This is a genomic window from Pedobacter caeni (genome assembly GCF_900129215.1).
GTDB lineage: Bacteria > Bacteroidota > Bacteroidia > Sphingobacteriales > Sphingobacteriaceae > Pedobacter > Pedobacter caeni.
The window spans coordinates 692,057-748,885 of sequence record NZ_FQUQ01000002.1 but is presented as its reverse complement, the minus strand read 5'-3'; the positions used below and the strand labels follow the sequence as shown (position 1 = coordinate 748,885).

Genomic DNA, 56,829 nt, shown 5'->3' with positions numbered 1-56,829 from the left:
ATTTTTACAGGTTTTTCAATCCTTTTGTCTGAGTTCCATCTGCTGCGATGATACTGATCGCATATCCTCCTCCAGGAGCAGCAAACTGAGTCAGTTTTGATTTACTGTTTACCAATACTTTACGGATTTGATAAGCCTGTGGATTTGTTTTATAATGTGCATCTTTTGCATCACTATAGATGGTAGCCACATAGGTTTTACCAGGCTGTAAAAAGTCAAAAGAGATCTTTGAGGTATGTCCGGTTTCTCCGGCTACACTACCTACAAACCAGTTGTTTGTTCCTTTTGCTTTACGTGCTACAGAAACATATTCGCCCGGTTCAGCTTCCAGGTATTTACTGTCGTCCCAATCCATGGCTACATCTTTAATGAATTGAAAAGCATCCAGGAACCTGTTGTAATTTTCGGGCAGGTCTGCCGCCATCTGTAAAGGACTTGCCATGGTTACATATAATGCCAGCTGATTTGCGATGGTCGCGTTCAGATGAGATTTGTTATCCGGATTAAGTTTTGAGATGTCCATTTCGAAAATACCAGGGGTATAATCCATTGGTCCACCGATCAGACGGGTAAAAGGCAAAATGGTGGTATGGTTTGCTTTACTTCCTCCAAATGCCTGATATTCTGTTCCACGGGCGGATTCATTACCGATCAGGTTAGGATAAGTACGGTTAATTCCTGTCGGACGTACCGCTTCATGAGCATTGACCATAATTTTATATTTGGCCGCTTTCTCCAATGCATACTGGTAATGGTTCACCAGCCATTGCCCGTAGTGATATTCACCACGAGGAATGATATTCCCTACATAACCACTTTTTACGGCATCATATCCATTGTCTTTCATGAACTGATAAGCCTGATCCAGGTGACGTTCATAATTTCTGACTGAACCAGATGTTTCGTGGTGCATGATCATTTTAACCCCTTTACTTTTTGCGTAATCCCTGATTTCGGCCACATTGAAATCCGGATATGGCGTTACAAAGTCAAAGACATAATCTTTGGAGTTGCCGAACCAGTCTTCCCAGCCTACATTCCATCCTTCAACCAACACGCCATCAAATCCATGTTTAGCTGCAAAGTCAATGTATTCTTTTACATGTGCCGTATTCGCAGCATGTTTGCCATTCGGTTTCACTTTGTTGTAATCTGTTACGCCCAACTGTACACTTGGCAATTCGTCGGTATAAGCCCAGGAGCTTTTTCCGGTGATCATTTCCCACCATACGCCAATATATTTACTCGTTTTGATCCAGGAAGTATCTTCTATTTTAGAGGGTTCATTCAGGTTCAATGTCATTTTTGAGGCTAAAATATCACGGGCATCATCGCTCAGGATCACTGTTCTCCAGGGAGAAGTAGCAGGAGATTGCATGTATCCTTTATCCCCTTTTGCATCCGGAGTTAACCAGGATTCAAGAATCATGTTTTTATCGTCCAGATTCAGGTTCATCGTAGAATAGTTCAATAAGGCCGCTTCATGGATGCTGATGTAAAGGCCATCGTTACTTTTCAGCATTAACGGAGCTTGTACCCCTGTTTCAGAATATTGAGTCTGAGAGGAATTATCAGTCACTGCGGTATGAAACAGCCCTCTGATTTCTGATAACTTAGAGGTAGTATAATCATATTCCTGGGTATCATAATCACCAGGAATCCAGTATGCTTTCATATCACCTGAAAGGGCAAACTGAGTCTTTTCCTCTTTGATGACAAAGTAATTCAGGTTTTTCTGTTGTGGAAATTCATAACGGAATCCCAGGCCATCATTGAAAAGGCGAAATCGGATCAGGATGTTTCTGTCTGTACTTTTCTGGTTCAGCGTTACTGCCAGTTCATTATAATGGTTTCTGATATTTTTCAGTTCTCCCCAAACCGGTTGCCAGGTTTCGTCGAAGGTAGTAGTTTTGGTATCTGCGACCGAAAACTGATCATATAAGGAAGTCTTTGGATTGGCTGATCCGGATTTCATTCCCATCTCTGTGCCAAACTTAGCGGGGGCTCTTTCATCCTTCAGTTCCAGACCAAGCTTTCCCGGTTTAAGTACTACTTTTCCTTTATAGGTTAGTTTATAGGTAGGTATTCCTCCATTCTGGATGCTGAAGTTCATCAGCAGTTTGCCATCTGGCGATTTCAGGTCTTGTGCATTTACCATTTCAGTGGAAATACATAAAGACAATAAGGCGATAAATATCCGTTTCACGTTATAATAATTAGGTGTGAAAGCAAATATATCATTTTAACGGGAACGTTCCCAATAGAACATTCCCGTTATTTGAATCAAACAGTTTCCCGACCGTTAGCTAACGATCGGGTGATGCTGAGCCGCCTGTTATTTTGCAGCGTTTTTCTTTTCTGTGATCTCTGTACGGATCTCCTGAGCAAGACCTTTGATCTCCTGTAAAGCTTTACGGACCCTGGTACCAGCAGCACTGTTACCACCGTTATAAAATTTTTCTACGTCTGCTTCTGTTGCAGCTACTACTTCTTTTAGTTTTGCGAATTTACTCATGGTTCTTTTTAATTAATTTGTTTTTTCTAAGTTATCTGTCTCAAGCTTAAAATCAAAAAATAATAAAACATTAGCTCTACGACCCCTTGAACGTGCTTAATACTGTAAACATAAGGATTAAAAATAAAAATACAAATAAATACTACTAATTTGATAGACATTATATATATTTGTCTCAACAACAGCAGGAAAGCTGTTCAGATATAGTCATGTGGCCGAGTGGCGAGGCAAGGGTTTCATAAACCCGGAATGGCGGTTCGATTCCGCTCATGACGTCTAAGTGGTAGCAAAGGTCTTCAGACTTAGCTTAAACTTTTCCATGTTTTGTTTAAATTTTAGTCAGATGCTCAGTCTGGCGCAAAAGCAGCTGGTTTACTCATTGCCAGCTAATTTTTAAGGTTTCATGCTGCGAAGCACAAACATTTAAGTACTCGTTTAATTTACACTTTGGTTATTAAAGGCTATCTCTCATCGGATAGCCTTTAGTTTGACTACGGACCGCATTGCAAACCTTTTAAAAAACAAATGATATACTATGGCAGGACAAGTTAAAAATGCTCAGCAAACCGCACTAAGTGATGTAGCAGCAAGGCCATTGGCCATTGCTACCCGTACCGTACCACAAGCCCCCTGGATCACCCCACGCTGGCTCCCACATTTACTAAGCTGGAATCCTGTTGAATCCGGAATTTACAGGGTCAACAGAGTAAAAGAAGGAGAATCTGTAGATGTCGACTGCTCTAACCGCGATGAACGGGTATTGCCGAATACCTTTGTGGATTATGTAGAACAGCCCCGGGAGTACTTATTGAGCGCCGTAAACACTGTGCTTGATGTGCATACCAGGGTATCAGATCTTTACAGCAAACCCTACAACCAGATCAGTGAGCAGTTACGTTTAACCATTGAAGCCATTAAAGAACGTCAGGAAAGCGAGCTCATTAATAACAAAGAATACGGGTTATTGAACAGCATTGCCCCATCTCAGCGCATCAAGACACGCACTGGTGCCCCTACTCCGGACGACCTGGATGAACTCATTACCAAAGTATGGAAAGAACCTGGTTTTTTCCTGCTCCATCCTTTAACCATTGCAGCCTTTGGCCGTGAATGTACCCGCCGGGGCGTACCTCCACCAACAGTTTCTTTATTTGGATCACAATTTATTACCTGGAGGGGAATTCCCTTAATCCCTTCAGATAAAGTTCCTATAGAAAATAACAAGAGCAAAATATTACTCATCCGGACCGGAGAAAGCAGACAAGGGGTTGTGGGTTTATATCAGCCTGACCTGCCTGGTGAGCAATCGCCCGGTCTCTCTGTCCGCTTCATGGGCATCAATGAAAAAGCCATTGCCTCCTACCTTGTTTCTCTATATTGCTCATTGGCAGTATTGGCAGATGATGCCATTGCGGTATTGGAAGGTGTAGAAATCAATAAGTATCACGAGTATAAATACTAGGTTATGAGCGATGCAATTAATAATCCGACAGGGCTTCCGGATGTCCGTGCATTAGAAAAACTGGCCAATGAACTTTTTTCTGCCTTACCGGGAGGATACCTCAGTGGCCCTGTACCATCCGAAGAAATTCTGCCTCAGCATCATGATATTGCCCAAAGAAACAGCAACGGACTTCCTTCTTCTGCCATTTATCAGGGCAATGCAGTAGACCTCAGTGCTCCTCAGACCAGTCTGCCGGATTCCAATGGATTAGGCCTGGGGCACATTCCGGCCTCTACTTCCGGAAGCGGAGGGGTATCAGGTTTGCAACCGGGCAGCAAGTCCCCGGCCCTTGCGCTCCCCTATGAATCCGAACAACCATTTGAGCAACAATTGAAACAGGCCCTCGCCAGTGTCAATATCTACAGCCCTTCTGCTCAGTTTCCCTTTACTCCTTCCGGCATACTCAATGAACATGCTTATTATTTTGCCTCCGAAAATCAGTTCTCCAATGGAACAACACAACCTGCTTTCCAGGTAAACCTGCTGAGGAACGATTTTCCTATTCTTTCGGAACAGGTAAACGGCAAATCACTGATCTGGCTGGACAATGCTGCTACAACACAGAAACCGCGACAGGTAATTGAACGCTTAAGTTACTTTTACCAGCATGAGAACTCCAACATTCATCGCGCTGCACATGAACTGGCTGCCCGTTCCACTGATGCATACGAAGGAGCCAGACAAAAGGTTCAGAATTTCATCAATGCCCGTTCCGCAAATGAGATCATATTTGTAAGAGGAACCACCGAAGCCATCAATCTTGTGGCTGGCAGCTGGGGCGAACAATACCTGCAGCAGGACGATGAAATCATCCTTACCCATCTGGAACACCATGCCAATATCGTTCCATGGCAACTGCTGGCACAGAAGAAAGGATTAAAGATCAGGGTCATTCCTGTAGATGAGGATGGGCAGCTCTTATTAGAGGAATACGCTAGGTTGTTAAACCCTAAAACCAAACTGGTGGCTTTCACCCTTGTATCCAATGCCTTAGGAACCATTACCGCAGCGAAGACAATTGTAGACATGGCACATGCTGCAGGGGCAAAAGTACTGGCAGATGGAGCACAGTCGGTATCGCATATCCGTACAGATGTACAGCTGCTGGATGCAGACTGGTTTGTTTTCTCAGGACATAAAATTTTCGGCCCAACAGGTATTGGTGTTTTGTATGGTAAAGAAGCTTTACTAAACAGTACACAACCCTATCATGGTGGTGGAAACATGATCAAAGATGTGACCTTTGAATCTACTCAGTTTCATCCTGCACCTTCTCTTTTCGAAGCCGGGACAGGCAATATTGCCGATGCAGTTGGCCTGGGTGCCGCAATTGATTATGTTCAGAAAATCGGGATCGACAACATCTATGAATACGAACATTTCCTTTTGAATTATGCGACAAAAAAACTGGAGCAGATTCCCGGGCTCCGGTTAATCGGTACCGCAGCAGAAAAGACAAGTGTTCTTTCTTTTGTACTTCAGGGGTATACGACTACTGAAGTTGGCGAAGCATTGAGCCGGGAAGGAATTGCGGTAAGGTCCGGACATCATTGCGCTCAACCCATTTTAAGGCGCTTCGGACTGGAGTCAACGGTAAGGCCTTCTCTTGCATTTTATAATACCTGCTCAGAGATCGATACTTTGGCTCATGTAATTACCAGCTTACAGCCCAGAATAAAATAACTTCAAACCTTAGTTTATTTAAGGAGTTGTCTTTACAGGCAGCTCCTTTTTTTTGTACCGAAAATCCATATTCCGAACAGAAAGGTTTTAAGATTTACCAGGTTGTAAGTAACTTTAGCATATGAAGAATAAGAACCTTTTCCACTACCTGATACTCATCCTGATCTTTATACCTGGCCTCCTTTCGGCACAAGAATCCTCCCTCCACCCTAAAACTCCAATGATGGGTTGGTCTAGCTGGAACAACTTTCGTGTAGACATCAATGAGCAGGTCATGAAAGCACAGGCTGATGCCATGGTACTTACGGGACTTAAAAAAGCCGGCTATAATTTCGTCAATATGGATGATGGCTTTTTTGGTGGACGAAATGAAAAGGGGGAGTTATTGGTTCATCCCAAACGTTTTCCTTCGGGAATGAAATCCCTTGCCGATTACATCCACAGCAAAGGACTTAAAGCGGGAATATATTCTGATGCAGGAATCAATACTTGTGCCTCTATATGGGATAAAGATACGATTGGAGTGGGTTCCGGACTTTATGGTCATGATGAACAGGATTTAAACCTGATGCTTAAAACCTGGGGTTATGATTTCATTAAGGTGGATTGGTGTGGTGGCGAAAAATTAGGTTTAGATGAACAATTACGTTATACCCAAATTGCAAATCACATCAAAAAGATAAAGAAAGAAGCTTTATTTAACATCTGCAGGTGGCAGTTTCCGGGAAAATGGGCCGTTGATATTGCAGATTCCTGGAGAATCTCCGGTGACATCAATAATAAATTTGAGTCGATTTTGAACATTATAGATAAAAACGCCGATTTATGGAAGTACAGTTCACCTGGTCATATTAACGATATGGACATGCTTCAGGTAGGCCGTGGAATGAGTTATGAAGAGGATAAGTCGCATTTTACCATGTGGTGCATCATGAACTCCCCCCTCTTGCTGGGAAATGACCTGAGAACCATCTCTAAAGAAACACTAAGCCTGGTAACCAACGCAGAAATTATTGCCCTGAATCAGGATAAACTTGGATATCAGGCACGCAGGCTCAAAAAATCAGGAGAACTGGAAGTTTGGGCAAAACCATTGATTTCCACCATGAGTGGAGAAGTTGCGGTAGCACTACTGAACAGATCGGACAAAGCTGCCATGATCACTCTTGATATGGCAAGTTTAGGATTTGACCTTAGCAGGAACTACACAGTAAGGGATCTATGGACACATAAGGACTATCCGGCAACAAAAGCTAAAACGGAAAACTTTGAACTCCCAGCACATGGCGTCCTGACTTTAAAAATCAAAGGGAAACTCATTCCTTTCAATATATTTCAATCCGAAAAGTAATGTTCTGTTGGCAAGAGTTTTTAATAAAAGGAGGCATTACTCCTCCTTTTATTACTTATACACGCCGCGGTGATCTTATTATTTTGGATATACTTTAGCGATATGAGATTTATCGGTTGCAGAGAGCACCGTATTCTCTCCTACAGAAAAACCATCTGTAGTGAAGCTTTCATCAATAAAGTATTGCATGATTGAAGCGGGGTCATAAGCGGTATAGCTAATGGTTTTATCGTTCTTACCATATTTTGCAAACACCTGAGCATCTACATCAGCTTTTGTCCAGTTATTTGGCGGGCCTTGAAAATAAGCATACACGACCGGTTTATTCCATTGTATGTTCTGATTGGGGCTTGCCTGTTCATGGGCCAATCCGAGTGCATGTCCAAATTCATGGAGAATAGTTCCACTGAAATCTGACTCAGGGCTGTTCGCATCGAACCAGCCAAAGTTCATGGATTGTTCATTTCCGGGGGCATAAGTCAAAGCATCAGTCCCTAAATATGACCAGGAACCTTCGTCTCCATTATATTTAAAGCCCACTTTCAGGTCTGCAGTACCGGAAGTAACAAAGCTAAATTTGACATTGGCATAGTCTTCCCAGATTTTAGCATATTGCTTTACCTTTCCTTGCAGGAAGGTGGTACCATTCAGAAACTTCACTTTGATGGTTTTACCATTGGCCCAGCTCGTCGTTTTTACAAATACACTTTCTGTGCTCACTTTGCCCGGCTCCACATTCGGACCTTTGTCTACACAGACTTTAGCAGTACTGCTGGCTTTTACATCGGGCAGTTGTTCCGAAGCATTATTTTCAGTTTTTTTACAGCTGGCAGCTAACAGGATGATCGCTGCACTGAATAGGATGATCTTTTTCATAAGTTAGGGATGTAGATTGTTTTTTGTGTTAATTTGTTTTTATTGCATTATATATAAGTATTTTTAAGTGTACCTGATTAGGGTGTATTAAATGTGATTTTAGCGAATATAGAAAACACTTCTCAAAGTAACAAGCCGGTTACAATTCTTTTAAATATCGACTCATCAATTCTATTTACCTTTAATTTCAGCTCAACATTTTCGATACAAGGCGCTCATCACAGCCATGGAATCCCAAGATCAGTCCAGGCTATCTTCCTATCGTATAAGGGTTTTACATAAGGCCAAATATCAAGAATAACATCACTCCTCTCTATTGCTCCCCTTCTTTGATCAATACAGACATTTTGCATCTCCACTGCTGTCAGCTCCGGAACCGGCTCAGCTCCCACTCCCTCCTTTGATATTGGATCCCGGTCTTGCAACTTCAATCTTCCCAAATACTGGCTTTCCGACTGGCTACACCTGTCTTTAGCCACTACAGCCACATAAACATCAACTTCCTTCCCCAGCAGACCTTCTGAGAGCATCAGTACATCTGTTCCTGCACTTCTGAAATTACCTGTACTTTGAAAAGAAGCTGTTCTGCCCTGCATATCTATGGCCAATAGCATTACCTGATCGTAACCGGAGCCATCATCAACGACGGATGGATTCCAGTTAAAGCGCAGGAGCTCCGCACTTTCCTGTATAACTGTTGGTATTGTTAAACCAGGAAGTGTTCCGCCACTAAATCTAAAAGCTTCAGGATCTATATAATCCACCTCCTCTTTTGTTTTAAGCGCGAATTTCCTGTTATAAGAAAGGGCAGCACGTATGCCTCCACTCACTGTCCAATAATCCTTGAAGCCAACTTTAACCAGTTCCTTAACGGAGTTCAACACCTCCTGTACCAGCTTAAACCGACTTCTGTTTTTCAATTCATTTTCGGTTGCCGGAGCCGTCCGTTCGGGTAAACTCCTCATCCGGTCTATACCATACAGGGTATAACCAACCACAGGGCCTACCTTCCCGCTGAAACCACCCAATAAACCTTTTGTAATTCTTGCCATCATATTTTTATTTAAATGAACACCATATCAACCCAATACCTGTTTCGGGACTCAGTCGTATTTAGCAGGGTACTTACTCATTAATTACCCGCTGATTACCCGCTAATGAGCGTGCTTGCACCGAGTATAGACCGAGTATACACCGAATACAGAGCCTGTTAGCCTAAAACTTGTTATCTGCAAGATATGAAGCGGATTCCTCTCCTGAGTTATGGACACCAATCATTATTTTATAGGGGACACCTGCCTACATTCAGTAAAAATTACTACTTTAGAAAAAATTATCTATTTAAGAAACAAGCGATGACACCAGAAGCATATAAACAACAGTTTTCAGAGGAGGATGCCGTAGGTTGGCTTTCCATCGATCAGGAGTTTGAACGTCTGTACCCCGGACAGGAGCCACAGCATTTTGCACCCCCCATCAGTTATATGCTCGGTGGCGAATTCCCCCTTGATGGGATCAGCATTTACCAAAGCAGCAAACAAACAGACCACCACCATTTTGTGAGTTATGGATTTTCGGAACTTTACTATGAAGAAGAAAAAGCAGGTGGAGAATTTAGCAAATGGGGTTTTGAACTGACGTTCAGGTTAAAACCATTTGAGGCCGATCAGGGAAATCCAGGTTGGGTAACATCTTTAATGCAAAACCTGGCAAAATATGTTTTTAGTAAAGGAAAATGGTTTGAAGAATTTCATTTCATCCCTGCAAACGGTCCGATAAGATTGGAAACAGCTACTGATATTACCGCATTAGCTTTCGTATTGGACCCTGAAATCGGAAAGATACAAACCCCACATGGTGAAGTTTCTTTCCTGCAAATGGTTGGACTCACTTCCGCAGAATATGAAGGTTTATTAAAGAATCCAAAAACCACCGAAACTGCCAGGTTAATTGACATTCTGAAAAAGGATAATCCCCTGTTGATAACAGACCTAAACCGGAAATCTACCCTATGACCCTATTTCCTCAGCGTCTCAGTTCCATGGTCTATGCAGATCATTTAGAATTTGATTACATCGAGACCTATTCTCTTCTGCGGGGCCTGGAATATGAAACCCAATTAAAATCCATTCAAAAAGAATATAACCTCTTAGAGGTCCGTCTGAAGAAAAGAAACAACCTATCTGAGTCCGAATTGAAAAGACATACTGAATTAAACGGACAGGTGGCAGGGCTGCAATATCTTCTTAATCCACAGGGCCAATTTCATTTTTCCAGCATTAAAACCCATACTTTTAAAACCGGTTCAGCAGAAGTTGCCCGCTTAACCACAATTTTAAAAACTGAAATCAAAGAAGTACCCTTTTGGATGTGCAGCCCCATCTATCGCGATGCTATTGTTTTCTATAACAGTTCACATGAAATCGTTTCAGTGTTGAATGTCTGCCTCAGCTGCAACCGGCTGCATACACTCCAAACAGGTCAAATAGATGCAGATGATCACTGTTACCATTTACTGAAGCAATTTTTTACTGAAATTGGACATGAGGTTGAATAAATCAGCTGTTTAAAATAATTACATTAGTTCCATGAAAACAGAAGATCAACCCGGATTACACTTAGAAATTGATTCCAATAAACTGGACTCCAAGATTAAAAGCTTTGAGTATAATGGCAACCATTATCTATACGTCTGTCATATCGACAAGTATTCTGATAAACCGGGAGGTCATAAAGATGACCATCCTGATCGCGTTAAATTATTGGTAAAGAGTTTTTACGGGAAATACCTGAATATGGATATTTCCCTGGATGAATTCAATACTGATGCTTTTTATAACAGGCTGTTAAAGGAAATTGATGAGCACCTGATCTCCACAGAACCCAGTTATTAAATACCTTGCTCAGGTATGTGAAAGCATTGGGAAATTCAACCGATGGTCCTTAAACAGCGCTGCATCCTTAGCCGGAACAAAAAGGGTTAAATCCTCCTCTTTATAAGGTTGGATATCACAATCCCCGGTATCGTTGGGCATAAAAGTGAAACGGACCTCCTGTGTCTCTTTTTCCGCTAAGCTATGAATGACCTCGGTAATCTCTACTTTTGACGGCGCAAAAATATCGAACAGGGTCAATGTATTCCCCTCATTGCCGGCAACAACTACCGCCTTTAAATCAGGTATATAATAGAGATCATTTCTGATGCTGAACCGATCAAAATAATTGGCATAAAACATCACCAGACCGGCATTGTCCTTCATAGAGATTTTAAATAACGGAGCAGCATGTTTCGCCGTCTGGAAAAGCAGATCTCTGTCATTGGCATCATCCATATCCATTTTTCTGAATGCCAGGCCTTTTCTGCGTTCTTTCAGTTGATAAACTGCCTGATATTCCTCTACCGGCACAAAACCAAACTTTGGATAGAAATTGAGTACCTGATCATTTGCAAAAAGGTAGATCATGTCACATTTATCCTCCCAGTCCAGCATTACTTTTTCCATCAGTGCCCGGCTCAGTCCCTGATTTTTATAATCCGGATCTGTCATTACTGTACCCACCTGCATCAATTTTCTCTCTTCCCCCAAAATCACGAAATCAATGACATTTACGGTAACATGACTGACCACCTTATCCTGATCAGCAAGTGAATACAGGATACAATTACCATCCCAATACCCGCTTTCGTACCATTTTTCATAATCAAAGCGATAGGTCTTCTGACAAAGCACATTGAAGCTTGTCCTCCATTTTTCATCCTCCTGATACCCGATCAGAAGTGTATAGATTTTACTGTTTATTTCCAAAATTGAGCGTTATACTTTATTGATTTTATTGCTCAGGAGTTCTTTCTTAGACTCCAGCCATTCGTTTTTCAGGATACTCAATACCGCAGAGTTTCTCCTTGTACCATCAATTCTATATCCATTGTTTCTCAATACCCCTTCAAAAGTGCATCCAATGCTTTTGATGGCCTGCATGCTTCTTTCATTTTCACTGTCTAACCTGAATTCTACCCTTTCAAACTCCAGCTGCTCGAAGATAAATTCAAAAAGCAGGTACTTGCAATGCTTATTGAGTCCTGTTCCCTGGAAGTTCTTTCCATACCAGGTATATCCTAATGACAGGTTTTTACTGGCAGAATCGATATCATACAACCTGGTCGAACCAGCATACTCATTTTTAATTTTATCAAACACAATGAATGGATAAGAGGTTCCTTTCTCTCTCCGTTCCAATGCCGTTTCAAGATATTGCCGCATTCCCTCTTCACTTCCTGCGTTCTGTAAGGTGAACTTCCACAATTCAGGCTCATTAACTCCAAAGTTCTTTAACAGTTCGAAATCAGCAGCTGTAACAGGCCTTAACAAAGCTGAATCATTTTCCAGCACATAATCTCTTTTCGGATCGAATATATCGTTCATATCTGTGAATTTCCTATGATGTAAATCTAGAATATTTTAATGATGAAACATCAATTCTTAGGCCGGGAAGAAGTGATACTATACAGGCCTAGGATCACACTAATTAAGAAACCAGCTAATGCAAGAACAGGTATCCCCGCAAGCTTTGGAGGTTTATCGGCTAAAATCAGGATGGCAGAACTGATGAGAAAACCGCACATCATCACCGCCATGATCATTCTGTTCATCTCCTTTCCCATCATTTTTTTAAACGCGGATAAGCCCTGTACTTCCTGTTGAATTTTCAGTTCTCCGGTGTTCAGTTTACCAATGATAGACTGTACATCGTCCGGCATTGTTTTCAGCGTTTCGGTAAGTGTCCTCAGCAGTTTCAATCCGCTTTTCTTAAGTTCTTCAGGACTGAGTTTGCGAAATGCGATTTTTAAGATATACGGACGTAAACTTTCAATAATATTTAAGTCCGGCACAAGGGCACGTCCAATTCCTTCTATAAGTACAATTCCGCGTACCAGAAGGTAAAGGTGATCGGGCATTAATATTTCATTATTATTCAGGATTGCTGAAAACTTGCCCAGGACTTCCTTGATGTCCATTTCTTCCAGCGATGCCCCATCCAGCAAGCTAAAGAATCCATGAATGTCTTTTTCCAGTTGATTTTCGTCAGTTACATTAAAGCGTATTGCCATCTTTTTCATGGTGGCAATTAAACGCTTTGCATCCTGTGCCATAAAATGGGAAACAAAATCTTCCAGCAACTCTTTTTCTATAGGCGTAAGGCTTCCCATGGAGCCAAAGTCTATAAAGGCAATCTGCCCGTTTTCAAGTACCATCAGGTTTCCGGGATGGGGATCTGCATGAAAGAAGCCATGCTCCAATACCTGGACAAGGAAGAGGTCCAAGCCTTTTCTTGCAATGGCTGCAGGGTCCAAACCCATCGCAATCAGCGCTGATTTATCGCTGATTTTAACTCCATCTAAAAACTCCATACAAAGGATATTGTCATTTGAGAGCTCCGGATAAACTTTAGCCAGATAAATGGATTCATTGCCTTTAAAGTTTCTCGAAAAGCGGGCGATATTGGCCAGTTCATTGAGAAAAGAAAGTTCCTGAAAGATGGATTTTTCGAATGCTTCCAGCACTTCAACAAGGTTGATTCTACGGAATGTTTCACTGTAACTGACCAGCAGTTTGGCGATGTCTTTCATAATGAGCATGTCCGAAGCAACCACCTCCCTGATTCCGGGACGCTTTATTTTTAAGATGACCGGTGCTCCGTCTTTCAATGTTGCTTTGTACACCTGAGAAATAGAAGCCGAAGCGAAAGGTTCCGCACCGATCTCTGCAAAGAATTCCTCAGGATCAATATCCAGATTTACTTTTAACAGCTCCGGGACATCCATTGGCTTAGCCTCCACATTGTCCTGCAACTTTCGCAGTTCCAGGATCATCTCCATAGGCAAAAGGTCTTCTCTACTACTGAAAGCCTGTCCGAATTTCACATAGGTTGGTCCAAGCTCTTCCAACGCCATCCTGATCCGCTCATAAACGCTGAGTGCCGAAATCTCCCCTTCCACCTGATTATTGGTATAATTGAGCAGCTCTCCAAATCCGTACTTCGCCAGTATTTTAACCAGGGATACCGTTCTTTTGAGCTTTTTCTTTTGGTTTTCCATCATAGCTTCATCACCTTATTGCAGGTATTTTAAATTCATCAACCCAAATCGCCTTTCTATCTCTGTCTGAATTAAAATTCCGCATTATAAATTTTTTATTGTATTCAGGTAGCCGGCTCATTCTTTTCAGCCCATTTACAAAAATGGTTACCGGCTTATCCATGTTCACCATCTCCGGCGAAATGAAGATACTAAAACTCCCGACAGCCGATGTTTCTATATGAAATTCATTATCCCGGTAATTCCCTTTTACCGCAGCCGGTTTCCTGGGAAAACTAAAGGCCTTCAATATAGTATCACGTTGCACCAGGCTATCGTTTTGGTTATATCTCCATTGCTTAAAAATGTCGAAATTGAGGTTATCATGCCAGTTGGTGCGCTGCTGGCTGGTGTCTAATCCGGAAATCTGGATCCAATCGGCCTTACCATATCTCAGATCATCACATTCCCAGTAAATTTTACCTGGAAAAGGTTTTCTCTTTCTTACCAGCAAGTCCTTAAAAAGCAATTACATAGCAGGTTCAGATTCATCATATTCAGGAAAAGAATGAGGAAATCCGTTATAACGATGGTCATGATAGTCGGCACCTATTTTTTTCATCATTACGGTTAAAGAATCATGGGCATCAGGATGATAATAATAATCCATATCCGTAGACACATTAAAAAAGGAACGGTTCAATATGTTCTTAATAAAGGTCCCTCCTGTGAACACTTTTGGTTTGGTATTAAACCCATAAAAACCAGCAAAAGGACTTTGTTGTTTCATGAGATAAGAGAATGAACCTGTAGCTCCATTGGAATGTCCCGAAATAAAAACTTTATCGTCATCTATATTAATGGATTTTTTAATTTCTCTGAGCATTGCAGGGATCATAAAGAAACCATCATCGGGTTTCATCCAGTTGTATTTTTTTGAACCCGCAGGATATACCATGATGACCTCCTGCTGATCGGCATATTTGGTATAAAACCTGTTCCAGTCGCCAAGAATATAACTACTTTGATAGTCTGCCAGGGAAGTATAATTTACAGCCCCATGCAAAAAGAACAAAAGAGAATAGCGCTTTTTCGGATTATAGTCTTTGGGTAGCCTCACATAATAGGAAGTGATTGCCGTATCACTGATCTTAAATTGAATGGAATAATCACGGCTTTTCTTAGCTAAAAAGCCCTCTTCATCCTTCAAATAGCGATACAGTTCTTTTCCATTTTGCTGTTCCATCCTATTTTTATCAGGAGATACCCGCCGTTGAAACTCCTGTTGATGAACCATCAGCAACTGATAAAATGTTTTCCTCTCCAACCGGGCTTTTTGCTCCAGTTTTTTCCACCTCGGGTCCTTCAATAAGTTTTTATAATCCGCTGCAGCATCCGCTCCGGTAATAATTTCCCATCCCGGATTGTTGGCAAGACCATCCTTTGCCAGGAAAGCCAGCTGTTTAAAAGCCTGATCCTTTTTAGCCAATGCAGCTGCCAGAATTGAAGCCTTATAACGATCCCAATTCTTCATATTTTTTGGATAAAGTGCAAAGGCTTTTTCATAAATATTCAGCGCCTTGCTCTTTCCAACGGCACCTTTAGCAGTTTCACTGATATGACCTGCACTATCAATCAGTTGCTTATAGGTTTGTGACCTTCCAATGGCAACATTCAGCATTAATAGTAAAAACAAAATACCTGGTCTCATATCGGGCAAAGGGAAAAAATGTAAGAAACCAAAAGTAACAATAAGATCGAAAGAGAACTAAGGTTTTCCGATTCTTGCCTGCCATCCAAACCAGGCGACCGGAATAAAGCAGATCAGGGGAACCAGGTACGCAATGCGGATGCTTCCCGTTAAATCCGACAGATAACCCAATATTGGTGGGAATATCGCGCCACCAATAATTGCCATCACCATATAAGAAGAACCTATCGGTGTATTGTTTCCCAGATTTCTGATCGCCAGAGAAAATATCGTGGGATACATAATCGACATGAAGAACTCCAGGCCGATGAAAGCCCATAAAGCACTTTTCCCACCAATGAGGACAATAAAAAGCATCAACAGTATGCTAACCGATGCATATATCCATAATAAATTTTCCGGTTTTACATATTTCATGATAAAAGAGCCCAGATATCGCCCGGTCATGAAACTCAGCAACAGCAATCCAAGATAATTGGTCGCTGCATATTCGGTCATTCCAGTTACCGATGTGGCATATAAAATAAAAAAACTGGACACGCAAACCTGGGCACCTACATAAAAGAATTGTGTAAGGATTCCCCTTAGCAATTGTGGTTGCGCAGCTAAAGAAATTTTTCCCGCAGCATGATCTTTCCCTGGAATATGATTTGAAGAGAATCTCGTGATCATGAATAATATGGCCACCCCTACCAGGATTGTGCCAATCAGCAGGTATGGAAATTTAAGCTGATGAAAGAGGGAGGAATAATAATGATCCAGGTTTTCCGGCGATAACTGTTCGAGTTCTGCCGGTGTTTTCAGTTTTTCAGCAATGATCAGTTTGCTGAGAAACATGGAGGCAATAAAAGCACCCAAACCATTAAATGCCTGGGCAAAATTCAAGCGGCCGGATGCAGTAGCAGGGTCACCTAAGATCGTCATAAACGGATTGGCTGAGGTTTCCAGGAAGGTCATCCCGGATGCAAGAATAAATAATGCAAACAGGAAAAACGCAAATGACCTCGATTCAGCAGCTGGGTAAAACAGAAAAGCACCCACTGCAGCCAGCAAAAGACCAGTGATGATTGCTCTCTTATAGCCGAACCTTTTCATGACTAGCCCAGCGGGGATTGCAATCACAAAATAGGCAATCCAATAGGCAGAATCAATCAGGGAAGATTCCAATACGCTTAACCTACAGGCTTTTTTCAGGTGGGGAATCAGTATTGGCAATAAGTTGGCCGTGAGTGCCCAGAGGAAAAAAAGACTGATCACAAGCACAGTGCCTCCTAGAAATACCCTATTTTTTTCTTTTTGATAAGGCATGCTATCCGCAGCTGTTAATTTCATTTTAAAAAGTATTTTAGTTATTGATCAGGCAGGCAGACAAGCCGGGCCGATTGGGGTAAAGGTTTTATAGGTTAAGATGAACTCCTGGTGTCCCAGTTCCTCAGAACAGGTCTTTTTCCCAGCAGCAACCTGCAGTATGTTTTGAAAAATTTCTTCAGCCACCTCGTCGATGGTCCTTGTTCCGGTTAAAATAGTCCCGGCATTAATGTCCATATCATCCGACATACGCTGATAAGTCTGAGGGTTCGCACAGATTTTGATCACCGGAGAGATTGCAGATCCTACCACAGAGCCTCTGCCCGTAGTAAAGAGAATGGTATGACAGCCACTGGCAATCATTTCTGCAATTTCAACATTGTCATTAATATTTGGGAAGCCAAATTTCGGGTCTCCGTCTGGTACAACATCCATAAGATATAAACCAGACTTTATGGGCCTGTCGCCAGGTTTAATAAGCCCGGAGATCGGGGAATCTCCACTTTTGCAATAGGCACCCATTGATTTTTCTTCGATGGTGGTCAGCCCTCCATCTGCATTTCCAGGTGCAAAGCTTCCATGTCCCATTGAAGTATAATAACGGGCTGCTTTTTCTACCGATGCTTTGAGCTCTCCGGCGAGCCCGGTGCTTATCGCCCTGCTGCTCATGATGTTTTCCAGACCAATCATTTCTCCTGTTTCCTCAAAAATCACGATCGCCTTGCGTTCTACCAGCTGATTAAAGGTCCTGCCTACGGCAGGATTTGCAGTGATCCCACTGGTTGCATCACTCCCGCCACATATCGTTCCTACGATCAGTTCATCAACTGTCATGGGAACACGCGGCGTTATGGCCACATCAGGAAGGATCTTTTGTAACCAATCTATTCCTTCCTCAATCGTCTTTTTTGTACCTCCGCTTTCCTGAATTACAATGGTCCGGACGGGCCTTCCTGTGGCTTTAATATTTTCTTCCAGCCGCTGACGCTTAAAACTTTCACAACCCAGGGAAACCAGCAACACCCCACCCACATTTGGGTGGGTACACAAAGCATTCATAATCCGGTCTGCATATTCGTTTGGATAACACCCTGCAAAACCAATTAGCTGAACGGTGTCTTCCCTAAACTGTTGTGCGATTGACCTCGCCACGTGATGCGCACATTCGACCAGATATACTACCAGAATATAGTTTCGAATGCCTTTCCGGCCATCACTTCTTAAATATCCCTGCCACTCCATATGCTTATTTTTTAATAATGGGTTGGAATATAGTCGCTCTTCATGTTATGAAGATGAACGTGCATTCCTATAGCGATTCTTGTTATTGCAGAACCAATAGGAACACCATATTTAATGATTTTTTCTCCTGATTCAATAAAGCCTTCAGCAATTTTATGTCCGATAGCAATTGCATCAGGAATGTACACCATATTGTCGTTGATGAGCAATCGCTCAGCAGCATTAATTTCCTCCACGACAACAAGTACATTGTCTAAAGGATGAAGTTTAATCAGTTTTGTCATGGTTAGAATTTTCTAAATTGCAAATATGCATCTACAGGGTCTGTGCCTGATAAAATAGCCTTTCGAACCAGATTTTCGGTTAGCAGTACCTCTTCTGTTTTTTCCAGAACCTCCTGAACAACGTCTTGAGGGATGATGATGACCCCATCCCTGTCTGCCAGCACAAAATCTCCACTCGAGATCCGGACTCCACCGATACAGATCTCTCCACCCAGCTCTGTAGCATACCAGACAGACACCACATCTCTTGGTGTAAAATAGCTGCAATATACTGGAAATCCGATCTCCTCTATAAAAGCACTGTCTCTGCATCCACCGTCCACAATATACCCCAGGACTCCCTTAAAGGTAAGCGTTTCTGCAGACAATTCACCCATATGCGCCAGGGTATCATCATTGGGTTGACAAATCAAAACATGGCCTGTTGGTGCTTTGGACAGCATTTCACACCATTTCAATAAAGAGCTGTCTTTGTCCAGACTCCTGTCGATCTTTCCCGAAATGGTAAATACAGGACCGGCGATCTTATGCTGCAGGTTCAACGGGCGGATGTGGTTAGGCAGCAGCTGATCCGGCAAGCCCATATTTCTCATCACATCATATACTGCTCCGGTATAACATTTGCTTAATCGTTCTGCAAATTCTTCAGTTTTATTCATTTGTTTTAATTAGTGATGCTCATCGCAAAAGCATATTCGCTTTTATGCCTGTCTGGGTTAAATGCCGGAAAGGTAACCACCACATCTTCTTTCTCCTGTCTCCACTTTAACGCTTCTCCGGTTTCCAGCAAATGGACTTTACTATCCTTTTTCATTTTCAGGTCTTTAATTACAAACCTGTTGTTCACTGGCCATTTTGGCAAGATGGCATAGGATTTATTAGTGATAGGATTGGTCGTAAAAAAGCATTCCTTTACCGCATAACCAGGTTCCGGATCAATAGTCATCTTCAGCATAAAGTCGCCATTTGCTTTAAAATCTCCAGGTGTTCTTTCCGGTTTATAATCCCGTTTTCCTTCGCTCCATTGACAAGGTCTGGACCATGTCCGCGTATTATAAATCGCTTCTCCATTTTTTTTGAGCCAGCTACCGATCTGTAATAGCCGTTCCTGCATAATAGGCGGAATTTTTCCTGAGCCATCGGGACCAATATCCAGTAAAAGATTCCCTCCCCGGCTCACCAGATCACTCAGGAGCAATACCAATATTTGTGGGGAATTATAGTCCCAGGCGTCTTCCATTTTATTATAACTGTAGGAAAATCCGATTCCTCTGCTTTCTTCAAAATAATGGTTTCCAAATTCCATATCAGGCTGATATTCGGGAGTATAAACACTCCCATGTTTAAATCGGATTCCCTTACCATAACGATCATAAGTAACAATATTCTTCTTTACCAGGCTTTCGTTGTACACCCAGCTCAGGAATTCTGTAGCATGCCAGGTGGTGTCGCTTTGGTCCCAATCTCCATCTGTCCAGAAGACAGCGGGCTGATATCTTTCAATTAAATCTTTTGCCTGGGGAATGGCATACTCCAATGCATATTTTTCAGGATTTTGTTTGTATAGGGGATTAAACCACTCATACCAGGAAAAATAAACTCCTGGTTTTACTGAAGTCTTTTTTATGGCAGCAAACAGTTCTCCTAACAGATCCCTTTTCGGGCCGATATCCATTGCAGTCCATGGGAAACCCCAGATTTCATTGGCATATTTATTTGGCCACCAGCAAAAACCATCATGATGTTTGGCCACAGGTACCACATATTTTGCACCTGATTGCTCAATGAGCTTAGCCCATTCCTCAGGTTGATACAACTCGGCCTTAAAATCTTTTGCCATCTCATAATAGGTCTGATCACCAAATACCTCCTTATGGTATTTCGCTACTGCTCCTTTAAAAGCATTCGTTTGCAGCCAGTATTGATACCACTCCGCATATTGTCCTTTTGGCGCATAAGCAGGAACAGAATAAGGCCCCCAGGTAATAAAAATACCAAACTTTGCATCTTTAAACCATTCCGGAACGGGTCTTTGATCAAGACTTTTCCAATCTGCGGTGTACGATTGTGCGTTTCCTGAGCCAAACAGAAAGCTCATCAATGCAATAGAAGAAAACAGTTTGATCAGTTTTGGCTTCATAAGTGGTGTCGGGTTGTCTTTATTTTAAGATAAGTCCAAGTTATTACTAAGTTCAGCTCAGAAAAATAGATGATTTCCTAAAATTGATGGATTATTTTCCAAACTTTACTTATCATGACAAAAACAAAAATTCCAAAAAACTACTGGTATGGTGAAGGGCGGAAAATCATTGTCATTCCGCCCCAGATCATCAGGCAACACCAAACAGATGGCCTCTTTCTTAACGGGCTTTACCTGACGGAAATTGGCTATTATCCTGAAGCCTCAAATCATTATACACACCGCAAAACAGGCAGTTCGGATAACATTATGATCTATTGTCTGAATGGCGAAGGATGGGTAATTCTGAATGGTGAAAAAAAACCGGTCAAACCAAACACATTTTTTGTATTACCCCAGCATATAGAACATGAGTATGGGGCTTCTGAAGATCATCCATGGACCCTTTACTGGGTTAAATTCGGAGGAGATGGATTATCAGGCTTAAATCACCTTTCTTTCACCCTACAATCTTTCCAGCCAACACCTTTTGCTTACGGCACCGAAGCCATTGCCCTGTTCGACGAGATATTTCTGTCACTGGAACAAGGATACAGTACACAATATCTGGTTTATGTAAATCTGTTGTTCGTTAATTTCCTTACCCTCTTTTTCTTTCAGCATGGATCCCTGATCCGTAAAGAACATACCAATCCACATGAGCTGATTGTACAGAAAGTGATGGAATACATGAAGAAGTACCTCAATAAGTCGATTAGTATTGCAGAATTTGCCAATACATCAGGCTGCTCTGTTTCTCATTTATCGAATATTTTCAGGCTCAGCACCGGACATTCCCCAATTGACTATTTCAACCAGCTTAAAATTCAAAAGGCTTGTCAGGAGTTATATTCTGGCAATAAGCTGATTAAGGAGATTGCCGCAGAACTCGGCTTTTCAGATCAGTATTATTTTTCCAGATTGTTTAGAAATATCATGGGACTTTCCCCAAATCAGTACAAAAACCGCAATGCTTTGAGGTTTCCTTTGAAACAAAATCCATAATTTTGCAGCATGACAGAACAGGAATTTTTAGATTATTGTAAAAATCAGGTAAATGGTCCCTTAAAAGACGAAGACATCATTTTAATGTTGACTGCCTGGGGAGGAATTAAACATTCTTTAGGTTACAATAAAGCATTGGACGACAATGGCATCAGCCCGGATCAGGTTGCTCAAACTAATGACAATCCATCCTAAAACCATCAGCCATCGTCATCCCATTATGCGGTCAAAAATCTTCCGGCCAGGATAGTTCTTTAGCTCAGTAAATCTGGATCTTCTGTAGTATTCATTCCAGTAACTGACCATCCGGCTTTCTGTCTGCTGGTAGTTTAACTGGTTTTCCAGGACAAAGTTTTTGTACTGAGGTATATTTTTATCGTTCGCATGCTGATCCAATACCTGTAAGATTTCAAGAACATAGTCGCCCAGGAGCTGAAAAGTAAATGGGATGATCCAATCTTCAGGATAATCCAGAAGCTGTTTCATTCTCCTTTGCCGTACGTACCCATCGTGATGTCTCAGGTAAATACAGTTTAGAATTGCTGTTTGAGCAGGGCTGAGTTCAGCTTCTTTTCCCCGGACCGGTTCATTAAAATAAATCCGGTAAGGAATCGTCAAAAGTTCCTGTTTATGACAAACTACCAGAGTACTGGTATGGAATAGATCGTCAATCGTACAAACTTCAGCTGTATGGAGTTGTATCTTATTTACGCCCAAGGGTAAAATATCCAGAACGTGTTCAAGATCATGATGCAAAAAAGCTGGAAAAGCTTTCTTTAGTTGCTCCGTATATGCTATAAATGTTCCTTTTTTAAACCAATCCATGATGAGCCCTTCTGCTTAACAAGCAGTCACTGAGTTCAAATATATGGGGATTTCATAAAAAAAGGGGCACCATCTTATCAAATGATGCCCCTTTCTCTTCTAATAGCTTTTTTATTGACCCAATGAAAAACTAATTGGAATATTATACCTTACCCTAACAGGTTTACCGTTCTGGATTCCAGGGATCCACTTTGGGCTTGCAGTCAATACCCTGATGGCTTCTTCATCCGTACCGGAACCTAGTTTTTTTTCTACTTTAATGTCACTCAATGCTCCGTTTTTTTCAATGATAAAAGATACAAACACTTTACCTTGCAGTCCGATTTCCTGAGCCATGGCAGGATACCTGATCGATTTCGACAGATAGTTATAAAATTTATCCATTCCACCAGGGAAAACCGGTTGGACTTCCAGTGGTGTAAATACACCATATACATTATTATCATCCTCAATAATCTTCGCCTGTTTCAGTCCTTCTCCGGTTTGTCCGGTGATGACGATTTGCCCATCCTCCTCATCACCTGCTATTTTCTTCTGTCCCGGATCTGCATTGACAAGATCTTTGAGCATTACCGGGTCCTCTATAGCAGGGTTATCAACCACTATCGGAACTGTGAACTTCACCGTTGACACCTTTGATTTAGGGGGCTCTATTTTAACCGGAGGGAGAATTTTTTTATCTATTGCCGGTGGCGGCGCAACAGCAACAACAGTTGTCGTGTTTCCGGGATCATCTATCACCTCATTTCCTTTGATCAGGCTGATGATTTTAGGAGATAAAAAAAACAGGATAAAAAGTGTTCCTGCGATAAGGAGTGCTTTAGTGGTATCAGAACCACTCTGCCTGCGAAGCGCGTATGCTCCATAAGTTTTGTTTTTCTGATCAAATACTACATCAAGCCACTCATTGCCAAATAAATCGATTTTTGAACCTAACATTGCTTTAAAATTTAGAAGTTAACACCATACTATAAAATCGCTTCCCGCTCATTTATAATATGGATGCCCGTTCCATCAGCTTTCCATAAGGTCAATAAATATTTCTTTATATCAGAACCTGAAGCGCCTTTCATCTAACTACTGCGCAAGTTTCGGATTTTATCATGTTTTTAAATTTCCGATCTTTAGGTATTCAGAAAAGAGATGAAATGAAAATAGAAAATTGCAGTCCGGCAGACATTCCGGAAATATTCAGGCTTTACAGAATAGCTTCAGCCTACCAGAGATCCAAAGAAACCGTAGTGGTATGGCCAGAATTTGAGCAGGAGCTCGTGGAGACTGAAATTGCCGAAAACAGACAATGGAAGCTGATGATCGACGGAGAAATTGCCTGCATCTGGGCAACAACCTTTAGCGATGAGCAAATCTGGGGGCCCCGCAATGCTGATCCCGCCATTTACATCCATCGGATCGCAACAAATCCTGATTTCAGAGGTAAGAATTTCGTCTTCTTAATTGTAACATGGGCTAAATCATACGCGAAAGATCAGGGTAAAGCCTTTGTAAGGCTGGATACCCTCGGAAATAATACTGGATTAATCACACATTACACGAATTCCGGTTTCAGCTTTTTAGGGATGTTTGACTTAAAAGATACGAAAGGCCTTCCCGATCATTACCACCATGCGCCAGCCTGTTTGTTTGAAATAAAGTTATAAATGCAAACCAGGGTTTACTGTTCTTTTTGAATACCTGAAACCACATCGGGGGAAGCCAGTTTACTTTTGACGAACATCATCATCAATGCTGCTCCCGCAAAAGCGAGCATCACCAGAGGAGTGCTTTGTACCCCATTGGAGGCGATGGATAAGCCCCCGATAATTGTACCCACACTTATTCCAAGATTCCCAAAGGAAATGGAAATGCTATTCGCAAATTCCGGTGCTTCCGGTGCCATTTCGATCATATATGCCTGAGCAGTTAAAAAACAAGGCGTTTGTAAAAAGCCCCATACTGCAATTAAAAGCACAGTTAAAGCAGACATTGGTCCTGAAAAATAAAGCAATACAGAAACCGCAATCAGCCCACATAAAAAGATTAAGGTCGTCCCGGTGATGTGTTTAGTCAGTAGTTTCCCGGCAATAAAATTACCTGCAATACCGGTTAAACCGAACAACAACAGCATCAGGCTGATGGTTTTTTCCTCCATTCCATTCACCTTACTCAGGTAATCCGCAAAATAGCTATAAGTGCTAAAAATGGCTCCGATCATCAGGAAGGAGAACAACGCAGTGGTGATAAAAGCAGGCTTTTTCAGGATCATCAATTGCGACCGGTAAGACTTTCTCTCCCCAACCGGCAAAGAGGGCAAGAGCAACAGGATCAAGACCAACACGATCAGACTAATTGCCGCCTGCAAAATAAAGGATGCCTGCCAATTGTTAAAAGCTCCCGCCAGGTAAGTAGCAAATGGAACGGTTGTAATGGTTGCAATGCCGATTCCACCTATTACAATGGCCATCATTTGATGTGCTTCTTTCTGCTCCGCGGTATTTGTCGCCGCAGCTACAGCCGTAGAAACCAATACAGGATGGAGAAAGGCAGGTAACACCCTTACGGTCATCAATAACCAAAACGGAGGTGCCAGAGCCGAGACGATCCCCGTAAGCAAAAATATAGCCATGGTTACGGCCATTAACGTTTTCCTGTTCACACCAGAAGCAAACATCGTCATGAAAGGACCTGCAAGTGCAACAACCATCGCATAAGCACTCAATAACATGCCCGCCTGATCAATACTGATCTGATAATGAGCCGCTATTTGTGGAAGGATTCCGATTACACCAAATTCTGTAGTGATCATTCCGATCAGGCTGAGACAGCCCAGGTAAGCGATTTTATTTTTCATCATAGTTATCCATGTCAAACCACCAAGGTGGAATGTTTATTCCGTTTTTTTTCTTAAAAATTGAGCTTAGCTTCTGATGGCATCCCAGGCAGCCTGGATGTAACGTTCAATACTGTCTTCCTGCAGGCTAATGTAATCGCTATGGTGCAGTTTAACGAGAGAAACCAGGGATCCGCTGGTAAAACCAATCCATTCTTTCACATTCCCCTCTTTTATAATTTGCTGAGCCTGTCCGTCCAGATACACCGAATCAAGCACACTGACATACAAACTCCCTTCGTGTTTTGCTTTTGGGTCTATAGCAGGAGAATAATAAAACTGTTCGAGAAACATAAAGTCCATAGGCTCAGCCATAAAATATCCGATCATCCTTTTCCATAGGTAAACAAATCGTTGTTTAACAGACAAAGAAGGATCATAACCTTGCATAATAATAGCCGATTCTTTGGCCTTTAAATAGAAATACAGCTCACTGACTAAGGATTCTTTATTAGGAAAATGGTTATAAATAGCTCCCATACCCGTATCAGCTGCTTTGGCTATTTCCGACATAGGCGTTGACTCGATGCCTTTTTGTACGATTAACTTCAATGTTGCCGTTAAGATCTGCTCCTTCTTATTCATATAATTAACTGATTTGGAATTGCAAACTTACGAAAAATGGAATAAACATTCCAAGATAATCTTTTTTATAACTGAACTTCGTACTGCCTGCGACAGATGCTTATCACCAAAAAAGCGAAGACAAAGGATTTTTTTGTGGAGATGGATACCATGTGCAGGAGCAACAAGATCCAAAGAAGAGACAGATAATAACGGGTAGGCAGTAATCAGCTGCCCCCCGTATCACAAATTAACTAAATTTAATTCATCCCTGATTAAATTCAATAAGTTAAATTCACAACGTGGTTGTGACTATAACTAATCATAAAGTTAAATATTAAATTCAAAAAAACATATTTTATTTGTTCATAATTTGCAAAAAGAACCATCCACCAATAACATACATTCCTATGTCTATAAGATCAGCGGTGTATCGCTTCAAAAAAAAGAGTCAATATCAATTCAAATACTACAGAAAACAAGACAACATCTGTAAAACAATAATACCAACCCTATGGAAATTCAATTTATATTGGCATTCATTAAATGTCTACTCAAATATCAAATCCTGATCAAATGACATCAAAAAACACCAGGTTCAGCATTGTACTGATCTCTATATCCCTCCTGTTTTTGTCGTCCTGTATTTCAAGGCTGGCAAGACCCGAAATCCGGGGGACCATTCTGGATTACAACCACCATCCGGTAGAAAACTGCAAGGTCGGTGAAACGCTTACTTCAAAAGATGGCACATTCCGTTTATCTGAACGGAGGTACAATAAATTCTTACTCTCGGAAATGATGATCATGGAAGCACCTCCTTTAAGAGTGAATGAAAGGATTGAAAAAGAGGGATTTGAATCCGATGAAATTTACCTGTTCAATCCCCATGGTGGCGGAAGCTCCAGGGGGGCGAAGTACAACATAGATACCATATTCCTTAAAAGGCTGGATCAGCAGCTTGACATTGCCGCATTATTACAGGAAAAAACATGGAATGTTGCAGTTACCAAAAACGCAGATACGCTCTACCTGATCAGAAGTGATTTTCAGAAACAATGTAAAACCGGAAAGTGCCAGACATTTTATAATACCTGGTACGGATTAACTGACAACTATCCTGGTAACCGTCATAATCTTCCTGAGGGGATCATTCGACAGTCTATACAACTGAGCTTTAAAGCCAGTCATCTTATTGACTATAAATCGGTTCAGCAATACGGAAGCAGCTCCGCAACAAAAACCAAAGAAAGAGACAGCCTTGAAACCACAGGAAAATGGAGATTTATCGCTCCGGACAAGGTACAGATCGAACTCAAAGGAACTCCCTTTACCCATACTTATAGACTTGCCGAAACTGATTACTACAAACTCATCTTCATCAAATCAGACCAGTAGTTATTTTCGTTCCTTCAACGTTGGTCCATTTCCTGCTCCTATCTTTTCAGCGATCTCTTCTACAGAATAATCGAAATAATTTCCATTTGCATCTTTCTGTCTGTTGAAAAGCTGGAAACGATACCTTTTAAAGTTTAATTCCAGAAATTGATGGTAATAATCGTCCAAATGATACTTAAATTGTGTTGCAAAACTTTCATCCCCTTCCGCGGGCTCTTCAAAATTCCTCAACCGGCTGACAATTTCCAGGAGTTCCTCTTTTGAAACCTGATCTGATTTAACCGGATCAGGCAAACCGATTCTAAATGCCAAAACTTCAGCCCCTTCTTCCTCATAATACTCGTGGATATTAAATTTAGAAATCTCCTTATTGGTTAACAAATGGAGCTTTCTGGTCAGGTTTTGATATTCCTGACCATCTTCATCACCATTTTCATCAAGGAATTCACTGAACTCCATAATTAAATTCAATATTTCAGGAAAGCGTTTTTCCGCGATCTCCAGCTTAGGTTCGATTTCTTCTCTTAACTCCATGTTCTGCTTAAAGGTGTAAAGGAGTTTTATCCTTCATCTTAGTATTAAAGGTAAAATATTTTTCTGCTGTTTTTCTGAGCAGCCATTTAAACGGGTAAAAGTACCTGTTTTAGAAACAGCGTATTTGTACGCTAAAAGACTAAACAACGGAAGCTTAATTTTAGTGATAATTCCTATTGTTAACGCTAAATAAAAAAGCATGTCACTACAGATTCATCCCTCTGTTGGGGTTGCCCGTCTAGGCAACAGCCCCCTCAGCCCAGAAACAGGTCCACCGATCGTTGTTTCTCCCACTAACCCTGCTAACATATGTTTGTCGCCAGACCGCATTGGTGGTCTTCCATTTAATGGAGACGGCAAAGGTCCAATCGTAAAATTCAAAGATGATGCCGGCCGGATTAAAAGGCAGGGCCAGTTATTTAAAGTTTTCCAGGAAAACGGAGTAGATGAGCTCACCCTGGATTCACCCGGAGTAGCATCTATTGAATGGACAGTACACCTGGCCAATAAAAAAGCGGCCTGGTATCAATATTCTGAACTTCAGGGCAACCTGTTGTATGGTCAGGGCAACAGTTATAAAAATCAGGGTGTCAAATTCCGAAACCCTGATGTGATCACTGAACCTCTGCGCCGGGAACTAATTGTTGATCCTGGTCCACGTACCATCTCCGGAAGGAACCTGTCCATTGATTTTGATGCGCTAAATGTACCGGCAGGATATCACGCCCATTTTCCATCCCCTACTGTAAAATATGGTACTGCGGTAAAAACACTGGGTGCCTTATGGACGGATGAAGCCGGCCGTCTGATTGTTTTAGGCGGTTCAGGTTGCGCCGGAGGCAATGAACCTTTAACCAGTTACGGTGGTTCCAATACCTGGCATGATGACATTTCTGATGGCCCGGTTTATTGTACCGTAACCTTTAATAATGGCACTGCACCTGTAAGTTTATCGGCATGGGTCATTGTAGGTTCACCTGATTTTGCTCCTGAAATCGTGAACATTTCGAATCTTAGTGATACCATGTTTGATGTCGGTGTCAGGAATTTCAATCTGGCCCCTAAAATGTATAGCAATGGTGCCTGGCAGCCACAGTTTAAGCCAAATTACTATCGTGACATTTTCCCTATTATTGACCGTATGGGAAGGTACCAGTGGGTATCCAATGTACAACCCATGCAGGCGGCAGTTAACGGGCCATTCGATTATGCCGATCCTTCTCCCGAAAACAAAACCAACAGGCAGAATTTCTATGCCCTCTTCAGGCAAAACGATACACAGCCACCTGTTGAAGGAAGTACAGGAATACCTTATCCTCAGGAGCAACTGTTTACAACTGATGAAACAGGAAAGCAGTTTCCAATGATGCCCCTCAACTCCGGCAGTAATTCCGTAAGCAATACCAATATCATGAAATTCATGGCATTGGATGAAACACAGCTGTTTTTTCTCGCTCAATGGGCCGAAGGTAATTTCGACAACAACCTTGACTATACCCCCCATCCTGTACATCCTTTAGATGCAGCAAGTGTAGGCAATTGCGTCGGGCTTCCGATGTGTCCGGGCATAGAAGTGACCTGGAGCCTGCAAAATCCGATCGTCTATGCTGCACCTTATGTCATCCAGCAATACAAGGATGAAAACTGGTATAAAGAACATGGTTTAACCCCTTCAAGAGATGAATGCGAAGGTGGGGGCTGCGAGCCTGGCGACCTGACCAAACGTATGGCATGTCCATGGCAGGCAGATTTCTTCCAGTGTACAGTTCAATACATCAACTTCACTGATACCAATGTGAATAAGATAACGACTCCTGATGGCAGCGCGCCTCTTCCACCGAGTTATTACAGTTATTGGTGGCCACCTCAAAGCCCATGGGATGTCCTTGTTGGTGAATTTACTGCAAAGGGACAAGCAGCTACTCATGTGCCCCCAGGCGAACAAATGAACTATGCCAGAGGAATCAACAGCTTTGTACAAATGGTAGAATTCTGGTACGCACTGGGTTTCCTCAGAGATAAAAATGCGGATGCAAAAAATGGCTATCCCTTTATTGTGGAGACAGAACGCAACAATGCACTGTTTACTTACAAGGAGGTCCATATCGCGCAAATCAGTGGCAATGAACAGGATTGGGATACCACACTTCCTGTATTCTACATCGAACCTGATAAATCACTGATTAAGCAACGCGGTCAGCTGGCAGCAAATATGGTTACCCATATGGAAGAACTGGCTTTCAAAGCGATTGAAACACTTGCCGGAGCCAGGAAATTACCTCGCTCGGGCAGCAGAAGCAGAAGATAATGAACAGAACAATGCAAACCGATGTATTAATTATCGGTGGCGGCCCTGCAGGGGCTGCCACCGCTCTTAGCCTGTTGCGCTACTCAGGGCTCAAGGTTACCATTGTGGAGCATAGCACACTGGACCAGACACGTGTCGGCGAAAATGTCAGCCCTGCTTTATTCGACTTACTGAACTATGTGGGTATCCATAAAAATGATTTTGGATCAGATAGCTTTATAGAAGGATACAGCAATAAAGCTTCCTGGGGAAGTCCATACATCAGCACCAGAGAATCTATGTTTACCTCAGCAGGAGGGAATTATCAGATAGACCGGGAAAAGTTCGACCTGCACCTGCTCGAACAAGTGGTAAGCCGGGGAGGAATCGTTTTTCCAAGAACCCGCTGTGAATCCCTGAAACAACGGGAAGATCTGCAATGGGAAGCCAGCTTAAAGCACCGTGACTATCAAAACTTTAACATCCATGCCCGTTACGTTGTTGATGCAACCGGCAGACAAAGTACAGTTAGCCGTCAATTGGGTATTGAATCTATAAAGTATGATCAGCTGGTCGCTATCGGGGCCTTCCTGAAAACTACAGACGACCGTAGCATTAGTCAGGATCTGTTTATGGAAGCCACAGAAGAAGGATGGTGGTATACCGCTGCATTGCCAAACCAGCAGATCGCTGTTGCTTTCTTTACAGATGCAGACAGGGCCTCAGCTTTACAATTGCATAAAACGGAGAATTGGTGCCAGATGTTAAAACAAACCACACATACCCTGCACAGAACATCCAATACCATATCCAATGAACCGCTCTGGACCCGTAACGCCTTTTCTCAATTGAACGATTGCTCCGCAAGGAAAAACTTTATTGCCGTAGGCGATGCCGCCGCAGCCTTTGATCCCCTCTCTTCCATGGGAATCGGCTTCGCATTAAGCTCTGCCTTTCAGGCTGCAGCTGCCTTAATGGAAAACCACAAAGGAGATACAAAAGCCATTGACCGTTATCAACAGGACATCAGCCGCATCTTCCATAGCTATCAGGACCTTAAACTACAGTTTTATCATAAAGAACAACGCTGGCCGGAAGCTTCTTTCTGGAAAAGACGGCATTCCTTTGTTCCTGCACGCCCGGAACAATATGCCTGATTCATCCACAGATATTTCGCAGCCTAAAGCAAAAAATCCTGGTCCATCCGGGATTTTTTCTTTCAGGGCTTAGCACTATCGTCATTTTGACTACTTTAGCCATTGAACATAACCGTACATAACGCTGTTCGTTATCGTACAGAAAATGACCTGTTCTTACAAAGAAACGCTCACAACACCATTTAACAAGTAGCGGCAAGACTGGCATATCATTAGCTTAGTCCCCATAAAATTAACAAAACACAAATGATGTCCCCTAAAACCCTTATTCCAGTTTTCCTTTTTCTTCTTTCTTTTAATCTATCTTTTGCGCAGCAAACCATTCCCATTCAAGCAATTTTATTCAAAGAAATCTCCAAGGCAGACAGCCTGATGTTCAATGCCGTTAATAACTGTGATACCCTAACTTATAAAAAGTTCTTAAGCCCGGACATGGAATTTTTTCATGACATTGGCGGTCTTACCCTTGGTGCAGACAACGAACTGAAATCAATTGTGGAAACCTGTGCCAGAGGGAACCATATCCGCAGGGAACTGGTTCCAGGGAGTCTTGAAGTCCATCCGATAAAAGGATTTGGAGCAATTGAAATTGGTGCACATCGTTTTTACTACACGAATAAAGGAGCGCAGGAAAAATTAAGCGGGACTTTTAAATTTGTGCATGTCTGGCAGCTTAAAGATGGACAATGGAAATTGTACCGTGTGATTAGTTATGATCATCCGAAGAAAGTATAACACCTGATTCCTTTTGTGTCTAGAATATCACTCATAAGCCCCCTTTTTATTCCTGATAAAGAGCATATACGGCTTGGCACATGAGAAATCACAAATTTGGTCTAATCTTTGTTTAAAGCAGATTGAACTAACAAATTTATCTTATGAATACAAAAAGACTCTTAATTACCGGAATGATTGCTGCAATGTTTATGTGCTTTACGGCAAAATCGTATGCACAATCAGCAAAAATAACCCTCTCACCAGAATTGCTTATTCCGTTTAGTAAAGGTTACAATGTAGGGATTGGCGGAATTTTAGAGGCCGAATGGGCAGTAGAGAAGAAATTAGGATTAACCCTGGCTACCGGAGTAGAAACCTTATTCCCTAAATACGATTACTTCGATAATTATACTTTTTTACCATTAAAAGGTGGAGTGAAGTATTTTGTAGATCCAAAGGTCTTCATTAACTTCAACTTAGGTGCTGCAATCGGATTCAATGATGTAGGTACAAACTTCCTTGTTGGTGGTGGTGTTGGCTACAAATTCAACAACCGTATCGATGCCGGAATCAGAGTTGAAGATGCAGGGACTTCTTATGCAGCTTTAAGAGTAGGATTCAGGTTATAATCAATAATCAAATAAAAAAAAAGAGGTGCTTTAAGTACCTCTTTTTTTATGCCTTTTATTTTGTATCCTTGATCATTTTCTTTATTACAAGACTAATACAGGACTAAAAAACCACACAACAAGACCTACATAAGACTTTTATATTTTACTATTTCCGGAGATTCATAGAAAAAGTAAAGCTATGAAACCGGCCCATTCCAATATCAAATTAACCGCGGACTACCTGAATTATCAGGATAACCCACTTTGGATCCGGATTGCAAATTACGCTATTGACGATGCCGATACAATCATTCCGTTTTCAAAAAAGATCGCTCAAACTGAAGACTGGAGCGAGGACTTCACCAAAGCGGCCATTCAGGAATATAAACGCTTTGTTTACTTGTGTTGCATTTCTGAAAATGGAGCCTCCCCCTCTATTGTTGTAGATAAAGTCTGGCACATGCATTTACTCTATACGACTGAATACTGGAAAAACTTCTGCCCTAATATTTTACAGCGTGAGCTTCACCACTTTCCTAATGTGGGTGGTATTATCGACTATAACAAACACCAGGACTGGTATCTTGAAACCTTAATCCTTTATATCCGTGTTTTTGAACAAAACCCTCCGGCAAAATTCTGGAGAATTCCTCCTGAACTAAAATCCTTTTTAAAACCTGAACAGGAAGCCCCCGCCAAAAACTCATTCCATTTTCCTCCTGTGGAAGCCTATTACCTGCTCATCATTGTTCCTTTTCTATTGAGCTGGATGTTGTTTGGATCCTTACCCATTCCTGATCTGCCGCTCCTGCAGTACTTAGTGCTTTTCATTCCATTGATTCTGATCATTAGCTGGGTGACTGCCCGTTACAACAAGCATCATTTGCAACCCAACATTGCAAAAATCCCTCAATATAACCGTTATGAGCTGGCCTGGTTAACCGGTGGTTACAACAATGCGTTTTTACTTTTAGTAAACGATCTTGAAGAGAGTAACTGGATAAAAATCATAGATACAAAAGGAGCGTTTAAAGAAAAGTTCTTTTCGCTAAGCATTTCCCGCACTGAAGCCTTTAATGACCGGTATCTTATGCATAGCCAATCGTTATTTGAATGTTTCAATCAGCTACCTCAATCCTCAAAATTCAATCTCAATCAATTAAATTTAGCCTTAAGCACCTATTTAAACGCTATTTGTAGGGTAAAAACCGCATCAAAAAAACCGCAATCTCCTGTTTTCTTCCTGTTTATGGCAGTTTTGGTGATGATGATCTGGTTTTTTCCAACCGAAGAAACAGGTGGTTTCGCCATCCTGCTGCTGTCCATATTCTTCGTCATCAGCTTCTGTTTCATGATTCCATGGATATTTTTAAGTACTGATCAGGAGATGATGGCAAGAGAGATTAAAAAACAAGCTGTCTTTTTGAATGGCATTAACACCTTAAATCAGAAAGCAATCATTATCAATCAATTCAATGGCATTTCAGATACTTCCTTTTTCAAAAAAGTAGGTAATTATTTCGGAGATCATCAGGCTTGCGGAGCCAGACAACCGGATAATACAGGATGTGGATGTTAACCTTAAACAGGAATAAAATGGAAACAAAATACATTAGATTTACAATTGAAAGTTTAGCGAAACACTTCTTATTTTACCTGCTCATGGTCCTTCTATTCGGAGGCACAGGCTTTCTGGCGATGATGGGGTTAATAGAGATGCCATCCTCTTCAAAAGTGAAAGGAATCGCCGTACTGATTACTTTAATTCCTCTTATCTTTTTCGGATTTTCCACCTTAGATTTTATAAGGAAGGTGATCTCGATGTTCAGGCATGCTATAGTGATATCAGCAGAGGGGATCACCTTTAAAGGAGAAAAAGAGATCCCCTGGACCGATGTTAAAACTGTACAATATCATTATGCAGATGGACTAGACAGATCCGACTGTCTCTTTCTGGAATATAATTCAGGTGAAATGAAGCTCTTTGACATCAGTGATACAGACATTTGTTACGAATCACCGGAGTACAGGACCGAAATTATGAATATCATTTCCTCTAATATTCAAACCACACCTGCAACATCAGTTAAATGCGCTTGAAACTGCAAAAAATAAAATTCTGAACCGTATTAAAAGGAGTTACATGGTCTTCAGTAATGACCTGTAATTTTTGAAAACTTTCAGAGAATTGCTGTTCTAATTCATCTTCTGAATATTGCCTGATTTCCAAACCACTACATTTTTCAGGACCATTTTTTGAGAAGATTCCTATGGTCAGATAGCCCCTCACACAGTTTTTCGCAATGGTGATATACTTTTCAATCTGTGTTGCTGTGGTTAAAAAGTGAAAAGTAGCCCGGTCATGCCAGATGTCATAGGTTTCAGCAGGTTTAAAATCGGTGATATCGGACACCAGCCATTTCACAAGGTCTGCCTGATCTCCCAAACGTTTTTTTGCGCGTTCCAGTGCGGCTTCAGAAATATCCAGTACCGTAATATTCTGGTAACCCTGCGCCAGTAGGAAATCAACCAGCAGGCTATCTCCTCCTCCAATATCTATGATGCCTGCACTTTTTCCGAGCTGGAAACCATTAATGAAATCCAATGAAGTTTTAGGAACCTCTTGCGTCCAGCTAACCTCATGAGCTGCCTTAGTTGTATATACCTTTTCCCAGTGTGATTTTCCTTCTGACATCTTATTTTCTATTCCTGTAATAACAAATTGCTTCTTCTGGTTTTATGACCAGATCCATTATTTTATGAACTGCTTAACCTGTCAAGTGTTAATAGGAACAAGTTTAGTCAAAATATCAGTAATTACATTTAACTGTAAAAAATTGGGATGTGTTAATTTATGTTCATGTCTTTCATGTGCCCAGGTCGTATGATAAGGGATATGTGCAGCAAAACCTTGCAGTTCAAGAACAGGAATGACATCCGATTTAATGGAATTGCCCAGCATCATGAAGTTTTCAGGGGCACAATCCAGGTGCTTTAACAACTTTGCGTAATCACCGGTTTGTTTATCGCTCATGATCTCAATGTGGTGAAAATAATCCAGTAAACCCGAGTTTTTTAGTTTACGTTCCTGATCCAGTAAATCGCCTTTTGTGGCCACAACCAATCTATATTCCCCCTTTAATGCATTTAATACTTCTTCTACCCCATCCAGCAATATTATTGGTTTTTGGAGTAATTCCTGACCTAACTGAATGGTTTTGTTCACCAGTTCCAAATCTGCTTTTCCATCTGATACCCGATAGATCGTCTCAATCATACACAGCATAAACCCTTTCACACCGTATCCATACAGCTGCAAATTGGACATTTCTGTTTTAAACAACTCCTGAGAAACCGTATGATGTGGCAGATAATATTCCAGTAAAGCACAGAATTGCTGTTCTGTTTCCAGAAAATACGGCTCATTTTCCCATAGGGTATCATCTGCATCAAATGCGATCACTTTTATTTTATGTTTCATTGTTACCTTTGTTATTGCTCAGGCAAAATTCGTCAATGAGCTGTTTCATATAAAGGACATTTGTCCCAACCTAAAAAATATGCTAAGAACAAATCATTTTTTTTTATCCTTTATTGAGAATCTCCACGAAAAGCAGGCCAATATAGAGGAACTCAGTTTAAAGACCTTCCCAAAAGGAACTTTTCTATTGAAACAGGATGGCAGGTCATCCAAAGTTTTCATCATCAAAGAAGGCATCACGAAATGTTTCTTTAGTGAAGAGAACGGCAAAGATTACATTGTCGAGTTTTTAAGCGAAGGTGAGATTCTGGGCGAAATAGAAGCCATCAGGAACAACAATTGTTTATGTAGCGTAGAAACCCTTACAGATGTCGAGGCATACGCCATCAATATTCCCTTTTTCAAGCAGCTACTCGAAAAGGATTTAAACTTCCAGAAGTTGCTACTAGACGAACTGGCCGAGCGGTTGATCAATACCAGTAGCCGGGCTTCCTCACAACAATTGTACACCATTGAGTATGGATTAAAGAAAATACTGGAGCTCCAATACAAACAGAACATTGTCATTTCTAAAGAAGATATGGCTGCTTATCTTGGAATTACCCTCAGAAGCCTCAACCGTGCATTAACAAATTTAAAATAAACAGATTTTCATTCTATCTTTGAAAAGATAAGTTCTTTTACCATGAAAAATGTCATCAAAAACCTCTTCATACTAGGCATCACCTTTATCTCCTTCAATACCTTTGCACAAAACAAGATGAGGAGTCTGGATGAATTAATTAACACCACTGATCCGGCCTGGCCATTGATCCAAAAATGGATAGATTCTGCGAAGAACAAAGTTGAAGTTCTGGAGCTGGATTCTGCCAGTGCGAAAACCGCCTTATACAACACCCAGGTAACCACTTTTTCGACCTTGGGAGCTGTCGTTTACAATACCGGAGGAATCATGGTTGACAATGGTTGGTTGCGGATTTTAGGCTCAGGAAGCCCACGGTTAAACCGTTCTGTTTCGGAATGGAACAAAGGAAAATCAATCAAGGAATTTGGAGAAGTACCTCGTTATTTTCTTGTTGCCGATGATGCTGTCGGGGGCTTTTTTGCCATCAATTACGGGGAGTTTGGAGAAGATTTAAAAACCATTTATTACCTGGCCCCTAATAGCCTGGAATGGGAGTCTCTTGGCCTTGGTTATACCGAATTTATCCGTTTCTGTTTTGACAGTGATTTATCTGCCTTTTACAAAGGTTTAAGATGGTCCAGCTGGGACAAGTTTATCGCTAAACTTGATGGCAATAAATCCTATAGCTTTTCTCCATACCTGTGGACGAAAGAAGGGATGGATATAGAAAAATGCAAACGCAAACTGGTGCCTACCGAAGAACTGTTTCAGTTTGTATTAAGCAACCAGAGAGAGCTGAACCAAAAAGCGCCTGTTGAACCTCAGTAGGCAGCTTTCAACTTATTTCTTTATTACTTTTGCGGCCTGAGATAAGATCTCCTTATCGCCTTTATATATGGTCAGCATAGCGGGAGGTGTATCTTTCCCTCTCATCACCATAATTAAACAATCATACACGTAATCACCACTTTTAAACTCAAACCGGTGATTTCCGCCACTTCCTTCTGATATAAACTTCCCATTTTTCAAAATCAAATCTGGCTGATCACTCATTTTATTTTTCAAAGACCAGGAAGCATAACGGTAATTGCCCTCTCCCAAATCATCAATTCTGATTTTAAACTTTGAGGTTTCCAATAGCTGAACGGGGATTTCAAACTGTTTAATCGATCGGTGCAGTTGATTTTTTTCCATTTCAATGAGTGCTGTCCGTTTTTTCTTCTCTGCTTCGGACTGATAATTAACTGCAACCAGGCGACCATCATAGTCCAGCCATAAATCTCCCCTAAATAGCATGATTCCCCGCCAGCCCACATCCGTCCAGTCTGCCGAAGGTTTGGAATCCAGGATCATTTTAATTAACTGATCATCAAAAACCTCTTTATACCGCCTTAAAAATTCTGTTTTATTCTTTATATCGGGGATGGGATATTGCCGCTCAAAAGGAAAAGCTATTTTATCGGCCAGTTTCTTCCTGTTCCCACTTTTCACACAATTGATAAAATCAGAAATAACCCGCTCATATTCAGGTTTGATTCCCTGCCCAAAAACAAGTGAGAAATTCAGAATCAGAAGCAAGGTGGCAATTAACTTTTTCATAAATGTTTATCATTTCCTGTATTTAACAAAGATACACTACCCTATCGTACATATAAAATTCATACATTAACCGATCAGAGCTGATTATAGCTTCAGCGGTTAAATAAAAATCATGGCACTAATTTTAATACGCATAGGGTTGTTCTGCCTCATTCCCGTAGGAATCTTTGTTTTGATCAAAACACTTGGCATGACAAAAAAGATCTTTAACGGAAACGTCATCCTGGAAATTCCCTTTACGCAAAAGGAGGCTACCTTTCAGGTTCCTCAGAATGGGCTTTATGCCGTATGGCAGAAAGGCCAGTTGTTTAGAAAAACACCTGTTGATCAATTCGAAATACAGATTATCCGGGAGAGTGATGGAGCTGTAGTCTCGCTTAGCCCTTCTTTTATGCGGCCAAACACCAGCAATTTCGATACAGGTAAGATGGAGATGAAAAGATTTTCAGCAGAAAGTGGCAGCTATAAACTCATCCTCAGAGATGGCTCAGGCATTTCCTCATTCGAAAAAGGCCTTTCTGATCTTATTCCCGCTAAGGAAGTAGACTACAACAAATATTTCATCCAGGTCAGGGAAACAGGGCCGGCATATCAGATGCTGCTCGCTATTCCACTTTTCCTCCTCTCGGGATTTATGATTATCGGAGGATTTGTATTGGGGCTTCTTGCGCCACAAATATTTGTATAAAGGGTTATAAAATGACCTTTTTAACTTTCATACGCTTATAAAAATAATCAGAAAGGACAATCAGGGAAACAGCGATCAGGATCAGCAATACCCCAAAGACCAGGTTTTTAGTGATCACTTCATTAAAGGCTAAAACCCCTACTGCTACCGCAACAACAGGCTCTAATGCTCCCAATATCGCTGTAGCAGTAGAACCTACATATTGTACCGCAAATACCATAGCTACACAGGAGAGCGCTGTAGCGAGTAAAGAGAGCAGCGTCAGGTCCAGTACGGCAACAGTATCCGGCAATGGAGCCAATCCGCCTGTAATCTGTGTTTTTATCAGAAAAAACACCGCACTTACCGCCATCACATACATGGTCAGCTTATACCCCGATATATACTGTACTTTTGATTTATTGACTACTACAATATAAACAGCATAACTCAATGCCGATAACAGAATCGTTCCGATTCCCAGCGGATTCAGGCTCACCCCATTATCCCCTTTGTACAAAAGCGATATTCCCGAAAAGGCAATCAGAATGGCGGCCAGGGTAATCATGTTTATTTTTTCTTTGAAAAAAACGGCCATCAATAGCGCAACAAATACCGGATAAAGAAACAAAATCGTGGAAGCTGTGCCCACCCCCAGATAGTCATAACTGATAAACAGATATTGTGCTGACACGGCATACAATACACCTAGAATCAGCAATAACATCAGTTCTCTTTTTGTGATCATAAAAGATTCTTTTTTGAAAGCCATCCAAAGCGCTACGAATAAAGATGCAGCAGCAAAGCGGTAACACAAAACAGTATCGTGTGAGAGTCCTTTTTGCCCAAGGGGCAAAGCAAATAAGGGAATGAGGCCAAACGTAGCAGAGGAAATACATGCCCAGAAATAGCCTTTGATTTTATGGTTCATCAAAAGAAAACTTAAACAAGAAAAATCTATCCGTAATAACAGATATAGGCAACATCTGCATCGCAGGATACGCCAAAAGAAACACCGGCAACTACATCGAATTCCTGCTGACTGGTATACGTTACCCAATCATTACCTGGCAATCTGACATTCATGCTGCCCGAGATCACAATCATTTTTTCGGCTGAGGAAGTAGAGAACTCATAAACACCCTTTTTCATCACTCCAAGAGTGGCTTTTCCTTTTTCTGTTTCCAGTCCCAGGCTCTGTACTTTCCCCTCAAAATAAACATTATGCGACACCAGATTGTCTGTATTATTCATGATTTTTTACTTGTTGCTTCTTATTGTGTGATCAAAAATAGCACATTTTTTTATACTCCATCCGGTGTTTTCACAGAAATCTGGCAATCGTCTTATTTTTTCTGAGGAGATAGGTTAAGCCCCAGCTTAGCACTACAGAAATCACGAAAGTGAGGATAAATTTAACGACTACCGGAAAATCAACATCCAGTAAAAGGAACTGGCACCAGATCACAAAAATATAGTGGAGCAGATAAATACCATAAGCGTTTTCAGAGAGGGCCTGCCAGTGTTCATTTGCACGGTTAAACAGTTTCCTGAACAAGGCGATAAAGGCCATACTACTGAGTGTGCAGGACAATGTCCAGATAGAGCGGTAAATCAATGTGGCCTGAAATTCAGTCAATTGTTTTTGCTCATAACTGGCAGTAAGGGGTGCTTCTGCTAATTTTAACAGAACATAGGTCAAAACACTCCCCATTACCCAAAAAGGCCACCTTTTCATCAGGAGGCCATCCTTTTTGAATAAACCAAAGTCTATACCCGGACTGCCAATCACCACGCCTGTTAAGAAATAGGTAAAATAAAGTAACACCCTGCTTACCTGAAAATCGAAGGGGCCAAAGCCTGTCCAGGTTCCTGCACCTGCCCAAAACATCAGTGGCATATAAGTGATCCATGTTAACAAATACCAGAAGAGGAAAACCTTGAATGGCTGGTTGGCCCAACTGGCTAGCTTTTGTCCCAGTTTGCTCATGAAAGAACCAATAAGCGGGAATAAAAGCGCAATGATGATATTGAAAGAAAACAGCACCCAAATAAACCATGGCGGCCCTACCGGCCATGCTTCCACCGTAAAGAAGTCGACCACATAGTCCCTTAAGTTGAAATTTCCATGGGCAAGGTAATAAGCGGGGTAATGCGCCAGCAACATGAGCACAGTAACGCCAACAAAGAATGGGATCAATAACCTGTAAAACCGATCTTTAATAAAGACCAGTACTCCTTTTTTCCTCAGACTACCGATCACAAACACCCCTCCGATGAGGAACATTAAAGACATAAAGAAAATGTCATTAAAATCTTCGAAATAATCCATTCCTTTCCAGCGCAGTACATCCACTACTGGATGTGTCGAGCTGATGTAAGCATCTTTATTAAAACTGGCAAAAGTTGTATAAGCCAAAGAAGCATGATGCGCAACCACTAAAATGGTTACAAAACCACGTAGATAATCTATCCATGGGGTACGGGGGTAATTTGTTGCTGGCATACTGACTAAATATACACAACCTATCATATAGCAACGTAATAAATTAAAAATCCGCGGGTCCCATCCAGGCATCTGCGGATTTTCATTAATTCGATAAAGTAGATACCCCTATCTCCTTAACTAACTAACCTATCATATTCCATTATGATAAAAACTTGATGAGTTTAATTCATCATATCAAATAAAGCATAATTATGGTTAGAAAGATTTAGTTTTTTTGTCAAAACATTAAGTGCAATTGTCAGTTTTTCAGGTACCATATTTTCCCGTTCTTTGTTTCCATGACGGTCAGCTTCTCTTCGTTCACCAGATTTGCAAGGAAAGCTTCTGCCTCATTTACAGAAAGATCTGAAATAACCGACAGCTCTTTATTTGTCAGTGTAGGATAAACAGAGAACAGATATTCCCAACCCTTTGCCTGCGGAGCTTTTTTAGATTTGGCGCCTGGCAACAATGTTTCAATTGCAGCTTCGTAAACCTGATATGGTTTTACACCGTATACTTTTTCGGGATTGCCTTTTGCATCGATGAAAAACAAGGTTGGAAATCCTCTGACATTCCAATAGCCCGCCAACTGTAGGTCTTCCTGAAAATATTGCTTTGCATCACCATCAAAGTCCTGTTTCAGTCTTACCGGATCAAGTCCTGTTGCTATTGCGGCTGCCAGCAGGTGCTCCCATTTACTGATGTTCTTTTTCTCCAGAAAGACCATTTCTTTTATCCTTCTTAAAAATAGTAATGCTTTCTCCTGATCCTGTAGCTGTGCGGCTTTAAATGCAATAGAAGGTGGATAGGAAGAATCCAGCGGGTCCTCTAACCAGACATCACCATCAATAGGCATTTCGTAATGTAAACTAACTTCATCCCAATGTGAAGCCACATCTGCAGGCTTACTGATTCCTCCACTATTGTAAGACCAGTCTGGCAAAAGTCCGCCCATCCGGTATTCAATGTCAATTACTTCTCCGTACTCCATCTTTAATTTCCGCAATTGTGGTTCAATCCCCCAGCAGGAAGAACAGATAGGATCGGTAAAGTAAATTACCCGTATAGCTTTGTCTGATGCCTTAGGCAAAGCTTTTTCATTTTCAGCTGAAAGGCCAGGGACTTCACAGACCCCTGTTTCCGGATCACACTTTAAAGGATTACTCATCTTCTTTTTTTTAATTCAACAGCAAAGCTATCCAGATCGGATAAGCCCTGCAATAAGTCAGAAAAACATGACTACCTTAAAGGTTAAAAATCAGGTCTTATAATCCTTCAAGTTGCTGAAAAACGCTGATCATTAAAGTTCCTCTTTCAGACAGGATATATTCCACATGAAGAGGCTTCAGTTGAATTACATTTCTTTCCAGCAGGCCTTCTTCCTCCAGTTCTTTCAAGGCCACCGCTACAGCCTGTTTATTTGAACCTTCTAGCTGACGGACCAGGCTGTTAAAACGTAATGGCCCGTTTAGGGCCAATTTGAAGATCTGGGGTTTCCATTTACCGGATAACATTTTCAGTAGTTTTGAAGCCGGACAATTATTGCCGTTGATGTCGTTATTGTCTGTGGTCATATTTTCTATTTCCGGTTCATTAAAGTTCGGTAACCTTCAGATTCCTGAAATGAATTTCAGCACCCTCCGATTCCATACAAAGGTGGCCTTTCTTTACGGTCGACTTGCTGATGCCATTTACAAACTTGCCATTTACCGATAATTTGATCATTCCATCCACACAGACCACCTTATAAGTATTCCATTCGCCTTTTCCTTTACATCTGTTTTCTATGGATTTACTCCGCTCCCCTCTGGGATTATCAGGGACGGTTACCACACCACCAACCCCAAACAACTCCCCATGTACATAAGCTATCGGAGGTTTTACTCCATCCGTCATGTTCAGGTTTGGCCAGTCCAGTTCCAGCATCTGTACTTCTACCCCACCAGGCAAACGGTTTTTGTCATCAGTTTTCGCATCACTCCATACAAATATGCCTGAGTTCCCTCCGGACTCCATATGTTTCCACTCCACTTCGAGGACGAAGTTTTCATATAGTTTCTCTGACCGCATGACCCCTATAGGTTTTCCTGAACAAATCAGCAGGTCTTTTTCCTTTCTCCAGGTTTCGGGTTCCGTATTTACATTGATCCAGTTGATGGCCTTCCCCTTATTATTCCCCAGCATTGTTTCCTTACCATATTGCAGAAGTATGGATTGTGCATACGACATAGAAGTACACATCAGTACAGCTGCAAAGGCCATACCGATCCCCATTAATGTTTTCCTCATTAAATTATGTTTATGATTGATGGCTAATTAGATTCCCCTGGTTACTCCCGGTAAAGCTACCGGTTGATTTTCCCATTTCAGGTCCCAGTTGTATTCGTCGATCTTTGGTCCCAAAACAAGTTCTGAGTTCAAAGCCTGCTCAAAGCTGATCGTTTGTCCGCTGTAGGCAGCCATCCGTCCCCAGATCGCCAGTAAGGTACTATGGGTCATATACTCACCGTTATTTATTGGTTTTCCATTTCTGATCGCTGCAAAAAGCTCATCGTGCTGAACCTGATACATGTTTTTCTTTTCGCCATCGTACTTCCAGTTGTTTTTCCCGTTGATCTCGTATTTCATACCCACATTTACAAAGGCACTGCCATCTGTTCCGAGCACATCAACAGTATTTCGGTGTGAAGTCCCCTCCTGCTGCCTGCAAAAATGAAATCCTTTTGCCCCGTTCGCATATTCAAATTCCACCGCAAAATGATCATAGATGTTTCCGTAAATCTCATTTACACGCACTTGTCTGCCGCCTGTTCCGGTAGCTCTTACCGGCATTTTATCACCCATCGCCCATGACATCATATCCAGGCTATGTACAGCCTGTTCTACAATAAAATCACCGGAAAGCCAGTTTTGATAATGCCAGTTCCTCAATTTAAAAGTCAGGTCGTTCCAATCGGGCTTGCGGGGATTGGACCAGTTTCCTGAGCCATTTCTAAAGGTAGAGATCGTCCTGATTTCACCTACCTCACCATTTAACACCCGGTTAAACACCGCCCTGGTTGGCAGGTCATACCTGAAACAAAAACCAGATACCAGCGACAAGTTCTTTTCCTGTGCTTTCTTAGCCGCAGCAAGAACTTTACGGATTCCGGGAGCATCTACTGCCACTGGCTTTTCACAAAACACATGTTTTCCGGCATCAATTGCTGCGGTCAGCTGGTCTGGTCTGAATGCCGGAGGTGTAGTCAGCAATACCACATCCACACCAGAATCAATTACCTTTTGGTAGGCATCAAAACCGATAAACTTTCTTTTTTTATCCACCTTCACCCTTTTCGCATCAATAATGGTCAGGGAAGCAAAGGCTTCTTCAAGTCTGTCTTCAAAAATATCGCCCATCGCAGTAATCACTACATCCGGATCAGCAGCGAGCGCTTGCGCTGCTGCGCCGGTACCACGTCCGCCACAGCCTATTAATCCCACCTTAATGGTTGATTTTGCAGAGCTGAATAATGGATTGGAAAAACCAGTCTGGTAAGCAAGCGTACTACCTAACATCACTATACCCGACTTTTTTAAAAACGATCTTCGATCAGTTGAGTTTAAATCATTAGTTTTTTTCATCATATTTAGGTTTCATTTGGTTCATCAGCTGGACGGTGTCATTCCAGAAGATATTTTCTAATTTAAGAATTTTATTGTTCTTATTTAAGAAGATCGTAACCAGTTCATTTGGATGAATTAAAAAAATTACAATTAACATGGCAAAGAACAAGACCATTCAGACTACACAAAGTGTAAATGAGTTTATTGAAAAGGTAATTGATCCGGTAAAGCGACAAGACAGTTATGCCCTGGTTGAACTGATGGAAAAACAGACCGGATTTCCTGCAAAAATGTGGGGACCATCCATTATCGGTTTTGGAAGTTATCATTATAAATATGAGAGCGGCCATGAAGGCGATGCACCATTGGCCGGATTCTCGCCGCGAAGTGCTGCCATCACATTGTATGTAGGTTGCGACTTTGAAATAAAAGAAGAGTTCCTGAAACAACTTGGAAAATATAAAATGAGCAAGGCCTGCATTTACATTAAAAAACTGGCAGATATTGATCCCACAGTTTTATCAAAAATGATTGATCATTCGATCGTTCTGACTAAAGAAAAATATCCGGAAAATCAGAAGTAAAACAGCCGTTATTCTCCTCTTCATGTTAAGATAGGTTTACTTTTAAACATTAAAGACTACTAAATTAGTAGTCTTTAATGTTTAATCCTTATGTTTGCAATTAATTGCCTGTAATCAGGCTCCAGGCAATTAATTGCAAACATATTTATAGAACATGCGCTTTAAAAAAACAATTCAACAGCTTCTTGAAGAACAAACTTCGACAAATGAAAAAGGATTAAAACGGTCATTAGGTCCTTTTAATCTGGTCGCCCTGGGGATCGGAGCCATTGTAGGTGCCGGAATCTTCTCACTTACCGGAATCGTAGCCTCCGAAAATGCAGGGCCAGCAGTCATCCTATCCTTCGTTCTTGCAGGTATTGCCTGTGCTTTTTGTGCGCTTTGTTATGCAGAATATGCTTCTATGATTCCTGTAGCCGGATCAGCATATACCTATACCTACGCTACCCTGGGCGAATTTATGGCCTGGATCATTGGCTGGGATTTAGTGTTGGAATATGCATTGGCTTCGGCAACGGTAGCGGTCAGCTGGTCCAGTTATGCCGTAAAACTGCTGACACAATTTCACATCAATATACCGGTGGAATTAACCGCCTCTCCATTCGATCCTATCAAACTTGCAGACGGAACAACAACCAAAGCTGGGATCATTAACCTTCCTGCGGTATTCATCGTTGCCTTGCTCTCCCTCGTTCTGGTAAAGGGAACAAAAGAATCAGCAACGATTAACAACCTGCTCGTGATTCTAAAAATCAGCGTGATCATCTTATTCATTGCCCTTGGCTGGTCGTTCATCAATCCGGAACATTATACCCCATTTATTCCTGAGAACACAGGCGAGTTCGGACATTTCGGCTGGTCAGGGATTATCAGAGGGGCAGCAGTTGTTTTCTTTGGATTTATTGGTTTCGATGCAGTTTCTACTGCTGCTCAGGAAGCTAAAAATCCACAGAAAGATATGCCCATAGGCATCATTGGTTCCTTATTGGTGGCTACAGTACTCTACGTAGCCTTCTCCTATGTCATGACAGGTCTTGTGCCTTATACTGCATTTAAGAACGATGCCAGTCCTGCTGCCACAGCATTTGCAGTAACTGGATATCATTTTTTAAACAGCGCCCTGATCATAGCCATACTTGCCGGATATACTTCCGTAATTCTGGTGATGCTGATGGGACAATCCCGTGTTTTTTACAGCATGTCTAAAGATGGGTTATTACCTGCATTCTTCAGTCATGTTCACCCACGCTTTAAAACACCCTGGAAAAGCAATTTATTCTTTCTTGTTTTTGTGAGTCTTCTGGCAGGTTTAGTACCCATTTCAGATCTGGGGCACATGGTGAGTATCGGAACCTTATTTGCTTTTTCATTGGTTGCATTAGGCGTCATCATTTTAAGAAAAACGAATCCGGAGATCCCGAGATCGTTCAAAGTCCCCTTTGTTCCATTGATCCCAATATTAGGGATCGGAGTGTGTCTGTTTTTAATGACGGGTTTGCCAATTGAAAGCTGGGAACGCTTATTTATATGGATGGCTATCGGGATTGTTTTCTACTTTTTATATAGCAAAAAGCATAGTAAACTGAGGAACAAAAAGTACTAAATGCTTTTTTCTTTATCGATGAATCTTGAGATAACCTCTCCGTTTTTATCATGCTCAACATGTATCAATAGTTTTCCTGATTCAGCCCAGAATTTATAACTATCATACATCCTGTTGTATTTGGTATAATATTGCTCCTTTACCTGTCCATTTGCATAATAGTCAGCCTGCATGCCATCTGTATATCCATTCCTAAATTCAGCCAGTCCTCTCAAATCTCCATTTGGATATAAATCTACAATTGCGCCCGTAAAAGGTTCCCCTTTATAATTGTACATATTCCCACCTCCCGCGTCAATTCCTGCATACTCCAAATCGGGATCATTTTCATTTACTCTTATCATCCTATCCTTGTTTTATAAACTCACCCCATTCTTCTAAAATACATTTAAAATCTTCCATCGGAATTGTTAAATGATCAGCAATTGTTACGCTGGGATAATGCAACCAAATTTCCTCCATATACAAATCAGAGGATGGATAATCGTCATAGGCAAGTCCGTTCATTGCCTTGTTCAATTCATCAAGCAGATATTCTACGTGCTCTGTATCCAGCCAATCTAGAAAGTACAAGCAGGTATATTGATGAAGTTGTTTAGAAATACACTGAGGTCTTCTACCTATAATCCCAGGAGTAGAAATATAACTGAAAGTCAATCCGTACTCCGTACTTTTCGATACATAATCCGGATCGAAATTCTTAACTTTCTCAATCAGCTTCATTTGGGCTTCAATCCCCTCCAGGTTGATCTCCTTCTTCCAATTGTCTTTTTTCTTAACGAACTTCAACCAATTGTTATGATACTTAGCTGCGAGATCGGTCTGATTTATTTTATCCAGATAAGTTAAAGCTTCCATGGCTTCCCGTTGGTCAAACCAAAGGTCTGGTTTTAACAAGTAATAATCCAGATAACGCTCTAAATAATCAATGCCTTCAGGGGTATTAAACGAAGCTAAAGTATAGGCATAGACTTTACCGGCATAAGTCAGTTCACTTTTTAAAAAGTGAGTTCCAATCACATCAGTCAAGTCTTTAAATCCCTTAATGGCAGCAAAAAAAGCACCTGTTTGTCTGGTTCGCCAATCAAAATCGCCTAATAATTTTAACACGATTTCATAACTGATCTGATCCCTGACCTCAATTAATTGATCAACAAGAACCTGATTGGTTCCGCCAATATTCATATAAAACGGTGCACACCATTTATCCCTGAATTCCGGGGATAAATCCTCTTCATTTTTGTAGGAATGCAGGTCTTCAAAAGGTGTTTTATGTATAAAACCTCCGCCGGCAACATGCCGTTTTAATTGTTCGTATAAATTACCCATAAATCAGGATAAATATAATGAAGATAATTAAGTTGTCTTCCTCAGGATTTAAAACTCATCACCGGAACGGATTCTACATTTTTATCCATTTCTAATACGATCACCGTATCATTCTCATCAGGCAATTGCAAGGGCACTGTAATTGTAATCTGATCCGCCTTAACTTTAAAAGCTGTTGGTTTTGCACCATCAAGGAAGTAAGCTTTCTTCACTGTAGCACCGGGTACAGCGGCTATTGTAATTTCAGCCCCCTGATTTTTAAACAGGTGCAGGTAAATCTTGTTTCCTTTTCTTGTTGCTGCCATCAGGCTATCAGGTTTGTAGGGCCCGCCTTTGGTTGCATATATTGCTGCTCCGTTTTTATTTAACCAGGCACCCATCTCTTTTAAACGATCCACCTGTCTCGCTTCTATTCTTCCATCCATCATTGGGCCTACATTAAACAGCAGATTTCCGTTTCCACCAGCAGTGCTTGCCAGGGTCTGTAAACACTCTTTTAAAGATTTCATTTTATCATTCGGTTTCCATGCCCATTGCTGACAAATCGTGATGCAGCTCTCCCATGGATAATCCATATTCATTGCCCCCACCTCTTGTTCCGGAGTAGCAAAATCTGCAAGGGTAGAAGACAGCATCACCTTATGTGATCCTCCACTGGCTTCCTTAGTATCCAGCCTGTTGTTGATGAGCACATTAGGATCCAGCTTTTTGATGGCATTATAAACTTCTGTTGAATGTTCAGACGTCCATTCTTTATCCCAATTGGCATCAAACCAAAGCATATAAGGTTTATAATTCTGAATCAATTCTTTCAGTTCATTTTTCATTCTGGATACAAACCTGTTCATATTTGCCGATTTGTTAGGCGTTGTAGCCGGGTACAGTACAGCCCAGTCAGGATCATGCCAATCGGCAACCGTAAAGTAAATACAAAATTTGAGGTCGTACTTTTTACAGGCTTTTGCCAGCTCTCCTACGATGTCTTTTTTATAGGGAGAGTTCATGATGTTGTAATCCGAATATGCCGTAGGCCATAAACAAAATCCATCATGGTGCTTAGAAGTGATCGTTAAATACTTCATTCCGGCATCCTTGGCCGTTTTTGCCCATTTATCGGCGTCAAACAATAAAGGATTAAACTCTTTGTATAAATTATCATATTCGACTGTCGCAACGGAAGTACTCCTTGACCAGCCGATTTCAGTTCCCCGAAGGCTAACCGGCCCCCAGTGGATAAACATTCCGAAACGTTTGTCCATAAAACCTTCCACTACTTTTTTATCAGTACGGATGGTTGGCGCCTGCGCAAATGCCAGACCCGACATGCACATAAAAACAAGGGTTAGAAGAGTGGTGTATTTTTTCATTAGAATATGTTTGTTTTTTAGCGGTTATGAAGCGATCATAAGCATGTTCGCCGCTTCTTGTAAGCGGTATGCTGATGATGGTTTCATCTGGTTATATTTTGGTTCATTGGTGTGATACTAAATTAGGTTTAAGCCGATAGAGAAAGAATAGAGAATGTCATGAATATACTGGACTATCCCACTAAAAAATAACCATTCAAAAAACATGGCCTGGTAAATCTGAAAAAAACAGAAAAACCCTGTTGTTTTCAGATTAAAAACAATAAGTTTATCCGCCAAATAAACCGATATGAAGATCAATAAGAAAAAACGTGATGGTTTTAGCGGGGAAAAACTGATCAGTCTGCCCGAGTTTCTGTACGACAGGAAACCGAAAGATGATTTCTTCTTAAACTCCCTGTACATCAGCCATATTGGTTATTTCCCCAAAGCCGCCGGGCATTACCGGAACAGGCCAAAAGGCTGTACAGACAACATTCTCATTTACTGTACAGATGGCAAAGGCTGGTTCAGTATCAACAATGAAAAGCATGAAGTTTCGGCCAATCAATTCTTCATTATCCCGGCAACGGATCAAGCTTTGCGTTACGCTTCGGACCTGACTGATCCATGGACAATATACTGGGTACACTTTACCGGAAGCAAATTATCCAGTCTCAATGAATCCCTGTCTATTAAAAGCCTGATCAGTCCAAAAACAATCCCCTTTGATGAACACAGAATCAAACTCTGGGAAATGATCTACAGCTGTCTGGAAAAAGGATATAGTGATGAAAACCTAAGCTATGCCAATTTAAGTCTCTATTACCTCATTGCCAACTTCCTCTTTCCTCAAAAAAATGTGGAGCTGAGCCAAACCACCAGCGAAGACATTTCGGATCGTGTCATTGAATACCTGAAAAACAACATTTCAGCCAGGTTAACGGTTCCCGACATTGCCGCGAAGTTTGCTTATTCCCCCTCACATTTTCAAAACCTGTTTAGAACAAAGACAGGAATATCTCCGATTGATTACTTCATTCATTTAAAAATACAACGCGCCTGTCAACTGCTCGCCTTATCCGATTTGCGGATAAAAGAAGTTGCCGCAGCTGTTGGTTATGCGGATGCTTTTTACTTCTCCCGCCTGTTTCATAAAATCATGGGCAGCTCACCCGTAGATTATAAGAGTAAAAACAGGATTTAGGCTCTTATCTCAGAGACCTGTACCCCAGCTCTGCGCCACCGCTTACCGGCAAAAGTGTCCCCGTAATGAACCGGGCCTTTTCCGATAGTAGAAACACACAGGCATCAGCAATGACCTCCCCTTCCGGACAATAGCCCAGGACATGTATGTCGTCCAGGTATTTTTCAATCGAAGCAGGATCGGGCTGTTCCTTACTCCATTTGCGCAACATAGGTGTCCATACTCCTGCCGGCAATACCGCATTTACCCTGATCTTATGCATTGCATAATCCAATGCCATAGATTTCGTCAATGCATTCATTGCTCCTTTTGTTGCGGTATAAGCCGCATGGTTTTCCTGCCCGATCTCCCCTACCAGGCTACTGGTATTCAGGATGCAGCCCTCAGATTGTTTCAAAGCTTCAAATCCATACCTGGTGGTATACAACACGCTTTTTATGTTTACATCTGTCAACTGATCCCATTCTTCATCACTTGTTTCGTGTAATGGTTTGGAAGGTGATGCAACTCCTGCATTGTTGTGTATCGCGTCTATTTTCCCATATTTCTCCATTGTCAGGGCCATTGCATGCGCTACATCGGCTGCCTTAGACACATCACAGGCAATTCCTAAATGTGCTGTACCTAATTGCGTGGCCGCTTCTTTAACCTGGTCTGCATCCAGTGCTACGATCACCACCTTTGCTCCTGCTTCAGCATAAGCCTTTGCACAAGCCAAACCAATCCCTGCCGAACCTCCTGTGAGGAAAATAACTTTACCGGATAATAACTTCATCTTTTTCTATTGTTTAAAGGACATTAATCGGTATGAAAGACTTGCTCCATATTGGTCCAGATTTGTTTTTTTGCAGCAGTTTCGGGTAATGGCTGCTGACAAGGGTCGGTTTCTTTCCACCAACGTTGCGTTTCCGGATCATCCGCCATCTTTTTCATATCAGCATCAAAATCAGTTCCCGCATATTCAAAATAGCTGAACAAATAATAAGCATCACCAATTTTCTGCAGGTAGATCGAATAGTTTCTGATGTTGCACTCTTTGATCTTTTTCAGCACAGAGGGCCAGGCATTCGCATGTAAGCGTTTATACTCCTCCAGCTTCTCCGCTTTTAATCCGGTTACTGAACCAAAGCGCTTCACCTGGTTTTGTTTAACCTCTTCTTTGCAACCCGCCAATAAAAAACCGGCAAGAAATGCAATCATTATATACTTTTTCATTTGAACATGTTTTTTTTCAATGCTGATGATGGTTTCATCTTTTTATCTGAACAGGTAATACAATACTCCCGTAACTATTAAAAGCAGGGCCGACAATACTTTATAATTCCCTATCCCTTTCCAGGCATTCCCCTGTAGAGGTTCCCAGGGTGATTTCCAGTACAGCGTTGCACTTATTGCCGTATGCCTGACCGGATAGATATAGGAAAAGGAAACCTGCATCACTACACAAGCACAAAACAGGTAAAATGCCATCATCATAAACGGAATATGACCAATCAGGCTCTCGGGGAATATTTTGTTGATGGCAAACACCACTACTCCCAGAACAGAGCCGATCCACAAGGTTAATTTGGCAGATTCTGCCGAGGCACCTTTCCAGAATACCCCCAGTAAAAACACACAGGTGATGGGCGGAGCGATGTGTGCAATGATGTCATTGATGCCACTAAAAATGCTTTCATACTGATCCAGCAAAGGCAATAACCCCAGGGAAAACACCAAAGCGATCCCTGCTGAAACCTTTCCTACCCAGATCAATTGTTTATCGGAAGCCTCAGGACGATAACGCTGATACATGTCATAACTCACCATCGTTGAAATAGAATTTAATGCTCCTGAAACCTGACTCATCAATCCGGATAACAACGCAGCAACCAACACACCAACCAATCCCGAAGGCAAAAGCTGTGTGATCATCAACGTATAAATTCCTTTTGAATTTACCTGTCCTTTAGCGTCAAGTCCCAGACTGCTCACATCCAAATGTCCCGACTGAACCAAGGTATAGGCAAATAAGCCAGGCAATACGAAAATGAATACCGGCAGGATCTTGATAAAGCCACAAAACAGTGGTCCTACCCTGGCATGATTTTCATCTTTTGCACCAAGCACACGCTGTACAATCGTCTGATCAGCACACCAATACCAGATGCCCAAAATCGGATAACCTAAAAATACGGTATACCAGGGCATTCCACTGGCATCACCATGTGGCCGTAACATCGAAAGCCTGTTCATTTCCCCTTTGCTTTTTAACACCTCAGTCATCGGTTCCCATCCTCCCATTTTATGGAAGGCAGCATAGCTGATGATGAACGCCCCGCTGAGCAAAACCACGGTTTGAATAGATTCGGTCACCACCACGGCTTTTAATCCGCCAACAATCGTATAGATTGCAGTGATCAGGCAAATGACAATCACACTGACATACATGTTCAGTCCGAACAAGGTTTTCAGGACAATTCCTCCGGCCAGCATAGAAAATGCAATATGAATGATGATTGCCGAAACTACAGAGATCACTGCCAGCCAATCCCGGCTGGCCCTATCGTATCGCTTTTCCAGAAAATCAGGCAAAGTGGCCACTCCGGATTTAATATAAAAAGGGACAAAAAACAGCGACAAGAGGATGAGGGTAAAAGCCGCCATCCACTCGAAATTGCCGTTCAATAATCCGCTGTCGAAGCCACTCTGCGCCAGACTGACCAGGTGAACGGTAGAAATATTAGTCGCAAACAAGGCCAAACCGATGGCTGGCCATTTTAACGTTTTCCCGGCAAGGAAATATTCTCCCGCAGCATTCGCTTTACTTTTTCGACGGTGGCGAATGCCTGCCCACAACCCAACGGCTAAAATACCGAGGATATAAAGGATACTGATGCTTAAGTCCAGAGATTTTAACATGTGTTTATTTTTTTATCAGATCACAACTGCTACCTGGTTCCATTGGTGTCCTGTAAACCCCTCCTTCTACAATTACCGGATGTACAAAATGTTCTTGTAAATGAGGAATGTGTTCGAGAAATAAAGCTTCATGCCCCATGCTGATATGGTTAAACAAAACCAGATGCTGATGAAGCTGTCCCATGTCTCCAACGTGCGGGACCACCGGAATCCCATACTTCCTGCAAAGCAGGCTTACGGTAATGAATTCACTTACTCCTCCTATCCTTACCGCATCGGCCTGAATAAATCCTGCCGATCGGGTTTGCAGGTAATTTTTAAAAATGATACGGTTGGGCACATGCTCTCCCAATGCCAGTTTTACCGGAGCAATGGCATCTGCCAGTGTTTTATGGGCAAGGATATCATCCGGATGGGTAGGTTCTTCTATCCAGTAAGGGTTCATGCCTTGTAATTCTGCACATATTTTCAATGCCTGCGGAAGCGTCCATTGCTGATTGGCATCGAGCATTACTTTGACCTGATCTCCGGCTTCTTCACGTACAATATGAGAACGACGAATGTCCCTTTGCGGATCTTTACTCCCGACTTTCAGCTTCATGGCTGTAAAACCTTCAGCAATTGCCTTTTTACAGTTCTCACGTACCTTTTCATCGCTATAATTAAACCAGCCGATGGAAGTATCATAACCGGGATAACCGATCTGGGTAATTTGCAGGCGTGCTTCTTTTTCCGACTGATTTTCTGTCAATAATTGCAGGGCTTGTGCTGCCGTAAGCTCATCTTCCAGATAAGAAAGGTCCAGTGTATTGAGGATTTCCTGTGGAGATAAATCAATCAGCAATTTCCAGAGGGGCAATCCTCTTTTTTTGGCCCACAGATCATAGCAGGCATTAGTCACCGAAGCCAATGCAAGATGGACTACTCCCTTGTGGGGACCAAGCCAACGGAACTGTTGTTCATTGCTCAGCTGGTTAAAGACATTTCCAAAATCAGACATCAGTTCTTCAATATCTCTGCCCTTAAGCTGTTCTGCATAAAACTGTGCAGCCTTACAAACGAGGTCATTGCCTTCCCCTAAAGTAAAAGCAAAACCAGTTCCTGTAAGTCCGCTGTCGTCTATCAGGTTCGTTACCGCATAGGAATAGATCGGGTCTCGGTGAATCGCGTCGCTTCCTGCACCTTTAGCTAACGGAAACCTTGCATCATTCACCTGAATATTTTTAATCATATTTTAGTTTATTCTTGGTGAATGCAATTTAGCGACCTCAGGAGGGCTAAACCAATAGACTAAAATTCTATTTAACTGGATTATCCGATGCATCAAAGACAATAAGTAAATTTTGTAGCATAAATGACCTTTCACTCGTTTAAGAGAAAAAATCAGCCATGAAACCAAACCATTACCTGCTTCTGAACCTCCTGATTGTCACAATGATTCTGACATCGTGTAAAAAAAACAACATCGAACATGAAAATGATTTCGACAAGAGCTTTAAAGCCTGGACAGATTTTAAAGCATCGTCTGATAATTCTTACCACTATACTGTGAGTACTGTTTCCTGGACCGGACTCAGTACGGAAACTCAGGTAACCGTAAAAAATGGCAAGCCCATTCAGCGCAGTTACCTGGCTAAATCAGTTCGCTCTACACCTAAAAACGAAGTTACCATTCATGAGCAATGGACTGAAGATGAGGCAAAACTGAACACACATCCCAATCAGTTCAAAGCGGTCACATTAGATGAGATCTATCAAAAAGCTAAAACAGTCTGGTTACTGAAAAAGAAAAATGCGAAATCCTATCTTGAAACTAAAAACAATGGTATGATATCCTCTTGCGGATATATTGAAGAGAATTGCGCCGATGACTGCTTTGTAGGAATCAACATTGAATCCATTGTGGCTGGCTTATAACAGATGATAAAATTTAGATTTTTTTCAACCATTGCTTATTTCTGCACCACAAACCAGGGAATACCTAAATAGCCTTCTAACAGATAAATATTAACCTCATCGTTAACCTTTACGTTTTTATACAACTTCCATCCAACCTCAACCTCCTCATTCGTTATTCTGCTGGACCATGGAGAAACCATAAGGTGGCAGCTCGGTAACGTTTTCCTTCCTGATCTACTTATTTTATCCAGAACTTTAACATGGTAGGTCCGGGGTACAGAAGCATCATAAACCTGATTCATCGTAAAAGTAGAAACCAAACCATAAGAAAGAGCGAGGAGGATCATAATTATCTTTTCTGAATGATCTGCCCTGTCACGAAATTTGTAGCCCTTACCGGGAATCAGCTTTGGAAGACAAAACAAGACACCTATAATGATCGAGGGTAGCCATACTCCGCTATATACTAAAGTATTAAGATCCAAAACATATCTCATAAACATAGAAATGAGTATTGCCAGAATCCCCCATATCATTGTCGGGTAAGGGTCTGTTGAGAAATCACTGGATATTGCTCCTTTATAAGACCTAAATATCAGCATGAAAATAAAAGGTGCAATCAGCGCTGCCCCGGTAACATATTTTTCAAACTCCCCGGAAAAGAATATAGCAATGGCAATAATAACTCCGATAATATTCAGTATTCTGGCCATCTTTATGGCACGCTCTACCTGGTATCGTTCCATGAGTCCGTAGTATCCATGCTTATTGTACATA

60 protein-coding genes and 1 tRNA gene are annotated in these 56,829 nt (G+C 41.6%); 24 read left to right on the top strand and 37 right to left on the bottom strand.

Annotated features, from left to right (window positions below):
- Positions 1-4: 4 nt before the first annotated feature.
- Positions 5-2,206 (bottom strand): glycoside hydrolase family 97 protein, encoded by a 2,202-nt coding sequence (locus tag BUC20_RS10615; protein ID WP_073230682.1) that lies wholly within the window; start codon positions 2,204-2,206, stop codon positions 5-7.
- A gap of 129 nt (positions 2,207-2,335) precedes the next feature.
- The gene (locus BUC20_RS10610) at positions 2,336-2,515 is read right to left on the bottom strand and encodes a histone H1 (RefSeq protein WP_073230680.1); all 180 of its coding nucleotides are present in this window, start codon (positions 2,513-2,515) and stop codon (positions 2,336-2,338) included.
- Positions 2,516-2,720: 205 nt separating this feature from the next.
- On the opposite strand from BUC20_RS10610, the gene BUC20_RS10605 reads away from it, so the two are divergent.
- The 4 genes from BUC20_RS10605 (at position 2,721) to BUC20_RS10590 (ending at position 7,053) form a co-directional block, all read left to right on the top strand.
- Positions 2,721-2,791 (top strand) — tRNA-Met (locus BUC20_RS10605).
- Between the two features lie 259 nt (positions 2,792-3,050).
- The gene (locus tag BUC20_RS10600) at positions 3,051-3,977 is read left to right on the top strand and encodes a family 2A encapsulin nanocompartment shell protein (protein WP_073230678.1); all 927 of its coding nucleotides are present in this window, start codon (positions 3,051-3,053) and stop codon (positions 3,975-3,977) included.
- 3 nt (positions 3,978-3,980) lie between these two features.
- Positions 3,981-5,702: a family 2A encapsulin nanocompartment cargo protein cysteine desulfurase gene (locus BUC20_RS10595; RefSeq protein ID WP_073230676.1), complete on the top strand. Its 1,722-nt coding sequence runs from the start codon at positions 3,981-3,983 to the stop codon at positions 5,700-5,702.
- Positions 5,703-5,823: 121 nt separating this feature from the next.
- Complete coding sequence (locus tag BUC20_RS10590; RefSeq protein WP_073230674.1) at positions 5,824-7,053, top strand: glycoside hydrolase family 27 protein; 1,230 nt, start codon at positions 5,824-5,826, stop codon at positions 7,051-7,053.
- Between the two features lie 78 nt (positions 7,054-7,131).
- On the opposite strand, the gene BUC20_RS10585 is transcribed toward BUC20_RS10590, so the two are convergent.
- Positions 7,132-7,929 (bottom strand): matrixin family metalloprotease, encoded by a 798-nt coding sequence (locus tag BUC20_RS10585; protein WP_073230672.1) that lies wholly within the window; start codon positions 7,927-7,929, stop codon positions 7,132-7,134.
- A gap of 218 nt (positions 7,930-8,147) precedes the next feature.
- Positions 8,148-8,984, bottom strand: coding sequence for a DUF6266 family protein (locus tag BUC20_RS10580; RefSeq protein WP_073230670.1), 837 nt, complete (start codon positions 8,982-8,984; stop codon positions 8,148-8,150).
- Positions 8,985-9,284: 300 nt separating this feature from the next.
- On the opposite strand from BUC20_RS10580, the gene BUC20_RS10575 reads away from it, so the two are divergent.
- Genes BUC20_RS10575 through BUC20_RS10565 form a run of 3 tightly spaced genes read left to right on the top strand, consistent with a single transcriptional unit; the run spans position 9,285 to position 10,823 of the window.
- Positions 9,285-9,944 carry a suppressor of fused domain protein gene (locus BUC20_RS10575; protein ID WP_073231773.1) on the top strand — a complete coding sequence of 220 codons (660 nt, stop codon included), beginning with the start codon at positions 9,285-9,287 and terminating at the stop codon, positions 9,942-9,944.
- On the top strand, positions 9,941-10,486 hold the full coding sequence (locus tag BUC20_RS10570; protein ID WP_073230668.1) for a hypothetical protein: 546 nt from the start codon (positions 9,941-9,943) through the stop codon (positions 10,484-10,486). The genes BUC20_RS10575 and BUC20_RS10570 overlap by 4 nt, the downstream gene beginning before the upstream one ends.
- A 31-nt stretch (positions 10,487-10,517) precedes the next feature.
- A complete protein-coding gene (locus tag BUC20_RS10565; protein WP_073230666.1) occupies positions 10,518-10,823 on the top strand; it encodes a hypothetical protein in 306 nt (101 codons plus the stop codon).
- 9 nt (positions 10,824-10,832) lie between these two features.
- On the opposite strand, the gene BUC20_RS10560 is transcribed toward BUC20_RS10565, so the two are convergent.
- Genes BUC20_RS10560 through BUC20_RS10520 form a run of 10 tightly spaced genes read right to left on the bottom strand, consistent with a single transcriptional unit; the run spans position 10,833 to position 20,690 of the window.
- The gene (locus BUC20_RS10560; RefSeq protein WP_159441086.1) at positions 10,833-11,735 is read right to left on the bottom strand and encodes a GNAT family N-acetyltransferase; all 903 of its coding nucleotides are present in this window, start codon (positions 11,733-11,735) and stop codon (positions 10,833-10,835) included.
- 9 nt (positions 11,736-11,744) lie between these two features.
- The gene (locus BUC20_RS10555) at positions 11,745-12,353 is read right to left on the bottom strand and encodes a GNAT family N-acetyltransferase (protein WP_073230662.1); all 609 of its coding nucleotides are present in this window, start codon (positions 12,351-12,353) and stop codon (positions 11,745-11,747) included.
- Between the two features lie 50 nt (positions 12,354-12,403).
- A complete protein-coding gene (locus BUC20_RS10550; RefSeq protein WP_084528750.1) occupies positions 12,404-14,029 on the bottom strand; it encodes an ABC1 kinase family protein in 1,626 nt (541 codons plus the stop codon).
- A 7-nt stretch (positions 14,030-14,036) separates the two neighbouring features.
- Complete coding sequence (locus BUC20_RS34060) at positions 14,037-14,534, bottom strand: hypothetical protein (RefSeq protein WP_200800926.1); 498 nt, start codon at positions 14,532-14,534, stop codon at positions 14,037-14,039.
- Positions 14,535-15,716: an alpha/beta hydrolase family protein gene (locus BUC20_RS10545; RefSeq protein ID WP_200800925.1), complete on the bottom strand. Its 1,182-nt coding sequence runs from the start codon at positions 15,714-15,716 to the stop codon at positions 14,535-14,537. It lies immediately after the preceding gene.
- Between the two features lie 57 nt (positions 15,717-15,773).
- Entirely contained in the window at positions 15,774-17,048 is a 1,275-nt protein-coding gene (fucP, locus tag BUC20_RS10540; RefSeq protein ID WP_234994496.1) for an L-fucose:H+ symporter permease, read from the bottom strand.
- A gap of 24 nt (positions 17,049-17,072) precedes the next feature.
- Positions 17,073-18,266, bottom strand: a complete 1,194-nt coding sequence (locus tag BUC20_RS10535; protein ID WP_073230658.1) for a UxaA family hydrolase — start codon at positions 18,264-18,266, stop codon at positions 17,073-17,075.
- 11 nt (positions 18,267-18,277) lie between these two features.
- Positions 18,278-18,550 carry a UxaA family hydrolase gene (locus tag BUC20_RS10530; protein WP_073230656.1) on the bottom strand — a complete coding sequence of 91 codons (273 nt, stop codon included), beginning with the start codon at positions 18,548-18,550 and terminating at the stop codon, positions 18,278-18,280.
- A 2-nt stretch (positions 18,551-18,552) separates the two neighbouring features.
- Positions 18,553-19,209 carry an RraA family protein gene (locus BUC20_RS10525; RefSeq protein WP_073230654.1) on the bottom strand — a complete coding sequence of 219 codons (657 nt, stop codon included), beginning with the start codon at positions 19,207-19,209 and terminating at the stop codon, positions 18,553-18,555.
- Between the two features lie 5 nt (positions 19,210-19,214).
- Complete coding sequence (locus BUC20_RS10520) at positions 19,215-20,690, bottom strand: alpha-L-fucosidase (protein WP_084528748.1); 1,476 nt, start codon at positions 20,688-20,690, stop codon at positions 19,215-19,217.
- 114 nt (positions 20,691-20,804) lie between these two features.
- On the opposite strand from BUC20_RS10520, the gene BUC20_RS10515 reads away from it, so the two are divergent.
- Both BUC20_RS10515 and BUC20_RS10510 read left to right on the top strand, forming a co-directional pair.
- Positions 20,805-21,734: an AraC family transcriptional regulator gene (locus BUC20_RS10515; protein WP_073230653.1), complete on the top strand. Its 930-nt coding sequence runs from the start codon at positions 20,805-20,807 to the stop codon at positions 21,732-21,734.
- A gap of 9 nt (positions 21,735-21,743) precedes the next feature.
- Positions 21,744-21,929: a hypothetical protein gene (locus tag BUC20_RS10510; protein ID WP_073230651.1), complete on the top strand. Its 186-nt coding sequence runs from the start codon at positions 21,744-21,746 to the stop codon at positions 21,927-21,929.
- A 15-nt stretch (positions 21,930-21,944) separates the two neighbouring features.
- Here BUC20_RS10510 and BUC20_RS10505 read toward each other — a convergent pair whose 3' ends face one another.
- Together BUC20_RS10505 and BUC20_RS10500 are read right to left on the bottom strand one after the other, a co-directional pair.
- Entirely contained in the window at positions 21,945-22,559 is a 615-nt protein-coding gene (locus tag BUC20_RS10505; RefSeq protein ID WP_073230649.1) for a hypothetical protein, read from the bottom strand.
- Positions 22,560-22,670: 111 nt separating this feature from the next.
- The gene (locus BUC20_RS10500; RefSeq protein WP_073230647.1) at positions 22,671-23,498 is read right to left on the bottom strand and encodes an energy transducer TonB; all 828 of its coding nucleotides are present in this window, start codon (positions 23,496-23,498) and stop codon (positions 22,671-22,673) included.
- A 209-nt stretch (positions 23,499-23,707) separates the two neighbouring features.
- Between BUC20_RS10500 and BUC20_RS10495 the strand changes: the two genes are divergently transcribed.
- The gene (locus BUC20_RS10495; protein WP_073231770.1) at positions 23,708-24,217 is read left to right on the top strand and encodes a GNAT family N-acetyltransferase; all 510 of its coding nucleotides are present in this window, start codon (positions 23,708-23,710) and stop codon (positions 24,215-24,217) included.
- Between the two features lie 14 nt (positions 24,218-24,231).
- On the opposite strand, the gene BUC20_RS10490 is transcribed toward BUC20_RS10495, so the two are convergent.
- Positions 24,232-25,410: an MFS transporter gene (locus tag BUC20_RS10490; RefSeq protein WP_200800924.1), complete on the bottom strand. Its 1,179-nt coding sequence runs from the start codon at positions 25,408-25,410 to the stop codon at positions 24,232-24,234.
- A 63-nt stretch (positions 25,411-25,473) separates the two neighbouring features.
- A complete protein-coding gene (locus BUC20_RS10485; protein ID WP_073230646.1) occupies positions 25,474-26,031 on the bottom strand; it encodes a TetR/AcrR family transcriptional regulator in 558 nt (185 codons plus the stop codon).
- Positions 26,032-26,586: 555 nt separating this feature from the next.
- Here BUC20_RS10485 and BUC20_RS10480 point away from each other — a divergent pair.
- A complete protein-coding gene (locus BUC20_RS10480) occupies positions 26,587-27,408 on the top strand; it encodes a hypothetical protein (RefSeq protein ID WP_073230644.1) in 822 nt (273 codons plus the stop codon).
- On the opposite strand, the gene BUC20_RS10475 is transcribed toward BUC20_RS10480, so the two are convergent.
- Positions 27,409-27,942 (bottom strand): hypothetical protein, encoded by a 534-nt coding sequence (locus tag BUC20_RS10475; RefSeq protein ID WP_073230642.1) that lies wholly within the window; start codon positions 27,940-27,942, stop codon positions 27,409-27,411.
- 199 nt (positions 27,943-28,141) lie between these two features.
- Between BUC20_RS10475 and lodA the strand changes: the two genes are divergently transcribed.
- From lodA to BUC20_RS10445, 6 genes are all read left to right on the top strand, one after another.
- The gene (gene lodA, locus BUC20_RS10470; RefSeq protein WP_073230640.1) at positions 28,142-30,250 is read left to right on the top strand and encodes a CTQ-dependent lysine 6-oxidase LodA; all 2,109 of its coding nucleotides are present in this window, start codon (positions 28,142-28,144) and stop codon (positions 30,248-30,250) included.
- The gene (gene lodB / locus BUC20_RS10465; protein ID WP_073230638.1) at positions 30,250-31,386 is read left to right on the top strand and encodes a lysine-epsilon-oxidase maturase LodB; all 1,137 of its coding nucleotides are present in this window, start codon (positions 30,250-30,252) and stop codon (positions 31,384-31,386) included. The genes lodA and lodB overlap by 1 nt, the downstream gene beginning before the upstream one ends.
- 246 nt (positions 31,387-31,632) lie before the next feature.
- Positions 31,633-32,121: a nuclear transport factor 2 family protein gene (locus tag BUC20_RS10460; protein WP_073230636.1), complete on the top strand. Its 489-nt coding sequence runs from the start codon at positions 31,633-31,635 to the stop codon at positions 32,119-32,121.
- Positions 32,122-32,264: 143 nt separating this feature from the next.
- Positions 32,265-32,732: a hypothetical protein gene (locus tag BUC20_RS10455; protein ID WP_073230635.1), complete on the top strand. Its 468-nt coding sequence runs from the start codon at positions 32,265-32,267 to the stop codon at positions 32,730-32,732.
- Between the two features lie 181 nt (positions 32,733-32,913).
- Positions 32,914-34,293 carry a glycine-rich domain-containing protein gene (locus BUC20_RS10450; RefSeq protein WP_073230633.1) on the top strand — a complete coding sequence of 460 codons (1,380 nt, stop codon included), beginning with the start codon at positions 32,914-32,916 and terminating at the stop codon, positions 34,291-34,293.
- A gap of 17 nt (positions 34,294-34,310) precedes the next feature.
- Positions 34,311-34,814, top strand: a complete 504-nt coding sequence (locus BUC20_RS10445) for a hypothetical protein (RefSeq protein ID WP_143166761.1) — start codon at positions 34,311-34,313, stop codon at positions 34,812-34,814.
- On the opposite strand, the gene BUC20_RS10440 is transcribed toward BUC20_RS10445, so the two are convergent.
- The gene (locus tag BUC20_RS10440) at positions 34,801-35,409 is read right to left on the bottom strand and encodes a class I SAM-dependent methyltransferase (protein ID WP_073230629.1); all 609 of its coding nucleotides are present in this window, start codon (positions 35,407-35,409) and stop codon (positions 34,801-34,803) included. The two genes, BUC20_RS10445 and BUC20_RS10440, sit on opposite strands and share 14 nt — an antisense overlap.
- Before the next feature lie 81 nt (positions 35,410-35,490).
- Positions 35,491-36,195 carry an HAD family hydrolase gene (locus tag BUC20_RS10435; protein ID WP_073230627.1) on the bottom strand — a complete coding sequence of 235 codons (705 nt, stop codon included), beginning with the start codon at positions 36,193-36,195 and terminating at the stop codon, positions 35,491-35,493.
- 79 nt (positions 36,196-36,274) lie between these two features.
- Here BUC20_RS10435 and BUC20_RS10430 point away from each other — a divergent pair, with 79 nt between their 5' ends.
- Both BUC20_RS10430 and BUC20_RS10425 read left to right on the top strand, forming a co-directional pair.
- On the top strand, positions 36,275-36,838 hold the full coding sequence (locus tag BUC20_RS10430) for a Crp/Fnr family transcriptional regulator (protein ID WP_073230626.1): 564 nt from the start codon (positions 36,275-36,277) through the stop codon (positions 36,836-36,838).
- A gap of 42 nt (positions 36,839-36,880) precedes the next feature.
- On the top strand, positions 36,881-37,648 hold the full coding sequence (locus BUC20_RS10425; RefSeq protein ID WP_200800923.1) for a DUF2625 domain-containing protein: 768 nt from the start codon (positions 36,881-36,883) through the stop codon (positions 37,646-37,648).
- 12 nt (positions 37,649-37,660) lie between these two features.
- On the opposite strand, the gene BUC20_RS10420 is transcribed toward BUC20_RS10425, so the two are convergent.
- Positions 37,661-38,419, bottom strand: coding sequence for a hypothetical protein (locus BUC20_RS10420; protein ID WP_073230624.1), 759 nt, complete (start codon positions 38,417-38,419; stop codon positions 37,661-37,663).
- 112 nt (positions 38,420-38,531) lie between these two features.
- Between BUC20_RS10420 and BUC20_RS10415 the strand changes: the two genes are divergently transcribed.
- Positions 38,532-39,107: a hypothetical protein gene (locus BUC20_RS10415; protein ID WP_073230622.1), complete on the top strand. Its 576-nt coding sequence runs from the start codon at positions 38,532-38,534 to the stop codon at positions 39,105-39,107.
- A gap of 4 nt (positions 39,108-39,111) precedes the next feature.
- Here BUC20_RS10415 and BUC20_RS10410 read toward each other — a convergent pair whose 3' ends face one another.
- The 7 genes from BUC20_RS10410 to BUC20_RS10380 form a co-directional block, all read right to left on the bottom strand.
- Positions 39,112-40,017 (bottom strand): DMT family transporter, encoded by a 906-nt coding sequence (locus BUC20_RS10410; RefSeq protein ID WP_073230620.1) that lies wholly within the window; start codon positions 40,015-40,017, stop codon positions 39,112-39,114.
- A 26-nt stretch (positions 40,018-40,043) separates the two neighbouring features.
- On the bottom strand, positions 40,044-40,340 hold the full coding sequence (gene ppnP / locus BUC20_RS10405) for a pyrimidine/purine nucleoside phosphorylase (protein ID WP_073230619.1): 297 nt from the start codon (positions 40,338-40,340) through the stop codon (positions 40,044-40,046).
- 70 nt (positions 40,341-40,410) lie between these two features.
- Positions 40,411-41,592 carry an acyltransferase family protein gene (locus tag BUC20_RS10400; RefSeq protein WP_073230617.1) on the bottom strand — a complete coding sequence of 394 codons (1,182 nt, stop codon included), beginning with the start codon at positions 41,590-41,592 and terminating at the stop codon, positions 40,411-40,413.
- Between the two features lie 241 nt (positions 41,593-41,833).
- A complete protein-coding gene (locus BUC20_RS10395) occupies positions 41,834-42,745 on the bottom strand; it encodes a ClpXP adapter SpxH family protein (protein ID WP_073230615.1) in 912 nt (303 codons plus the stop codon).
- 97 nt (positions 42,746-42,842) lie between these two features.
- Positions 42,843-43,151 (bottom strand): winged helix-turn-helix transcriptional regulator, encoded by a 309-nt coding sequence (locus BUC20_RS10390; RefSeq protein ID WP_073230613.1) that lies wholly within the window; start codon positions 43,149-43,151, stop codon positions 42,843-42,845.
- Between the two features lie 19 nt (positions 43,152-43,170).
- On the bottom strand, positions 43,171-43,866 hold the full coding sequence (locus BUC20_RS10385; RefSeq protein WP_073230611.1) for a 3-keto-disaccharide hydrolase: 696 nt from the start codon (positions 43,864-43,866) through the stop codon (positions 43,171-43,173).
- A gap of 27 nt (positions 43,867-43,893) precedes the next feature.
- Positions 43,894-45,135 carry a Gfo/Idh/MocA family protein gene (locus tag BUC20_RS10380; protein ID WP_234994495.1) on the bottom strand — a complete coding sequence of 414 codons (1,242 nt, stop codon included), beginning with the start codon at positions 45,133-45,135 and terminating at the stop codon, positions 43,894-43,896.
- 203 nt (positions 45,136-45,338) lie between these two features.
- Here BUC20_RS10380 and BUC20_RS10375 point away from each other — a divergent pair, with 203 nt between their 5' ends.
- Complete coding sequence (locus tag BUC20_RS10375; RefSeq protein WP_073230608.1) at positions 45,339-45,767, top strand: DUF1801 domain-containing protein; 429 nt, start codon at positions 45,339-45,341, stop codon at positions 45,765-45,767.
- Between the two features lie 154 nt (positions 45,768-45,921).
- Positions 45,922-47,370 carry an amino acid permease gene (locus BUC20_RS10370; RefSeq protein WP_073230606.1) on the top strand — a complete coding sequence of 483 codons (1,449 nt, stop codon included), beginning with the start codon at positions 45,922-45,924 and terminating at the stop codon, positions 47,368-47,370.
- On the opposite strand, the gene BUC20_RS10365 is transcribed toward BUC20_RS10370, so the two are convergent.
- Genes BUC20_RS10365 through BUC20_RS10355 form a run of 3 tightly spaced genes read right to left on the bottom strand, consistent with a single transcriptional unit; the run spans position 47,367 to position 50,066 of the window.
- On the bottom strand, positions 47,367-47,714 hold the full coding sequence (locus BUC20_RS10365) for a toxin-antitoxin system YwqK family antitoxin (RefSeq protein ID WP_073230605.1): 348 nt from the start codon (positions 47,712-47,714) through the stop codon (positions 47,367-47,369). The two genes, BUC20_RS10370 and BUC20_RS10365, sit on opposite strands and share 4 nt — an antisense overlap.
- A gap of 1 nt (position 47,715) precedes the next feature.
- A complete protein-coding gene (locus BUC20_RS10360; protein ID WP_073230603.1) occupies positions 47,716-48,699 on the bottom strand; it encodes a DUF6000 family protein in 984 nt (327 codons plus the stop codon).
- A 41-nt stretch (positions 48,700-48,740) separates the two neighbouring features.
- Positions 48,741-50,066: an alpha-L-fucosidase gene (locus tag BUC20_RS10355; protein WP_084528742.1), complete on the bottom strand. Its 1,326-nt coding sequence runs from the start codon at positions 50,064-50,066 to the stop codon at positions 48,741-48,743.
- A 289-nt stretch (positions 50,067-50,355) separates the two neighbouring features.
- Here BUC20_RS10355 and BUC20_RS10345 point away from each other — a divergent pair, with 289 nt between their 5' ends.
- Positions 50,356-51,252, top strand: coding sequence for an AraC family transcriptional regulator (locus BUC20_RS10345; protein WP_073230598.1), 897 nt, complete (start codon positions 50,356-50,358; stop codon positions 51,250-51,252).
- 4 nt (positions 51,253-51,256) lie between these two features.
- Here the strand turns inward: BUC20_RS10345 and BUC20_RS10340 are convergent, their stop codons facing one another.
- Genes BUC20_RS10340 through BUC20_RS10325 form a run of 4 tightly spaced genes read right to left on the bottom strand, consistent with a single transcriptional unit; the run spans position 51,257 to position 55,384 of the window.
- Positions 51,257-52,027, bottom strand: a complete 771-nt coding sequence (locus BUC20_RS10340) for an SDR family NAD(P)-dependent oxidoreductase (RefSeq protein WP_073230596.1) — start codon at positions 52,025-52,027, stop codon at positions 51,257-51,259.
- A 23-nt stretch (positions 52,028-52,050) separates the two neighbouring features.
- Positions 52,051-52,467: an L-rhamnose mutarotase gene (locus BUC20_RS10335; protein ID WP_200800922.1), complete on the bottom strand. Its 417-nt coding sequence runs from the start codon at positions 52,465-52,467 to the stop codon at positions 52,051-52,053.
- A gap of 42 nt (positions 52,468-52,509) precedes the next feature.
- Positions 52,510-54,153, bottom strand: coding sequence for a sodium:solute symporter (locus BUC20_RS10330; protein ID WP_073230595.1), 1,644 nt, complete (start codon positions 54,151-54,153; stop codon positions 52,510-52,512).
- Positions 54,154-54,157: 4 nt separating this feature from the next.
- Entirely contained in the window at positions 54,158-55,384 is a 1,227-nt protein-coding gene (locus BUC20_RS10325) for an enolase C-terminal domain-like protein (protein ID WP_073230593.1), read from the bottom strand.
- 158 nt (positions 55,385-55,542) lie between these two features.
- On the opposite strand from BUC20_RS10325, the gene BUC20_RS10320 reads away from it, so the two are divergent.
- Entirely contained in the window at positions 55,543-56,070 is a 528-nt protein-coding gene (locus tag BUC20_RS10320; RefSeq protein ID WP_073230591.1) for a hypothetical protein, read from the top strand.
- Between the two features lie 35 nt (positions 56,071-56,105).
- Here BUC20_RS10320 and BUC20_RS10315 read toward each other — a convergent pair whose 3' ends face one another.
- Positions 56,106-56,828 carry a hypothetical protein gene (locus tag BUC20_RS10315; RefSeq protein WP_073230590.1) on the bottom strand — a complete coding sequence of 241 codons (723 nt, stop codon included), beginning with the start codon at positions 56,826-56,828 and terminating at the stop codon, positions 56,106-56,108.
- Position 56,829 lies beyond the last annotated feature (1 nt).

What these genes read in the sequence shown, in the direction of transcription:
- BUC20_RS10610 (WP_073230680.1), bottom strand. Translation starts at nt 2,515, where the DNA reads ATGAGTAAATTCGCAAAACTAAAAGAAGTAGTAGCTGCAACAGAAGCA.
- BUC20_RS10600 (WP_073230678.1), top strand. Translation starts at nt 3,051, where the DNA reads ATGGCAGGACAAGTTAAAAATGCTCAGCAAACCGCACTAAGTGATGTA.
- BUC20_RS10595 (WP_073230676.1), top strand. Translation starts at nt 3,981, where the DNA reads ATGAGCGATGCAATTAATAATCCGACAGGGCTTCCGGATGTCCGTGCA.
- BUC20_RS10590 (WP_073230674.1), top strand. Translation starts at nt 5,824, where the DNA reads ATGAAGAATAAGAACCTTTTCCACTACCTGATACTCATCCTGATCTTT.
- BUC20_RS10585 (WP_073230672.1), bottom strand. Translation starts at nt 7,929, where the DNA reads ATGAAAAAGATCATCCTATTCAGTGCAGCGATCATCCTGTTAGCTGCC.
- BUC20_RS10580 (WP_073230670.1), bottom strand. Translation starts at nt 8,984, where the DNA reads ATGATGGCAAGAATTACAAAAGGTTTATTGGGTGGTTTCAGCGGGAAG.
- BUC20_RS10575 (WP_073231773.1), top strand. Translation starts at nt 9,285, where the DNA reads ATGACACCAGAAGCATATAAACAACAGTTTTCAGAGGAGGATGCCGTA.
- BUC20_RS10570 (WP_073230668.1), top strand. Translation starts at nt 9,941, where the DNA reads ATGACCCTATTTCCTCAGCGTCTCAGTTCCATGGTCTATGCAGATCAT.
- BUC20_RS10565 (WP_073230666.1), top strand. Translation starts at nt 10,518, where the DNA reads ATGAAAACAGAAGATCAACCCGGATTACACTTAGAAATTGATTCCAAT.
- BUC20_RS10555 (WP_073230662.1), bottom strand. Translation starts at nt 12,353, where the DNA reads ATGAACGATATATTCGATCCGAAAAGAGATTATGTGCTGGAAAATGAT.
- BUC20_RS10550 (WP_084528750.1), bottom strand. Translation starts at nt 14,029, where the DNA reads ATGATGGAAAACCAAAAGAAAAAGCTCAAAAGAACGGTATCCCTGGTT.
- BUC20_RS10545 (WP_200800925.1), bottom strand. Translation starts at nt 15,716, where the DNA reads ATGAGACCAGGTATTTTGTTTTTACTATTAATGCTGAATGTTGCCATT.
- fucP (WP_234994496.1), bottom strand. Translation starts at nt 17,048, where the DNA reads ATGAAATTAACAGCTGCGGATAGCATGCCTTATCAAAAAGAAAAAAAT.
- BUC20_RS10535 (WP_073230658.1), bottom strand. Translation starts at nt 18,266, where the DNA reads ATGGAGTGGCAGGGATATTTAAGAAGTGATGGCCGGAAAGGCATTCGA.
- BUC20_RS10530 (WP_073230656.1), bottom strand. Translation starts at nt 18,550, where the DNA reads ATGACAAAACTGATTAAACTTCATCCTTTAGACAATGTACTTGTTGTC.
- BUC20_RS10525 (WP_073230654.1), bottom strand. Translation starts at nt 19,209, where the DNA reads ATGAATAAAACTGAAGAATTTGCAGAACGATTAAGCAAATGTTATACC.
- BUC20_RS10520 (WP_084528748.1), bottom strand. Translation starts at nt 20,690, where the DNA reads ATGAAGCCAAAACTGATCAAACTGTTTTCTTCTATTGCATTGATGAGC.
- BUC20_RS10515 (WP_073230653.1), top strand. Translation starts at nt 20,805, where the DNA reads ATGACAAAAACAAAAATTCCAAAAAACTACTGGTATGGTGAAGGGCGG.
- BUC20_RS10510 (WP_073230651.1), top strand. Translation starts at nt 21,744, where the DNA reads ATGACAGAACAGGAATTTTTAGATTATTGTAAAAATCAGGTAAATGGT.
- BUC20_RS10505 (WP_073230649.1), bottom strand. Translation starts at nt 22,559, where the DNA reads ATGGATTGGTTTAAAAAAGGAACATTTATAGCATATACGGAGCAACTA.
- BUC20_RS10500 (WP_073230647.1), bottom strand. Translation starts at nt 23,498, where the DNA reads ATGTTAGGTTCAAAAATCGATTTATTTGGCAATGAGTGGCTTGATGTA.
- BUC20_RS10495 (WP_073231770.1), top strand. Translation starts at nt 23,708, where the DNA reads ATGAAAATAGAAAATTGCAGTCCGGCAGACATTCCGGAAATATTCAGG.
- BUC20_RS10490 (WP_200800924.1), bottom strand. Translation starts at nt 25,410, where the DNA reads ATGATGAAAAATAAAATCGCTTACCTGGGCTGTCTCAGCCTGATCGGA.
- BUC20_RS10485 (WP_073230646.1), bottom strand. Translation starts at nt 26,031, where the DNA reads ATGAATAAGAAGGAGCAGATCTTAACGGCAACATTGAAGTTAATCGTA.
- BUC20_RS10480 (WP_073230644.1), top strand. Translation starts at nt 26,587, where the DNA reads ATGACATCAAAAAACACCAGGTTCAGCATTGTACTGATCTCTATATCC.
- BUC20_RS10475 (WP_073230642.1), bottom strand. Translation starts at nt 27,942, where the DNA reads ATGGAGTTAAGAGAAGAAATCGAACCTAAGCTGGAGATCGCGGAAAAA.
- lodA (WP_073230640.1), top strand. Translation starts at nt 28,142, where the DNA reads ATGTCACTACAGATTCATCCCTCTGTTGGGGTTGCCCGTCTAGGCAAC.
- lodB (WP_073230638.1), top strand. Translation starts at nt 30,250, where the DNA reads ATGAACAGAACAATGCAAACCGATGTATTAATTATCGGTGGCGGCCCT.
- BUC20_RS10460 (WP_073230636.1), top strand. Translation starts at nt 31,633, where the DNA reads ATGATGTCCCCTAAAACCCTTATTCCAGTTTTCCTTTTTCTTCTTTCT.
- BUC20_RS10455 (WP_073230635.1), top strand. Translation starts at nt 32,265, where the DNA reads ATGAATACAAAAAGACTCTTAATTACCGGAATGATTGCTGCAATGTTT.
- BUC20_RS10450 (WP_073230633.1), top strand. Translation starts at nt 32,914, where the DNA reads ATGAAACCGGCCCATTCCAATATCAAATTAACCGCGGACTACCTGAAT.
- BUC20_RS10445 (WP_143166761.1), top strand. Translation starts at nt 34,311, where the DNA reads ATGGAAACAAAATACATTAGATTTACAATTGAAAGTTTAGCGAAACAC.
- BUC20_RS10440 (WP_073230629.1), bottom strand. Translation starts at nt 35,409, where the DNA reads ATGTCAGAAGGAAAATCACACTGGGAAAAGGTATATACAACTAAGGCA.
- BUC20_RS10435 (WP_073230627.1), bottom strand. Translation starts at nt 36,195, where the DNA reads ATGAAACATAAAATAAAAGTGATCGCATTTGATGCAGATGATACCCTA.
- BUC20_RS10430 (WP_073230626.1), top strand. Translation starts at nt 36,275, where the DNA reads ATGCTAAGAACAAATCATTTTTTTTTATCCTTTATTGAGAATCTCCAC.
- BUC20_RS10425 (WP_200800923.1), top strand. Translation starts at nt 36,881, where the DNA reads ATGAAAAATGTCATCAAAAACCTCTTCATACTAGGCATCACCTTTATC.
- BUC20_RS10420 (WP_073230624.1), bottom strand. Translation starts at nt 38,419, where the DNA reads ATGAAAAAGTTAATTGCCACCTTGCTTCTGATTCTGAATTTCTCACTT.
- BUC20_RS10415 (WP_073230622.1), top strand. Translation starts at nt 38,532, where the DNA reads ATGGCACTAATTTTAATACGCATAGGGTTGTTCTGCCTCATTCCCGTA.
- BUC20_RS10410 (WP_073230620.1), bottom strand. Translation starts at nt 40,017, where the DNA reads ATGAACCATAAAATCAAAGGCTATTTCTGGGCATGTATTTCCTCTGCT.
- ppnP (WP_073230619.1), bottom strand. Translation starts at nt 40,340, where the DNA reads ATGAATAATACAGACAATCTGGTGTCGCATAATGTTTATTTTGAGGGG.
- BUC20_RS10400 (WP_073230617.1), bottom strand. Translation starts at nt 41,592, where the DNA reads ATGCCAGCAACAAATTACCCCCGTACCCCATGGATAGATTATCTACGT.
- BUC20_RS10395 (WP_073230615.1), bottom strand. Translation starts at nt 42,745, where the DNA reads ATGAGTAATCCTTTAAAGTGTGATCCGGAAACAGGGGTCTGTGAAGTC.
- BUC20_RS10390 (WP_073230613.1), bottom strand. Translation starts at nt 43,151, where the DNA reads ATGACCACAGACAATAACGACATCAACGGCAATAATTGTCCGGCTTCA.
- BUC20_RS10385 (WP_073230611.1), bottom strand. Translation starts at nt 43,866, where the DNA reads ATGAGGAAAACATTAATGGGGATCGGTATGGCCTTTGCAGCTGTACTG.
- BUC20_RS10380 (WP_234994495.1), bottom strand. Translation starts at nt 45,135, where the DNA reads ATGTTAGGTAGTACGCTTGCTTACCAGACTGGTTTTTCCAATCCATTA.
- BUC20_RS10375 (WP_073230608.1), top strand. Translation starts at nt 45,339, where the DNA reads ATGGCAAAGAACAAGACCATTCAGACTACACAAAGTGTAAATGAGTTT.
- BUC20_RS10370 (WP_073230606.1), top strand. Translation starts at nt 45,922, where the DNA reads ATGCGCTTTAAAAAAACAATTCAACAGCTTCTTGAAGAACAAACTTCG.
- BUC20_RS10365 (WP_073230605.1), bottom strand. Translation starts at nt 47,714, where the DNA reads ATGATAAGAGTAAATGAAAATGATCCCGATTTGGAGTATGCAGGAATT.
- BUC20_RS10360 (WP_073230603.1), bottom strand. Translation starts at nt 48,699, where the DNA reads ATGGGTAATTTATACGAACAATTAAAACGGCATGTTGCCGGCGGAGGT.
- BUC20_RS10355 (WP_084528742.1), bottom strand. Translation starts at nt 50,066, where the DNA reads ATGAAAAAATACACCACTCTTCTAACCCTTGTTTTTATGTGCATGTCG.
- BUC20_RS10345 (WP_073230598.1), top strand. Translation starts at nt 50,356, where the DNA reads ATGAAGATCAATAAGAAAAAACGTGATGGTTTTAGCGGGGAAAAACTG.
- BUC20_RS10340 (WP_073230596.1), bottom strand. Translation starts at nt 52,027, where the DNA reads ATGAAGTTATTATCCGGTAAAGTTATTTTCCTCACAGGAGGTTCGGCA.
- BUC20_RS10335 (WP_200800922.1), bottom strand. Translation starts at nt 52,467, where the DNA reads ATGAAAAAGTATATAATGATTGCATTTCTTGCCGGTTTTTTATTGGCG.
- BUC20_RS10330 (WP_073230595.1), bottom strand. Translation starts at nt 54,153, where the DNA reads ATGTTAAAATCTCTGGACTTAAGCATCAGTATCCTTTATATCCTCGGT.
- BUC20_RS10325 (WP_073230593.1), bottom strand. Translation starts at nt 55,384, where the DNA reads ATGATTAAAAATATTCAGGTGAATGATGCAAGGTTTCCGTTAGCTAAA.
- BUC20_RS10320 (WP_073230591.1), top strand. Translation starts at nt 55,543, where the DNA reads ATGAAACCAAACCATTACCTGCTTCTGAACCTCCTGATTGTCACAATG.
- BUC20_RS10315 (WP_073230590.1), bottom strand. Translation starts at nt 56,828, where the DNA reads ATGTACAATAAGCATGGATACTACGGACTCATGGAACGATACCAGGTA.